Annotated in this window: 53 protein-coding genes (2 of these 53 only partly in view); 26 read left to right on the top strand and 27 right to left on the bottom strand. The window is 64.4% G+C overall.

Annotated features, from left to right (window positions below; genetic code table 11):
* Both H6955_17290 and H6955_17285 read left to right on the top strand, forming a co-directional pair.
* Nucleotides 1–3603: the 3' portion of a DUF3683 domain-containing protein gene (locus H6955_17290; GenBank protein ID MCP5315316.1), read on the top strand. The gene continues 234 nt to the left of window position 1, outside the view; 3603 of the gene's 3837 nt are visible here — the last part of the coding sequence; its start codon lies beyond the left edge, outside the window; its stop codon occupies nt 3601–3603.
* Nucleotides 3604–3694: 91 nt separating this feature from the next.
* Entirely contained in the window at nt 3695–4570 is an 876-nt protein-coding gene (locus H6955_17285; GenBank protein ID MCP5315315.1) for an HDOD domain-containing protein, read from the top strand.
* A 27-nt stretch (nt 4571–4597) separates the two neighbouring features.
* Here H6955_17285 and H6955_17280 read toward each other — a convergent pair whose 3' ends face one another.
* Together H6955_17280 and H6955_17275 are read right to left on the bottom strand one after the other, a co-directional pair.
* On the bottom strand, nt 4598–5041 hold the full coding sequence (locus H6955_17280) for an NfeD family protein (protein ID MCP5315314.1): 444 nt from the start codon (nt 5039–5041) through the stop codon (nt 4598–4600).
* Nucleotides 5038–5961, bottom strand: coding sequence for an SPFH/Band 7/PHB domain protein (locus H6955_17275; GenBank protein ID MCP5315313.1), 924 nt, complete (start codon nt 5959–5961; stop codon nt 5038–5040). Before H6955_17275 ends, H6955_17280 begins: the two co-directional genes overlap by 4 nt.
* Nucleotides 5962–6126: 165 nt before the next feature.
* Here H6955_17275 and lipA point away from each other — a divergent pair, with 165 nt between their 5' ends.
* The 4 genes from lipA (at nt 6127) to H6955_17255 (ending at nt 10330) form a co-directional block, all read left to right on the top strand.
* Nucleotides 6127–7098, top strand: a complete 972-nt coding sequence (gene lipA, locus H6955_17270) for a lipoyl synthase (GenBank protein ID MCP5315312.1) — start codon at nt 6127–6129, stop codon at nt 7096–7098.
* Nucleotides 7098–7886 (top strand): YdcF family protein, encoded by a 789-nt coding sequence (locus tag H6955_17265; protein MCP5315311.1) that lies wholly within the window; start codon nt 7098–7100, stop codon nt 7884–7886. The genes lipA and H6955_17265 overlap by 1 nt, the downstream gene beginning before the upstream one ends.
* 292 nt (nt 7887–8178) lie before the next feature.
* On the top strand, nt 8179–9003 hold the full coding sequence (locus H6955_17260) for a hypothetical protein (GenBank protein MCP5315310.1): 825 nt from the start codon (nt 8179–8181) through the stop codon (nt 9001–9003).
* Nucleotides 9004–9310: 307 nt separating this feature from the next.
* Nucleotides 9311–10330: a substrate-binding domain-containing protein gene (locus H6955_17255; GenBank protein MCP5315309.1), complete on the top strand. Its 1020-nt coding sequence runs from the start codon at nt 9311–9313 to the stop codon at nt 10328–10330.
* Here the strand turns inward: H6955_17255 and H6955_17250 are convergent.
* The 6 genes from H6955_17250 to trxA form a co-directional block, all read right to left on the bottom strand.
* Nucleotides 10316–10804: a hypothetical protein gene (locus H6955_17250; protein MCP5315308.1), complete on the bottom strand. Its 489-nt coding sequence runs from the start codon at nt 10802–10804 to the stop codon at nt 10316–10318. The two genes, H6955_17255 and H6955_17250, sit on opposite strands and share 15 nt — an antisense overlap.
* Before the next feature lie 68 nt (nt 10805–10872).
* On the bottom strand, nt 10873–11904 hold the full coding sequence (locus H6955_17245; protein ID MCP5315307.1) for a succinylglutamate desuccinylase/aspartoacylase family protein: 1032 nt from the start codon (nt 11902–11904) through the stop codon (nt 10873–10875).
* A gap of 5 nt (nt 11905–11909) precedes the next feature.
* Nucleotides 11910–13331 (bottom strand): glutamate--cysteine ligase, encoded by a 1422-nt coding sequence (locus tag H6955_17240; GenBank protein ID MCP5315306.1) that lies wholly within the window; start codon nt 13329–13331, stop codon nt 11910–11912.
* 9 nt (nt 13332–13340) lie between these two features.
* Complete coding sequence (locus H6955_17235) at nt 13341–14000, bottom strand: nucleotidyltransferase family protein (protein ID MCP5315305.1); 660 nt, start codon at nt 13998–14000, stop codon at nt 13341–13343.
* Between the two features lie 183 nt (nt 14001–14183).
* Nucleotides 14184–15446 (bottom strand): transcription termination factor Rho, encoded by a 1263-nt coding sequence (gene rho / locus H6955_17230; GenBank protein ID MCP5315304.1) that lies wholly within the window; start codon nt 15444–15446, stop codon nt 14184–14186.
* Nucleotides 15447–15630: 184 nt separating this feature from the next.
* Complete coding sequence (trxA, locus tag H6955_17225; protein ID MCP5315303.1) at nt 15631–15957, bottom strand: thioredoxin TrxA; 327 nt, start codon at nt 15955–15957, stop codon at nt 15631–15633.
* A 192-nt stretch (nt 15958–16149) separates the two neighbouring features.
* Between trxA and rhlB the strand changes: the two genes are divergently transcribed.
* The 4 genes from rhlB to H6955_17205 are packed head-to-tail and all read left to right on the top strand — an operon-like array spanning nt 16150 to nt 21342.
* Nucleotides 16150–17532 carry an ATP-dependent RNA helicase RhlB gene (rhlB, locus tag H6955_17220; GenBank protein MCP5315302.1) on the top strand — a complete coding sequence of 461 codons (1383 nt, stop codon included), beginning with the start codon at nt 16150–16152 and terminating at the stop codon, nt 17530–17532.
* On the top strand, nt 17529–17909 hold the full coding sequence (locus tag H6955_17215) for a YkgJ family cysteine cluster protein (GenBank protein ID MCP5315301.1): 381 nt from the start codon (nt 17529–17531) through the stop codon (nt 17907–17909). The genes rhlB and H6955_17215 overlap by 4 nt, the downstream gene beginning before the upstream one ends.
* The gene (locus H6955_17210) at nt 17897–18826 is read left to right on the top strand and encodes a phosphate/phosphite/phosphonate ABC transporter substrate-binding protein (protein ID MCP5315300.1); all 930 of its coding nucleotides are present in this window, start codon (nt 17897–17899) and stop codon (nt 18824–18826) included. Before H6955_17215 ends, H6955_17210 begins: the two co-directional genes overlap by 13 nt.
* A 17-nt stretch (nt 18827–18843) precedes the next feature.
* Nucleotides 18844–21342 (top strand): EAL domain-containing protein, encoded by a 2499-nt coding sequence (locus tag H6955_17205; protein ID MCP5315299.1) that lies wholly within the window; start codon nt 18844–18846, stop codon nt 21340–21342.
* A gap of 7 nt (nt 21343–21349) precedes the next feature.
* Here H6955_17205 and yrfG read toward each other — a convergent pair whose 3' ends face one another.
* Nucleotides 21350–22030, bottom strand: coding sequence for a GMP/IMP nucleotidase (yrfG, locus tag H6955_17200; GenBank protein MCP5315298.1), 681 nt, complete (start codon nt 22028–22030; stop codon nt 21350–21352).
* Nucleotides 22031–22114: 84 nt separating this feature from the next.
* Here yrfG and cysQ point away from each other — a divergent pair, with 84 nt between their 5' ends.
* Both cysQ and H6955_17190 read left to right on the top strand, forming a co-directional pair.
* The gene (gene cysQ, locus H6955_17195) at nt 22115–22900 is read left to right on the top strand and encodes a 3'(2'),5'-bisphosphate nucleotidase CysQ (GenBank protein ID MCP5315297.1); all 786 of its coding nucleotides are present in this window, start codon (nt 22115–22117) and stop codon (nt 22898–22900) included.
* A gap of 2 nt (nt 22901–22902) precedes the next feature.
* Complete coding sequence (locus tag H6955_17190; GenBank protein MCP5315296.1) at nt 22903–23991, top strand: thioredoxin fold domain-containing protein; 1089 nt, start codon at nt 22903–22905, stop codon at nt 23989–23991.
* On the opposite strand, the gene H6955_17185 is transcribed toward H6955_17190, so the two are convergent.
* On the bottom strand, nt 23967–24386 hold the full coding sequence (locus H6955_17185) for a hypothetical protein (GenBank protein MCP5315295.1): 420 nt from the start codon (nt 24384–24386) through the stop codon (nt 23967–23969). The genes H6955_17190 and H6955_17185 overlap by 25 nt on opposite strands.
* 163 nt (nt 24387–24549) lie before the next feature.
* Here H6955_17185 and H6955_17180 point away from each other — a divergent pair, with 163 nt between their 5' ends.
* The gene (locus tag H6955_17180) at nt 24550–25671 is read left to right on the top strand and encodes a sensor domain-containing diguanylate cyclase (GenBank protein ID MCP5315294.1); all 1122 of its coding nucleotides are present in this window, start codon (nt 24550–24552) and stop codon (nt 25669–25671) included.
* Nucleotides 25672–25960: 289 nt separating this feature from the next.
* Here the strand turns inward: H6955_17180 and mtgA are convergent, their stop codons facing one another.
* The 14 genes from mtgA to H6955_17110 form a co-directional block, all read right to left on the bottom strand.
* A complete protein-coding gene (gene mtgA / locus H6955_17175; GenBank protein MCP5315293.1) occupies nt 25961–26713 on the bottom strand; it encodes a monofunctional biosynthetic peptidoglycan transglycosylase in 753 nt (250 codons plus the stop codon).
* A 219-nt stretch (nt 26714–26932) separates the two neighbouring features.
* Nucleotides 26933–27835, bottom strand: coding sequence for an isoaspartyl peptidase/L-asparaginase (locus H6955_17170; GenBank protein ID MCP5315292.1), 903 nt, complete (start codon nt 27833–27835; stop codon nt 26933–26935).
* 146 nt (nt 27836–27981) lie between these two features.
* Nucleotides 27982–29298 (bottom strand): phenylacetate--CoA ligase family protein, encoded by a 1317-nt coding sequence (locus H6955_17165; GenBank protein ID MCP5315291.1) that lies wholly within the window; start codon nt 29296–29298, stop codon nt 27982–27984.
* A 1-nt stretch (nt 29299) separates the two neighbouring features.
* Nucleotides 29300–31042 (bottom strand): hypothetical protein, encoded by a 1743-nt coding sequence (locus H6955_17160; GenBank protein MCP5315290.1) that lies wholly within the window; start codon nt 31040–31042, stop codon nt 29300–29302.
* Nucleotides 31043–31052: 10 nt separating this feature from the next.
* Complete coding sequence (locus H6955_17155; protein ID MCP5315289.1) at nt 31053–32732, bottom strand: thiamine pyrophosphate-binding protein; 1680 nt, start codon at nt 32730–32732, stop codon at nt 31053–31055.
* Nucleotides 32733–32913: 181 nt separating this feature from the next.
* Nucleotides 32914–33702: a tellurite resistance TerB family protein gene (locus H6955_17150; GenBank protein ID MCP5315288.1), complete on the bottom strand. Its 789-nt coding sequence runs from the start codon at nt 33700–33702 to the stop codon at nt 32914–32916.
* Nucleotides 33703–33860: 158 nt separating this feature from the next.
* On the bottom strand, nt 33861–34403 hold the full coding sequence (locus H6955_17145) for a TlpA family protein disulfide reductase (protein MCP5315287.1): 543 nt from the start codon (nt 34401–34403) through the stop codon (nt 33861–33863).
* Nucleotides 34400–34873, bottom strand: a complete 474-nt coding sequence (gene ybaK, locus H6955_17140; protein ID MCP5315286.1) for a Cys-tRNA(Pro) deacylase — start codon at nt 34871–34873, stop codon at nt 34400–34402. Before ybaK ends, H6955_17145 begins: the two co-directional genes overlap by 4 nt.
* Entirely contained in the window at nt 34870–36237 is a 1368-nt protein-coding gene (locus tag H6955_17135) for a sigma-54-dependent Fis family transcriptional regulator (protein ID MCP5315285.1), read from the bottom strand. Before H6955_17135 ends, ybaK begins: the two co-directional genes overlap by 4 nt.
* A complete protein-coding gene (locus tag H6955_17130) occupies nt 36234–38429 on the bottom strand; it encodes a HAMP domain-containing protein (GenBank protein ID MCP5315284.1) in 2196 nt (731 codons plus the stop codon). Before H6955_17130 ends, H6955_17135 begins: the two co-directional genes overlap by 4 nt.
* Nucleotides 38426–38983, bottom strand: a complete 558-nt coding sequence (locus H6955_17125) for a DUF4390 domain-containing protein (GenBank protein ID MCP5315283.1) — start codon at nt 38981–38983, stop codon at nt 38426–38428. Before H6955_17125 ends, H6955_17130 begins: the two co-directional genes overlap by 4 nt.
* Before the next feature lie 3 nt (nt 38984–38986).
* Complete coding sequence (rsmB, locus tag H6955_17120) at nt 38987–40318, bottom strand: 16S rRNA (cytosine(967)-C(5))-methyltransferase RsmB (protein ID MCP5315282.1); 1332 nt, start codon at nt 40316–40318, stop codon at nt 38987–38989.
* A complete protein-coding gene (locus H6955_17115; GenBank protein MCP5315281.1) occupies nt 40284–41219 on the bottom strand; it encodes a methionyl-tRNA formyltransferase in 936 nt (311 codons plus the stop codon). The genes rsmB and H6955_17115 overlap by 35 nt, the downstream gene beginning before the upstream one ends.
* A gap of 69 nt (nt 41220–41288) precedes the next feature.
* Entirely contained in the window at nt 41289–41819 is a 531-nt protein-coding gene (locus H6955_17110; protein MCP5315280.1) for a peptide deformylase, read from the bottom strand.
* Between the two features lie 189 nt (nt 41820–42008).
* On the opposite strand from H6955_17110, the gene H6955_17105 reads away from it, so the two are divergent.
* The 7 genes from H6955_17105 to hemF all read left to right on the top strand — a co-directional run bounded on the left by H6955_17105 (nt 42009) and on the right by hemF (nt 49225).
* Nucleotides 42009–43037, top strand: coding sequence for a LysM peptidoglycan-binding domain-containing protein (locus tag H6955_17105; GenBank protein ID MCP5315279.1), 1029 nt, complete (start codon nt 42009–42011; stop codon nt 43035–43037).
* Nucleotides 43038–43070: 33 nt separating this feature from the next.
* Entirely contained in the window at nt 43071–44186 is a 1116-nt protein-coding gene (dprA, locus tag H6955_17100; GenBank protein ID MCP5315278.1) for a DNA-protecting protein DprA, read from the top strand.
* Nucleotides 44187–44271: 85 nt separating this feature from the next.
* Nucleotides 44272–44751 carry a DUF494 domain-containing protein gene (locus H6955_17095; protein MCP5315277.1) on the top strand — a complete coding sequence of 160 codons (480 nt, stop codon included), beginning with the start codon at nt 44272–44274 and terminating at the stop codon, nt 44749–44751.
* A 183-nt stretch (nt 44752–44934) separates the two neighbouring features.
* Nucleotides 44935–47232 (top strand): type I DNA topoisomerase, encoded by a 2298-nt coding sequence (gene topA, locus H6955_17090; protein MCP5315276.1) that lies wholly within the window; start codon nt 44935–44937, stop codon nt 47230–47232.
* Nucleotides 47233–47251: 19 nt separating this feature from the next.
* Nucleotides 47252–47818 carry a threonylcarbamoyl-AMP synthase gene (locus tag H6955_17085; protein MCP5315275.1) on the top strand — a complete coding sequence of 189 codons (567 nt, stop codon included), beginning with the start codon at nt 47252–47254 and terminating at the stop codon, nt 47816–47818.
* Nucleotides 47819–47929: 111 nt separating this feature from the next.
* Nucleotides 47930–48172, top strand: coding sequence for a hypothetical protein (locus H6955_17080; protein MCP5315274.1), 243 nt, complete (start codon nt 47930–47932; stop codon nt 48170–48172).
* Between the two features lie 132 nt (nt 48173–48304).
* A complete protein-coding gene (gene hemF / locus H6955_17075) occupies nt 48305–49225 on the top strand; it encodes an oxygen-dependent coproporphyrinogen oxidase (GenBank protein ID MCP5315273.1) in 921 nt (306 codons plus the stop codon).
* Between the two features lie 196 nt (nt 49226–49421).
* On the opposite strand, the gene H6955_17070 is transcribed toward hemF, so the two are convergent.
* Nucleotides 49422–49781 carry a thioredoxin family protein gene (locus tag H6955_17070; GenBank protein MCP5315272.1) on the bottom strand — a complete coding sequence of 120 codons (360 nt, stop codon included), beginning with the start codon at nt 49779–49781 and terminating at the stop codon, nt 49422–49424.
* 1 nt (nt 49782) lies between these two features.
* Nucleotides 49783–50262, bottom strand: coding sequence for a DUF302 domain-containing protein (locus H6955_17065; GenBank protein ID MCP5315271.1), 480 nt, complete (start codon nt 50260–50262; stop codon nt 49783–49785).
* Nucleotides 50263–50399: 137 nt separating this feature from the next.
* Here H6955_17065 and hemC point away from each other — a divergent pair, with 137 nt between their 5' ends.
* The 4 genes from hemC (at nt 50400) to H6955_17045 (ending at nt 54714) form a co-directional block, all read left to right on the top strand.
* Nucleotides 50400–51332 carry a hydroxymethylbilane synthase gene (hemC, locus tag H6955_17060; GenBank protein ID MCP5315270.1) on the top strand — a complete coding sequence of 311 codons (933 nt, stop codon included), beginning with the start codon at nt 50400–50402 and terminating at the stop codon, nt 51330–51332.
* Entirely contained in the window at nt 51244–52125 is an 882-nt protein-coding gene (locus H6955_17055) for a uroporphyrinogen-III synthase (GenBank protein ID MCP5315269.1), read from the top strand. The genes hemC and H6955_17055 overlap by 89 nt, the downstream gene beginning before the upstream one ends.
* 79 nt (nt 52126–52204) lie before the next feature.
* On the top strand, nt 52205–53419 hold the full coding sequence (locus H6955_17050) for a uroporphyrinogen-III C-methyltransferase (GenBank protein MCP5315268.1): 1215 nt from the start codon (nt 52205–52207) through the stop codon (nt 53417–53419).
* A complete protein-coding gene (locus tag H6955_17045) occupies nt 53416–54714 on the top strand; it encodes a heme biosynthesis protein HemY (GenBank protein MCP5315267.1) in 1299 nt (432 codons plus the stop codon). The genes H6955_17050 and H6955_17045 overlap by 4 nt, the downstream gene beginning before the upstream one ends.
* Before the next feature lie 24 nt (nt 54715–54738).
* Here H6955_17045 and H6955_17040 read toward each other — a convergent pair whose 3' ends face one another.
* Nucleotides 54739–55758: a CDP-6-deoxy-delta-3,4-glucoseen reductase gene (locus H6955_17040; GenBank protein ID MCP5315266.1), complete on the bottom strand. Its 1020-nt coding sequence runs from the start codon at nt 55756–55758 to the stop codon at nt 54739–54741.
* A gap of 42 nt (nt 55759–55800) precedes the next feature.
* Here H6955_17040 and H6955_17035 point away from each other — a divergent pair, with 42 nt between their 5' ends.
* Together H6955_17035 and H6955_17030 are read left to right on the top strand one after the other, a co-directional pair.
* Nucleotides 55801–56706 (top strand): SDR family oxidoreductase, encoded by a 906-nt coding sequence (locus tag H6955_17035; GenBank protein MCP5315265.1) that lies wholly within the window; start codon nt 55801–55803, stop codon nt 56704–56706.
* A gap of 223 nt (nt 56707–56929) precedes the next feature.
* Nucleotides 56930–57671, top strand: the beginning of a protein-coding gene (locus tag H6955_17030) for a response regulator (GenBank protein MCP5315264.1). 1805 nt of this gene lie beyond the right edge of the window; only the first 742 of its 2547 coding nucleotides appear in the window; the start codon lies at nt 56930–56932; its stop codon lies beyond the right edge, outside the window.

The raw sequence follows: 57671 nt of genomic DNA, 5'->3' as shown, positions 1-57671 counted from the left end.
GTCCAGGCGCTGAATCACCGACTGACCCAGTTTGAACAGCGACTCAACGACAACGCCGATGCCGCGCGCCTGCTGGAAGCCGCACGCCAGGCGGTGGACCGGTTCGCCAACTGCTTCGGCGAGCGCCAGGCGCTGCGGCAGCGCGTGCGCCGCGCGCTCAACCGGGTCACACGCAGCGACAACATCGACTTCAGCGGCCTGGCACGCGTCTCACACGCGACCGATGCAACCGACTGGCGTGTCGAGATGCCGTTCGTCGTGATCTCACCGGACCGCGAGGACGAGGTCGCCGCGATCGTGCGGGCCTGTATCGACTGCGGCCTCACGCTGATACCGCGAGGTGGCGGCACCGGGTATACCGGTTCGGCGGTACCGCTGGACGCGCATTGCGCCGTGATCAACACCGAAAAACTCGAGTCGTTGAGCCCGGTGCAGATGCTCGAGCTGCCGGGGGTGGCTGGCAGTGTGCCCACGGTGCACACCGGCGCGGGCGTGGTCACCAAGCGGGTCTCCGAACTGGCGACCGCGCACGGCCTGGCGTTCGCGGTCGATCCGACCTCGCAGGATGCCTCGACCATCGGTGGCAACATCGCGATGAATGCCGGCGGCAAAAAGGCGGTATTGTGGGGCACCACGCTCGACAATCTGGTCAGCTGGCGCATGGTCACACCGCAGGCCGACTGGCTTGAGGTCGAGCGGCTGGATCACAACCTGGGCAAGATCCACGAACAGGCGACGGTTCGTTTCCGGATACAGCGCTACGAACCGGATGGCCGGACGCCGCGAGGCCAGGCCAGGGACCTCGAGATGCCCGGCAGCGCCTTCCGCCGCGCAGGGCTGGGCAAGGACGTCACCGACAAGTTTCTTTCCGGCCTGCCCGGCGTACAGAAAGAGGGTTGCGACGGTCTGATCACGTCGGCCCGCTTCGTGCTGCATCGCATGCCCGGCCACGCGCGTACGGTGTGCCTCGAGTTCTTCGGCAACGACCTCGGCACGGCGGTGCCGGCGATCGTCGAGCTGGTGGACTACGTGAAAGGTCTCCCGGACGTGCAGATTGCCGGCCTCGAGCACCTCGACGAACGGTACGTCAAGGCCGTCAACTACGCGACCAAGGCGGCGCGCCGCGATCGTCCGAAGATGGTATTGATCGCCGACCTGGTCGCCGACGACGAATCGGCCGTCGGCGCGGCGGCTGCGGAGGTGGTCCGCCTGGCAAACGCCCGCCAGGCCGAAGGCTTTATCGCGGTCGGTGCCGAGGCACGCAGACGATTCTGGCAGGACCGTGCGCGTACTGCGGCGATCTCGGCCCACACCAACGCATTCAAGATCAACGAAGACGTGGTGATCCCGTTGCAACGGCTGGCCGACTACAGTCGCGGCATCGAACGCATCAACATCGAACAATCGATCAGCAACAAACTCGAGGTGCTTTCCGCGTTCGACCGGCTGCTGACCGGGCGCACGCCGACGCCGGGAGGCGACGAGGCGTCCAGCGACATCGAACGCAACAAGTTTCTGCTGGCGCGAGAACACCTGGCCCAGGTGCAACGTCGTTGGCGAACGCTGTTCGAGAATCTCGATCGCCCGGCGCGCGATTTTGCCGACCCGATGCACGACGGAGTGCTGCTGGAACCCGAAATCGCGCAGATCAGGGAAGGCGACAGCCTGCTCGACCTGTTACTGCGCCGCGACGTGGTGGTCTCGTATCGCATTGAGGTCAAACAACCGCTGCGCGAGATCTTCCAGGGATCGACCCTCGAGGAGCTGCGCAACACGCTGCACGATCTGCACGCCGAGGTGCGGAACGACCGCCTTTTCGTGGCGCTGCATATGCATGCGGGCGACGGCAATGTGCACACGAATATCCCGGTGCACTCACACAACTACCGCATGCTTCACGAGGCCGACCGGATCGTCGATCGGATCATGCAACTGGCGCAGTCACTGGACGGCGTCATCTCCGGCGAGCACGGCATCGGGCTCACCAAGGTGCAGTATCTGGAACAGGCGAAACTCGACCGGTTCGTGGAGTACAAGCATGAGGTCGATCCCGAGCAGTATTTCAACCGCGGCAAGCTGATGCCGGGATCCGGGCTGGCGGGCGCCTACACGCCCTCGCTACGCCTGGTCCAGCAGGAGGCCATCCTGCTCGAAGAGAGTGAACTCGGGGCCCTCAACGACGACGTCAAACACTGCCTGCGTTGCGGCAAGTGCAAGCCGAAGTGCATGACGCACATACCACGTGCGAACCTGTTGTACTCGCCGCGCAACAAGATCCTCGGAACCGGGCTGGTGATCGAGGCCTTCCTGTACGAGGAGCAGACACGCCGCGGCATCTCGGTCGAACACTTCGACGAGATGAACGATATCGCGGACCATTGCACCGTCTGCCACAAGTGTGAGGCACCCTGTCCGGTAGACATCGACTTCGGCGATGTGACGATCCGCATGCGCAAGATTCTCACCGAGCGCGGCAAGAAGCGCTTCAATCCAGGAACCTGGGCGGCGATGAAGTTCCTCAACGCGACCGACCCGAGGACGATCAAGATCCTGCGCAAGGGGATGCTCGAATGGGGTTTCAAGGGATTGACCCTTGCCCACGACCTGGCGCGCCGAAGCAAACTGATCGGCGCCGGCGAACGCACGCCCGGTGCAACCAGTGGCAAACCCAAGGTCACCGAGGTCGCGCTCGAACTGGTCCGTCGACCGATTCGCGTCGAATTGCCGAAACGCTCGTACCGCACCGAACTCGGCCTGGAGGACCGCACCATGGTGCCGATCATCCGGGATCCGGCCAAGGTCGGCGATGAATCCGAGGCCGTGTTCTATTTCCCCGGATGCGGTTCCGAACGCCTGTTTTCCGATGTCGGCCTGGCGACGCTGGCAATGCTTTTCGAGACCGGCGTACAGACGGTGCTGCCACCCGGTTATCTGTGCTGCGGCTACCCCCAGACCTCCGCCGGCCTGCACGCCAAGGGCCAGAAGATCACCACCGACAACCGCGTGCTGTTCCACCGTGTCGCGAACACCCTGAACTACATGGACATCAAGACGGTGATCGTCTCTTGCGGCACCTGCATGGATCAGCTGATGACCTATGAGTTCGGCAAGATCTTCCCTGGTTGCCGGCTTCTGGATATCCACGAGTACCTGATGGAGCGTGGGGTGAAGCTCGATGGTGTCGAGGGCGTCCAGTTCCTGTACCACGACCCCTGCCACACGCCGATCAAGCAATACGACCCGATCAAGGTTGCCGGCACCCTGGTGGGGCAGCCGGTCATGCTCTCCGATCGCTGTTGCGGCGAGGCGGGCACCCTGGGTACCGCACGTCCGGACATCGCCAATCAGCTGCGCTTTCGCAAGGCCGAGGAACTTCACAAGGGCATCCAGGCGCTGACCGGACATGACACTGCAAACGGCCAGGTCAAGTTACTGACCAGTTGCCCGGCGTGCCAGCAGGGCCTCGCGCGCTATGCCGACGAGACGGGCCTCGACACCGACTACATCGTCGTCGAACTCGCCCGCCACCTGCTCGGGGAGCAGTGGCAGGATACCTTCATCGCCAAGGCCAAATCAGGGGGCATAGAGCGGGTGCTGCTGTGAACCGGGCTGTGTGCGCGGGTGTCTGTTCAAGGCTGTCGTCACGCAGCCGATAACCCCCTTGATCAGATTTTCGCCCGGGACAGCCAGCCTGATGTCAGCCGCACTGCAACTCGACGAACTCCTGTACGACTCGCTGGAGTCACTCTCGCTTCCGGATGTCTACATCCGCCTGCGCGAAATAATGGAGTCGGACAATGCCTCGATGGCCGACGCCGCCGAAGTGCTTTCACTCGACCCGGCACTTGCGGCCCGCGTGCTGCGCATGGCCAACAGCGTGTTTTACGGCTACCGGGCCCAGGTCGAGACAGTCAGCCGCGCCGCCAACATTCTCGGCATGCAGAAACTGCACGATCTGGCGCTCGCCGCGGGCGTAACCAAAGCATTCGAGGGCTCGCGCAACGACCTGGTCGACATCGACACCTTCTGGTACCGCAGCGTGCACTGCGGCTTCCTCGCGCAGTCGATCGCCGAAGGGGCCGGCATGCGCGGGGCGGAAAGCCTGTTCGTCCGTGGACTGTTGCACGACATCGGCCACCTGGTGCTGTTCAGCCGTTACCCCGACGAATGCCGCCAGGCGATCGCGCACGCCGACGAGGGTCTGGACGCGCGCCTGTACGAGGAACAGCAGTTGATCGGCGTCGATGCCATGCAGTTCGCCGCCGAACTCAGTCACGTCTGGCAGTTGCCGAAATCGTTCGTCGAAACCTTCAAGTGCCTGATGCGCCCCGAGGAGCTGACCGGACAGCTGGCCCGCGAGGTCGCGGTGTTGCACATTGCGGTGCAATTCAGCCACGGCATCGACTCCGACCTGCTGATCGAAGAGGTCGTGCAGCGTATCCGCCCGCCGGTATGGCGCATCGCCGAGTTGCCTCCCGAGGTCGGCGCCGCGGCACTGGATGCGTCAACGCTGGAGATGGTCGACGCGATGTACCGGATTCTCACGTCGCACGGAAACGCCGACGACTGACCGGGTCACACGCCCGGCCCACCGCGGTCACTCCACCTCCACGGTCAGCACCACACCCTCGACGCCGGTCACCCGCACCCGGCTGCCGGCCGCCGCATCGGCGCCACGCACGCGCCACAGGGTGTCGTCCACCCGCACCTTGCCGAATCCGTTCTCGATCGGCTTCTCGAGTACCAGTACCCGACCGAGGTACTGCTCGCCGCGCCGGTTGAGATTCGGCTGTTCGCTCTCGTCCGGATGGCGCCGCTGCCAGAATCGCCAACCGACGATGCTCACCAGCGACAGGATCGCGAACAACATCAGCTGAAGCTCCCAGCCCATCACCGGGACCAGCCAGGCGAGTACGCCGAGCAGCAGTGCGGAGATCCCCATCCACAGGAAGAAGGTGCCCGGCAGCAGCGTCTCCGCGATGATCAGCACCAGCGCGAGTATCCACCAGTGCCAGAAATCAGGTTGATAGCCTGCGATCATGCCCCGTCTTTCCCCATCGCGCTCTTCGCCAGCTCGGCGACGCCGCCGATAGCCCCGATCACGCCACTGGCCTCGATCGGCATGAAGATCAGTTTCTGGTTCGGTGCCGTGCCGATCGTCTGCAGGGCCTCGACGTACTTCTGCGCGACGAAATAGTTCACCGCCTGCACGTCACCCTGGGCAATGGCCTCGGACACCATCCGGGTCGCCTTGGCCTCGGCCTCGGCCAGGCGTTCGCGTGCCTCGGCCTCGCGGAACGCCGCCTCCTTCTGCCCCTCGGCCTGCAGGATCGCCGCCTGTTTCTCACCGTCGGCCTTCAGTATCTCGGCCTGGCGCTTGCCCTCGGCCTCGAGGATCGCCGCACGCTTGTCACGTTCCGCTTTCATCTGGCGCGCCATCGAATCCACCAGATCGTTCGGCGGGCTGATGTCCTTGATCTCGATGCGGGTGACCTTGACGCCCCAAGGGGTGGTCGCTTCGTCGACCACGGCGAGCAGACGGGCGTTGATCTCGTCGCGTTTGGACAGGAGCTCGTCCAGGTCCATCGAACCCATTACGGTTCGGATATTGGTCATCGTCAGGTTCAGGATCGCGTATTCCAGGTTGCTGACCTCGTACGCCGCCTTCGCCGCATCGAGCACCTGGTAGAACACCACACCATCGACCGAGACCATTGCATTGTCCTTGGTGATGATCTCCTGGGTCGGGACGTCCAACACCTGTTCCATCATGTTCAGCTTGTGGCCGATCTGATCGACCACCGGGACGATCAGGTTGAGGCCGGGACGCAGGCTCCGGGTGAACCGGCCAAAACGCTCCACGGTCCACTCGTTGCCTTGCGGGACCGATTTGACACCCAGGAACAGGATGACGGCCGCGAGGCCGAACAGAAACAGGGTAAAGACACCGAATTCGCTCATTTGCACCAACCCGCAAGGCCACTGGATTGACCGGAGTATACATTTGCCGCGACGCTGGCAGTCACGCCGACCGAAGACCCCGGTCCTGTCCGGCGCCAGGCCGGCCGCCGCATTGAGCGAAACACGTTACAATCTCGCCGAGCGCCACCCACGCGACCCATCACCATGCATCGCAAGAACGACAATGCGCCCTCGCGCAACCGACCGGAGACCCACCAGCGCGGCCTCGACAAGGTCAGCCGTATTCCGGTCAAGATCGAACCGAGTGTAGAGTTGCCGCGCAAGCCGACCTGGATTCGGGCCAGGGCGCCCTCCGGCCCGGGTGTCACACGAATCAAACGTATTCTGCGCGACCGACAACTGAGCTCGGTGTGCGAAGAGGCGAACTGTCCAAACCTCGGCGAATGCTTCAGCCACGGTACGGCCACGTTCATGATCATGGGTGACATCTGCACCCGCCGATGCCCGTTTTGCGATGTCGCGCATGGCCGTCCGCAGCCGCTGGACGCCGGCGAGCCACGCCAACTCGCCGAGGCCATCGCCGAGATGGGCTTGCGTTACGTGGTGATCACTTCGGTCGACCGTGACGACCTGCGCGACGGCGGAGCCGCGCATTTCGCGGCCTGTATCGATGCGGTCCGCAACCAGAACCCGAACACGCTGGTCGAGGTATTGGTACCGGATTTCCGCGGACGGATGGACGTCGCGCTCGAGGCGTTACAGGCGCACCCACCGGACGTGTTCAATCACAACCTCGAAACGGTACCGCGCCTGTATCGCGAGGCCCGCCCCGGTTCGGATTACCAGGGGTCACTCACGCTGCTGCAACGCTTCAAGGACCGGCACCCGCAGGTCCCGACCAAGTCCGGCATCATGCTGGGGCTCGGCGAAGCGATCACCGAAGTGCACCAGGTCATGCGCGACCTGCGCGATCACGGTTGCGAAATGTTGACCCTCGGCCAATATCTCCAACCCAGCCGTGCGCACATCCCGGTGCAGCGCTTCGTCGAGCCGGACGAATTCGAGGCGCTCCGCAGGATGGGTGAAGATCTGGGTTTCGCGAATGTCGCGAGCGGGCCGATGGTGCGCTCCTCATACCACGCCGACCTGCAGGCGAACCCGGTACTGGACGATTAGTGGACCTCGACGTCACTACCCGCAGTCTGTTGAAACTGGTGCTGTTGCCGCCCGGCAGTATCATTCTGGTGCTGTTGATCGGCTGGTTGTTCGCGCGCCATTTCATCGGCCGCCTGCTGATCCTGCTGGCAACGCTGTGCCTGTATGCGTTGTCGACTTCGACTGGGCTGTACTACCTCGCGACACTCGCCGAGACGGTTCCACCGCCCACCGCCGAGCAGATTCGCGCCAGTAACGCCGACGCGATCCTGGTTTTGCTGGCCGACGCGCGCTCCAACAATCCGGAGCTCGGGGGTGCCGCCGCACTGTCCAACCTCAGCCTCGCACGCATAGACCACGCGCTCGCCTTGCACCGCATGACCGGGCTACCGATCGCCCTGAGCGGGGGCAGTGTCATTGAAGCGACACCGCCGCTGGCAGTGCTCGGCGCTGACTGGCTCAAGGATCGCGCCGGTATCGATGCACTCGTACTGGAAACCAGCAGTCGCGACACCTGGGAGAATCTGCGCAACAGTACCGAACTGTTGCACGCAAAAGGCGTTCGGCGCGTGCTATTGGTTACCCACGCCTATCACATGCCGCGTGCGCTGTTGAGTGCTCAGGCAGCGGGAATCGATGCGATCCCTGCGCCATTCGCCTACGAGCACACGCCGACGCACACGGAAAAGGATTCGGACCTGGAATCCTGGCTTCAGACCTGGCTGCCGCATCCCGGGTACCTTCGCAACAGTTACCTGATGCTTCACGAACTGGCCGGGGTATTCTGGTACCGCATGCGACTGCGATAGGCGATCGCGGCCGAACCCGGCAATGCGGCATTTCGCCGATTCGACGGACGACGCAGTGCCCTGCCGTCGAATCACATTGTGTATACAAAACCGTAATCTCGGCTAGACTCGCCAAAAAGTGTCACGCATCTGTCATCCGGCGGGACACCGCGGATGGCGATGCACGGGGGCGGGATTGTCGTACCGGTTGGCGCACTGGATCGGAATCGGAATTTGCTGCGCACTGTCAGGTCAAGCGCTTCCTGCAGGTTCGACGACGCCCTTCCCCGTCGAGCTCCGGATCGAAAGGCTGTTGCACGAACTCGACCCGGCGAACCTGGTTCGCAGCGGGGAGGGCGAATACGTGGCGGCCCCGAACGGCCTGCAGATCGTCGGTTGCGACCAGTATCCGGACCATGGCAACACAAAACCGGAAGCCGGTAGCCAATGGCTGCTGACCGACTTGCGCGCAGGGCTCGATACCGGCCTGCAGTGCCTGAGCGGCCTGGGGCCGATGGGTCGACTCCATCCCTATCATGAATACCAGGCACATCGCCTGATGCGGCTGTTCGAGGATCGAGAACCGAAGACATTGCGATGCGTCAAAGACGCGATGTTCGCGACTGCGGTCGCGACCAGCCCCAAAGGCGTGGCGACCGACGACCCCCTGTACCGTGTTCTGCGCCAGGTCGGGCACCCCGGCATAGTGATCGACACCTACCGGGTGGCCGGCATCCTGAGCAGGCAATACGATGATCAGACCTACCGCGACTTCTTCCATCTCGCCGAGGCCCAGATCATCGAACACCGATATGGGCAGCCATTGCGTCCCGCGAACCTGCACCGCTACGAAGACCGCGCGTCGTTGTTGTTCCATGAAACCGTGCATTGGCTCGGCCACGAACACAGTGCGATCTACCCGGACGTGACCTCCCTGTACGAAGCCTGCTGCTTCGGCGGCAGCGACTACATCACCGATCCGGCCATCAACCGCGCGCACGCAGAGACCGCATGCGCGATCCTCAAAGACGACGCGCTGTGGAGCAATGCCTACCACCCCTACAGGCAGATGCGAATATGGCACTTGAAAGGATACGATCGTTTCAAGGCCCGGATGCGTGCCGACTTCGATCCCTAGCCGTCTCAGGGTTCCGGGAAATTCAGGCACGCCGCTTGACCCCTATCAAGCGGACGAAGGGCGCCAAACCGGCATTGATGTGACAATTTTGGTTCTTTCCAATATCAATCGGTCCGGGTAACCGGGGCAAATCCCGTAAGACGCTTATGGAACTCCAGATTATCTCGCAGACTGAAAACGCCAGCCGCTTTGCCTGGCTGGCAGCGTTTCGCATCGGCGTCGCCGCCATGCGGTATCCCACATTCTGCGAAAACACGCTTGCGTGACGGGCTTTACGGTGCCACAGCGGCTTGTCACAACGGTTGTTTTGCTCACTCTGCTGGCCTGCCTTGGCTCGGCAACCGCCATCGACCTCAATCCGCGCCGACATATTCTGATCGTCGGTTCTTCCACCGCTTACCCGATCATCGCGGCAGCCGCGGAGTTCGTCGGCCGACGCGACAAACTCACGACACCGGTCGTCGAATCGACCGGGACCGGCGGAGGCTTCAAGTTCTTCTGCGGCGGCATCGGCCCCAGCTACCCGGACCTCGAGATGGCGTCACGGCCGATGAAGGGCGAAGAGCGCGCAGCCTGCAGCAAGAACGGCATCGACGACATCCGCGAGATCAAGATTGGCTACGACGGTATCGTGGTAGCGAATATGAAAGGTGCGCCGAAGTTCGTGCTGACGTCACATGCCTTGTACCTGGCGCTGGCCCGCGAGGTGCCTTCCCCCGGTGATGCACAACAGCCGATCGAGAATCCTTACCAGAATTGGAATGACATAGACCCGTCATTGCCAGACCTGCCGATTCGCGTGCTCGGTCCACCACCAACATCGGGTACCCGGGACATCCTCGTAGAGCGGCTGATGCAGCGGGCCTGCCTCGACCAGGCCTCTCTGCGCGAGCTCCAGGCATCTGATCCAGACGCGTTCAAACAGCGTTGTTACGCGCTGCGCGAAGATGGCGCCTTCATCAACGCCGGTGAAAACGATGCGCGCCTGGTACGCAAACTGCTCGTTGATCCCGGCGCACTGGGCATCTTCGGATTCAACTTCCTCGATCGCAACCACGATCGCCTGCAAGGCGCCTCGATCAACGGGATCGATCCCACATTCGAGTCGATCGAGTCCGGTACCTATCCGTTGAGCCGACCACTCTTTTTATACGTCAAGCAGCAGCACCAGGCCTTCATCGAGGGCCTCGAATTGTTTGTCGATGCAGTCACTTCCACTCGGCTTTCCGGCAAACAGGGCTATCTGATCGAGCACGGCCTTATTCCAATTCCAGAGAAACAACGAAAGACCGGCGATCCAATGGAGAAATCGTCAGGCGGCACGTGAGCGTAGGCGGCGCCAGGTCTCCTGCAGTATCCGGGCGTCTCCACTCGCGCGATGGCGCATCATGCCGAGTTCGCCCGCCACGTCCCGTTTTGTCGCGCCCCATTGCCGCTGTTGCTCCTCGTCCATCAACTCGGCTAGGTCCGCGATGCGGAACGATTGGCGCAGGTTCGCGACGTCATACAGTTTTCCCAGCCACGACATGTCGAACGACCACGCATCGGAGTACGCCGTCTTATTGTGCAACAGCTCGTTCAGTCGCCACGCGACGTCCTGGATGGGTCGGCCGTATGTCAGCAGCGTTTCACGACTGATGCCGTGAACCTCTTCGGCGGCAGCGTCCCAGTGTTTCCAACTGCGCGCCGGATAGATCAGATAGCAATGGCGCGTACCATCGGCCAGCGCCAGCCCGACTTCGATCGGGTAACTACCCTTGCCGAATCCGGAAGCCTCTATGTCTATGATGATCGGATTCATCGGATACCCCGTTGCACGTGCGCCCAGCTGGTCCGAATGTCTCGGCAGGGCACGCGCAACCTTGATCGTCAGCCCGCATCCGTGAGGTGGTCGTTATACCGTTCCATCAGATAACAAAGACAGTCTTGCCGAATGACGGCCGAATCACAGGTCAGCATCGAGGGCATCACCGGCACTTGCGTGACCAGGCGTCCGTCCTCCACGGCGAAATAGCGTTCCGAGACCGGCCGATCCTGCTCATCGCGCACGTCCAATGGCTGAAGCAGCGAGCTGTCGCAATCTGCGAAGGGCGTACCGACAGGCAGTTCGCGAAAATTCATCGCGTCCAGATTGCGTGAAAACCGGATCGTCGCGTCTTCGCTTTCGAACGTGAAATCCCGCTCCGGCGGCACCCGGACCACCGCCACTGTGTGGTACAGGTCGATGTCGTGGCTGGGTACCGCGTGGCGCGGAATCTCCGCAAGCTGGAGACAGGCACGAATGTAATCCGCGGCGTGCTCGACCCCGTGTTCCTGCCCCACCTTACCGCACTCCAGCGTAACCGAGGGTGCCAGTGCCGCCATCGCCATCGAAGCGACTCCTCGCGGGCGCACGAAGTAAACGACGGTCCTTCCGAACAATGCCGCGAGGTGTAGCGACTGGTGCTCAAGCACGTTCACGCAGGCGTAGTGCGGATTCAATCCCGTGTTGTTGTGTACGTCCACTGCAGCGAAGATCTCGCGGTCCGCCATGCGGTCCATCACCTGGCGCATCAGCACGTGTTCCGGTGTTCCATGCGTATCGCAACCCGGCCAGACGCGGTTGTAGTCCGGCTGACCCGGAAGGTGCCGCAGGCACTGCTCGGCGGCGGCGGTATTGCCTACGAACAGGCTGAGCGAACGCGGCAGATCATATCGGTCGCCGACCAGGCAGCCGCGCAATACCTGCCGAATGGCATCCCAACCCGCCGTCTCGTTGCCATGCATCAACACCGATACGAACAACGGGGGCTCACGCCTCCCCTGCAGATGAAACAGTGTGGGACCACCCAGGACCGCGTGCAGATCGCGGGCTCCGGTCTCGAGCAACGACAGTGGCAGATCGTCCCGTTCGCGCAACAACTCGTTCAATTCAGACTCCACTCGTGAACCGGCATATCGCCGGACTGCATCTGTGAATAGGCATCCACCAGCGCCTCGAAATCACGCCCATGTCGTACCACCCAGGCATCCTGCCAATCCGCGCCCGTGGCGCGACGTGCGACACGCTGTCTTACGACATCCAACCAACGCGTACTCTCCTCGCTCGACAGCCCCGCTTCCTGCAACCCACGCTGCGCGCCGTCCAGCAGCGTGTCTGTCAGCAGATCGGAAAGACGGCGCGGCGCCCCATCCAGCCAGCGTATCTGCGCCGCCAGGCCATACCGGGCAGCCGCATAGAAATTTTCCTTAGCCTGCGCAAAGGGCAGCAGCGCTTCCAGTGGCTCGCCGGAACGCATCAACATCTCGAACAACCCGAGAAACGCGGCGGTGTTGGCGATCACGTCGCGCGGCGTCGGACCCGCTGCGATCACCCGGTGCTCGATCCTGATGTGCGCCCGGCCTTCTTCATCGAAGCCGACCAGCGGCCGATTCCAGCGCCACACGGTGCCATTATGCAGACGCAGGTGCGCCAGTTGTTCCACCGGCGCGTCGATCAGATCCGGAAGGATTACCGGATATCGGTCCCGATTCGCCTCGAAGCATTCCATGATGCTGTCGTGGGCATAGCGCACGCCGAAGGTAACGCGTTTGCTGTAGTCGCTGGCACCGACCGACACCGCCTGTTCGAACAATGGAATGCGGGTTTCATGCCACAGCCGGCGACCGAACAGAAAAGGTGAATTGGCTCCCATACCGACGCTGATCGCCGACAGCATCTTGCAGACGTTGAAGGCATGCGCCGCCTCGGCGGCGTCGACCTGTACGTGGATCTGCAGCGAGGTCGTGGCGGCCTCCAGCATGACGTCTTCGTGGCGATGCTCGAGCCGCTCTTCACCGTCGATATCGAGCAGGATCGGCGTCCCGCGACGTAGCCGGAAGATCTGGTCATTGATCGCCCGGTAGCGTTGTAGCGGCGACATGTTGTCGAGCGACAGGTCCCGGCTGCGAACCGTTGGCAGTATCCCGATCAGCACTGGCCGCAGCGCGAGGTCATGCGCAGCGCCCTGGCAACGCCGCCAACGATCGAGCAAAGCAGCGTGCATGCCATCCAGGGCCCCCGGTACCAGATCACTCGGATCGGAGTTGATCTCGAAATTGAACCGAGCCAGTTCGGACACGACGTAGGGATCGTCCAGGGCGGCGAGGAATTCCTGGTTGCGTGGCGCCGGATTGGAGTGGCCGTCGATGAGCCAACCCTCGACCTCGAACCCGAAGCGCCTTCCGGTCGAGCGCAACCCGCCGCCCGCCAGCCATTCGCCGAGCAGCCGGGTCTCTTCCCCGAGGCGGTGCCGAAACTCGGCAAACGCCGCCTCGTCGAACCTGCTGTCGGAGATCTCCTGGCCCATCCGGTTAGGTTACTCGGATTGGCGCAACAACGTCTGCTCGATCTCGGCCAGGCGCTCTGGCGTTCCAACGTCAACCCACTCGCCGCGGTGATGCACACCGCCGACCCGCCCGATGCGCATGGCCTCGCGCAGCAACGGGGCCAACGGAAAGGCACCGGCCGCGTGGCCCGCAAACAGGTCGCGGTGATAGACCCCGACACCACTGAACGTCAGCCGTGGCTCACCCTCGGCGACCACCCTGCCTCCGGCGAGCCGGAAGTCGCCCTCAGGATGGTGGGGCGGGTTGTCCACCAGTACCAGCTGTGCCAGGTCACCGCGCGACAGGCGCACCTCGCGGGGCTCGATATCGCTCCAGACGTCGCCGTTGACCACGAGAAAGGATTCCGCATCGATCAGCGGCAGGGCATGCAGAATGCCTCCGCCGGTCTCGAGGGCGCGGCCCTCGGCCGAGTAACGAATCTGCACCCCCCATGCGTCACCGTCGCCGAGCACCGCCTCGATCTGCTCACCGAGGTGTGCATGATTGATCACCAGGTTGCGGATGCCGGCACGCGCCAGGCGCTCGATCAGCCAGACGATCAGGGGCTTCCCCGCGAGAGGCAGGAGTGGCTTGGGTATCCGGTCGGTGAGCGGGCGCATGCGCTCGCCGCGCCCGGCGGCGAGGATCATCGCGCAGTCCACGGATGGATCGACGTTCGCTGTCATTGCTCAGGCACGACCGGGGAGCAACCCGGAAGCTTACGTCGGCGGGGCAGGTCCTGCGAAAGCCGGGCCTGTGAAGAAATCAGGCGGCCTATGCCGACAGCACTGCTGAACACGCGCGCAGCCGGCAATCAACAGGCGCGGACCCGGTCAGGCCTTCGACTTCATCGCGTCGAAGAATTCCTGATTGGTCTTGGTCGCCTTGAGCTTGTCGTACAGGAACTCCATCGCCGCGAGCTCATCCATTGGATGCAGGATCTTTCGCAGGATCCACATCTTCTGCAGTTCATTCTCCGGCATCAGCAGCTCTTCGCGCCGTGTGCCCGAGCGATTGATGTTGATCGCCGGGAAGATGCGCTTCTCGGCTATGCGGCGGTCCAGATGCACCTCCATGTTACCGGTGCCCTTGAATTCCTCGTAGATCACATCGTCCATCCGCGAGCCCGTCTCGACCAGCGCGGTGGCGATGATGGTCAGCGAACCGCCTTCCTCGACATTGCGTGCCGCGCCGAAGAAACGTTTCGGCTTCTGAAGCGCATTGGCGTCGACACCGCCGGTCAACACTTTGCCCGAAGACGGGATCACGGTGTTGTACGCACGCGCCAGGCGGGTGATGGAGTCGAGCAGGATCACGACGTCCTTCTTGTGTTCGACCAGGCGCTTTGCCTTTTCGATCACCATCTCGGCGACCTGCACGTGGCGTGCGGCCGGCTCGTCGAAGGTCGACGAGATCACCTCGGCGCGCACCGAGCGCTTCATCTCGGTGACCTCCTCGGGGCGCTCGTCGATCAGCAGCACGATCAGGTAGCACTCGGGATGATTGGTCGCAATCGACTGCGCGATATTCTGCATCAGCATCGTCTTGCCGGCCTTCGGTGGCGAGACGATCAGACCGCGCTGGCCCTTGCCGATCGGCGCGACCAGCTCGATCGTACGCGCCGTGATGTCCTCGGTACTGCCGTTGCCTATCTCCAGATGGAATTTCTTGTTGGCAAACAGCGGCGTGAAATTCTCGAAGAGAATCTTGTTCTTCGCGTTCTCGGGCTTGTCGAAGTTGATCTCATCGACCTTGAGCATCGCGAAATAACGCTCATTGTCTTTCGGCGGCCGGATCTTGCCGGAGATGGTGTCCCCGGTGCGCAGGCTGAAACGCCGGATCTGGCTTGGCGAAACGTAGATATCGTCCGGACCCGCCAGGTAGGAGGAATCGTCCGAGCGCAGAAAACCGAAGCCGTCGGAGAGGATCTCCAGCACGCCGTCACCGTAGATGTCCTCGCCCTTTTTTGCGTGCGCCTTGAGGATCGCGAAGATCAGGTCTTGTTTGCGCGAACGGGCGACACCCTCGATATTCATGGACTGCGCGAGCTCGTTCAGCTCGGGCACAGGCATTTTCTTCAATTCGGTAAGATTCATTTCCAGCCTTGGGGAAGACGTTGTTTCAGTCGGATTCGATTGGGGGAAGGGCGCGGGAACGCCCGCTTTATTCTGGGAATTCAATGGGAAGAACGACCCCGAAAGGGGTCAGCGAGAATTTTAGCACGCGATTTTCGTGCGTCCAGCACCATCGAACGCGGCGCCGCGCGCCGCGCGGTCACCTTCAGAGGTTGCTGTCGATGAAGGCCGTCAGCTGGGATTTGGACACCGCACCGACCTTGGTTGCCTCGACCTCGCCGTCCTTGAACAGCATCAAGGTCGGAATCCCGCGGATGCCGTAACGCGGCGGGGTGTTCGGATTGTCGTCTATGTTCAGCTTGGCGATTTTGACCCGCCCTTCGTATTCGGCGGCGATCTCGTCCAGCACCGGCGCAATCATCTTGCACGGTCCGCACCATTCTGCCCAGTAGTCGACCAGCACCGGCTCCGCCGACTGCAGCACTTCGCTCTCGAAAGAGTCGTCCGATACATGAACGATCTTGTCACTCACTGACTGTCTCCAGATAGTTTCGGAATTCAGAAACAGGCGCCCTGGGGGGCAGCCCGTTGGGCGGAGAGGAATCCGCCTCATGCGACAACAGGCCGGAAACCGTCGCGCAGATACCGGCATTTGAGCCGATCAGTCTACTTAATTCAAGCCCTTAGCGATCCACCGACCAGATTTCGGGTATGCTTGCCCGCCATGAGCGACAAACACCTTAGCAAAACCCGATTCGACAGTTTCCCTTTCTCGGCGGCGATCATGGCGGGCATCCGCGATGCCGGCTTCGAGTATTGCACACCGATCCAGGCGCAGACGCTGCCGATTGCCCTCGATGGCCGCGACGTCGCCGGACAGGCGCAGACCGGAACCGGCAAGACCGCGGCGTTCCTGCTGACGATACTGCACACCCTCGACCAGGAACCGGCAGAGCTGTCGAGACGGCCCAACCAGCCACGCGCGCTGGTGCTGGCCCCGACCAGGGAGCTCGCCGTGCAGATCTACAACGATGCCTGCGTACTGGCCGCGCACACGGGCCTGAAGGTCCGTGTCGTCTACGGCGGGACCGGCTACGACACCCAGCGCAAGGCGATCGAGGAAGGTGTCGACATCCTGATCGGCACCCCCGGGCGGATCATCGACTACTTCAAGCAGCACGTTTTCGACCTGCGTGCCGTGCAGACCCTGGTGCTCGACGAGGCCGACCGGATGTTCGACCTCGGTTTCATCAAGGACATCCGTTTCCTGCTGCGCCGATGCCCCACACCGGAAAACCGCCAGGGCATGCTGTTCTCGGCAACCCTGTCCTACCGGGTCACCGAACTCGCCTACGAGCACATGAACAACCCGGAAAAGATCGTGGTCGAAGCCGAACAGATCACGGCTGACCGGGTCCGTGAAACCGCTTACATGGTGGCCAACGACGAGAAGGTCCCGCTGCTGATCGGCCTGATGCGCCAACTCCCCGAAGCGCGCGTGATCGTGTTCATCAACACGAAGCGCGAGGCCGACCGGGTCTGGGGCTTCCTGGAGGGCAACGGCTATCAGGCGGCGATCCTGTCCGGCGATGTGCCACAGAAAAAGCGCCTCAGCCTGCTAAAACGCTTCTCCAGCGGCGAAGTGTCCGTGCTGGTGGCAACCGATGTCGCGGCCCGAGGTCTGCACATCGAGGGTGTCACGCACGTGATCAACTACGACCTGCCGGAGGACGCCGAAGACTACGTGCACCGCATTGGCCGAACTGCGCGTGCAGGCGCCGAGGGCGATGCGATCTCGTTCGTCTGCGAGACCTATGCGTTTTCATTGCCGGACATCGAGCAATACATTGGTCACAAGGTGCCTGTCGCGCCGGTTTCCAAGGAACTGCTCGCCGAGGTCGATCCGCGCAGCCGGGTCAGGATAGACAAGGCGGACCGCGTGCAGCGACGCGAAGGCGACGGCCGCGGCAAACGCCGTGGGCCGCCGGGACGCGGTGGCGCACCCAGGGGGGCGTCCGACAAGCCGGCCGCCGAACAACCCAGTGGCGAGCGGCCGCGGCGCCGGCGCCGGCGCAAACCCAACAGTGGCGGTGCCGCCCCGGCATGAGCGGCCGCGCGCTCCCGGTCGAAAACAAGTGCAGCCGCTGCCACGGCTCTACCTGCTGCACCTACACGACCGAGGCACTCGGTACGCTGCGGTCCAAGGCCGATTTCGAACACGTCCTGTGGCAGGTATCCCATGAAAATGTCGAGGTCTACCACGACGCGGACGGCTGGTACCTGCTGATTCGCGGCCGATGCGAACACCTGCAGACCGGCGGATTGTGTGCGATCTACGCAAACCGGCCCCAGGTGTGTCGTGACTACAGCAACGACTGGTGCGAGTACGACGAACCCGCGGAGACACATTTCCGCCATCACTTTCGCAACTATGCCGAGCTGCTCGCATACTGCCGGCGTCGATTCAAACGTTGGGACGGCTGACGGTGAAGCGGCGGCCGCGTTTCGCACTCCATCGAGTTCCGTCGTCGAGCTTTCTGCACCTGTGCTGGATCGCGGCAGTCTTGCTCGCATTGGCGGGCCCGTTCGGTACCGCGACGGGCGCGACGCGGGCGGACGACACACTGCGCATCGGCATCTTTCCACGCCGCCCGGCGGCCAGCGCGCGCGCGATGTTCGAACCGTTGCGCCAATACCTGGCGGGTCGACTGGGCGTCCCGGTCACCCTCGAGTTGCCGACGGATTACGCGTCGTTCTGGACCGCGATCGAACAGAACCGATACGACCTGGTGCATTACAACCAATACCAGTACATCCGGGCCAGGCACCTGTTTGGCCACCGCATCGTCGCGAAAAACGAGGAACTCGGTGAGTCGCAGCTCAAAGCGGTAATCTTCGTGCGTCGCGACAGCTCCTACCGCACTTTGACCGACCTGCGCGGACGGAAGATCCTGTTCGGTGGGGATGAGTCCGCGTTCATCAGCTACATCCTGCCGACCGAGATCCTGCGGCAGTCGGGTCTCAAGCCAGGCGACTACATCGAGCAATTCGCACAAAATCCGCCGAAGGCGATTATCGCGCTGTACTATCGGCAGGGTGACGCCGCAGCCGCGGGCAACGTCGTGCCCATGCTGCCGTTGGTGCGCAAATCGATCGACGCCGACAAGGTGCGCAGCCTCGCACAGAGCATCGCCGTGCCCCACCTGCCATGGGCGGTCAGCGACCGGGTCGATGCCGAACAGCGCACCGCGATCCACGATGCGCTGCTCAGTCTGAATGACTCGGCTTCCGGTCGCGCGATCCTCAACGGCATGGACATGACCGGGATACGCCCGGCCACGGATCGCGAGTACGACGCGGTACGCGACGTCACGCGGTCGGTCCTCGGCGAGAACTACTGAACCGGGTGGCAGTCGTCATGGCGGAGGCTGACCGGAAAAACACCTCCTACGACGGCAGACTGCCGAGCTACCGTACCCGTTATTTCCAGATCGTGCTGGCGCTCGCCATCGCATTTGCCGTGGTCGCGATCCTCGCTCAGCGCTATGTCGCAACGATCAGCCGCTCACACGCCGCCGAAGCCGAGTTTCGCGAGCAGGGAATCGTGTTGCTGAACGATGCATTCGCACAGCTCTATCGCTCACGACAGGATCTTCACGACTACCTTCTCTCACCCACTGAGCCGAGCGTACGTGCGAAGCTGGATGCCGCTCTTCAGCTGCTGAACAGTGCCCTCGCCCGCCTGCTCGAACACGCCGCAAACAGTCCGACGGGCGACGTCGCGGCAATCAGCCGATCACTGCGCGAAGACGGCCGGACGCTCGGTGACCGGATCCGCGAATTGATCGAGATCCGTCGCGATCCGGCGCTGTGGCTGCCGGCCTCCAGCATCATCGAGGATCAACTGCAGACCGCAAACACCATGTTTACCGGAGATCTGGACGCTCTGCTCGCCGCGCTGGGTAGTCCGTCCGACCCCCTGTCGGTGCAACGCATGATCATCCTGTACCGACTGCAAAAAGCATGGCTGCGCATGGTCGACGAGTTGCGCCTGATCATCGCAAACCGTTTCGGTGCACATTCAGTGGATCCAATCGCCGGGATGCAGGCGAGGTCCCACAATGTCGAGACCTACATGATCGAGGTGGAGGCACTGCTCACCGAACTCAGATCGGGGGTGCTCAATCCGGACGGTGATCCCGTGTTTGCGGCCGAGATCGACGTGCTTGCCGCACACTTTGCGGAGTATCGAAAGGATTACGCGGCGCTGATCGCGGAGCTCAGCGGCCCCGGTTGGCGCCACGACCTCGAATTCCTGCGGAACCGTGTCGACCCGCAGTTGCGGGTGATGCAGCGTCGCCTCGAGATCCTCAGGCTGGAGCTGCAGGCGCAGAGTATCCGGCAGGTGGAGACGCTCACCGGTATCAGCACGCGTCTCGGCAACGTGCTGTTCGCGGCACTTGGATTGATGCTGCTGATCGGGATGTCCGGCTACTTCAGTCTGGACCGCCTCATATTGCGCCCGATCCGCACATTGGCGAAAAGCTTGAAGGCTCACAGCACCACCGGGCATTCCTCGTCACCGCCGCCACCCATGGTCAGCGAGACCCGGGATCTGCTGAATGCCTTTGCCGACATGCAGGCCAAGGTCGAGGAGCGGGAACGCGAACTGGACCACCTGGCACATCACGACGCACTGACCGGACTGCCGAATAGATCGCTGTTCCGCCGCCGGCTGGCCGAGGCGATCACGGTCTCGCAGCGCCACCAGATGCCGGTAGGCGTGCTGTTCATGGACCTCGACCGCTTCAAGCAGGTCAACGACAGCTATGGTCACGCGGCCGGGGACGCCATTCTCGTCGAGATCGCAAAGCGTTTGCGCAAGGTATTTCGCCAGGAAGACGTCATCGCGCGCCTGGGCGGGGATGAGTTTGCGATCCTGCTGGAGAATCTGCATCAACGCGACGAAATGACCAACCTGGCAGAAAAGGCGCTGAGTATCATTCAGCGCCCATACGAATTTGCGGGACGCATGTTCTACAGCGGCGCATCCATCGGCATAGCGGTCGCCCCTGACGACGGCACCGATCCGGACCTGCTGATCCAGCAAGCGGACGCTGCGATGTACGCCGCCAAACAGGATGAAGGATCCAGCTATCGCTTCGTCAGTGCGCAGCTGACCGCGGACGCCGCGGCCCAACACGCATTGGAAAACGAGCTGCGCGAAGCAATCCGGCGGCAACAGCTCGAATTGCACTACCAGCCGGTGCTGGCGACCGGCGACGGGCACCTGCATTGCTACGAGGCCTTGCTGCGCTGGCCGCACCAGGAACAGGGCATGCTGCAGCCGGCGGCGTTCATGGACGCATTGGCCGATGCCGGCCTGTGCAGCACGATCAGCGACTGGGCGCTGGATGAGATCCAGTCGAAGCGGCCGAGTGGCGACGCCGCCGTCTCGATCAACCTGAGCGCACGACTGCTTCACGACGAGGCATTCGCCGACCGCCTGTTCGAGCGCATCGACGTGGGTCGCCTGGTGCCCGAGCGACTGATCCTCGAGATCACAGAGGACACGCTGGAGACCGATCTGCGCGCCGCGGCCCGCGTGTTGCACGAGCTCAAGCGTCGTGGGGTACGCATTGCGCTGGACGACTTCGGGACCGGCCAGGCGTCACTCGGCCATCTGCGCAGGTTCCCGTTCGACTATCTGAAGATCGACCAGTCGTTCGTCGCAGGCATCAGCATCGCCCCCAATGACGAGAAGCTGATCCAGGCGATCATCCGACTGGCGCACGCGCTCGGTATCGAGGTCGTCGCCGAGGGCGTGGAGACAGAGGCACAACGTGCGTTTCTCGATCGCGAGGGCTGCGACTACGTTCAGGGCTACCTGATCGGTCGCCCCAGCGCCAGCGGATGAAGCCTGTTCAGCCGCGCTGCGCGAGGTGCTCGCGCAGCCCCGGCAGCAACGCGGAAAAACCGCGCACCGCCGGAAACTCGTCAACCGGGCGTTCGCCCTGGCGGGTGTCCGGCAACGCGATTGCGAGCAACCGGGCGATGCCGAAACGGCGTGCGGAACGCAGCACCGCAACACTATCGTCCACGAACAACACGCGCCCCGGATCGAATGGCTCCTCCCGCTGCAGATGCGGCCAGAACGCGGCGTCTTCTTTCGGAACGCCCAGATCATGCGCACACACGACATGGTCGAGCAGGTCGCGCAGCTGCGTGCGGCGCATTTTGAGTTCGAGCGATTTCTGGTGCGCATTGGTCACCAGAACACGCCGCTTGCCCGCGCGCGACAGCAGGCCCAGGAAATCGACGACATGCGGGTGAACGGCGATCAGGTGATCCACCTCTTGCTTCAAAAGCGCGATATCCAGGCCGAGCTCTCGCGACCAATGATCCACGCAGTACCACTGCAGCGTACCCTGGATGTCGGCGTACCGGCGCATCAACTCCGCCTTCGCGGCATCGACCGACAGGCCACGCGCCTCGGCATAGCGCACGGGGACGTGTTCCAACCAGAAATAGTTGTCGAAATGCAGATCCAGCAATGTGCCGTCCATATCGAGCAGCACGGTATCGATACGATTCCAGTCGAGCACAGGGGTTCCCCGGTAGGGTTTTTTGTATGATTGGCAGTCGGCACCCGACCACAACTTCCAGGCCGGCTCGTACAGGGTAACCCTATGGACCAACAGGCGCAGCAGCTGCTCGACATCGCCCGCTCGGCCGGGCAGGCCATCTTGAAAGTCTATCACCAGGACTTTGCGGTCGAAGAGAAGGACGACAAGTCGCCGCTGACGGCCGCGGACCTGGCTTCCCACCGGACCATCGTGCGACGGCTGGCCGAGATGGAACCCGACACGCCGGTGCTGTCGGAGGAAGGCGCCGATATCCCGTTTGCGACCCGCAGTTCCTGGACACGCTACTGGCTGATCGACCCGCTCGACGGGACCCGCGAGTTCGTCAAACGCAACGGTGAGTTCACGGTCAACATCGCGCTGATCGAAGACGGCAGGCCCACCGTGGGCGTCGTGCACGTACCCGTCACCGGCATCAGCTACCTCGGCCAGGTCGGACAGGGCGCATGGAAGATCGATGGCGACGGTGTCACGCGGTCGATCCGGGTTACCGAGAATCGGCAGACACCTTTGCGCGTGGCCGGCAGCCGCTCGCATGCCGGCGACAGTCTGCTGCGGTTTCTGCAACGGGTTGGCGAACACGAGATCGTCAGCATGGGCAGTTCGCTCAAATTGTGCCTGGTCGCCGAGGGAACGGCGGACATCTATCCGCGCCTGGGCCCGACCTCGGAGTGGGACACCGCGGCCGCCCAGGCCGTGGTCGAGGCGGCGGGCGGGCTGGTGACCGACACGCAGCTACAACCGCTGCGCTATAACACCAAGGAGTCACTCCTGAACCCGCATTTTCTGGTGTTCGGGGACCGCAGCGAAGATTGGGGGCGCTACCTATGAGAATGCTCGACCTGCAACGTCTGACCGCCCGGGCGCGGGCGGTCATCGCGATATCGACGCTGGTGCTCGCCCACGGCGCATCGGGCAACGTCGACGAGGCCGACCCACTGTCCTTCGACGACACGCCGCTGGAGGAGGTGTTGCAGTACCCCGACTGGTTCAAACGGAGTTTCCTCGATCTTGACGATGACCTGCGCGAGGCGACCGATGCGGGCAAGACCGGGATCATCGTGTACTTCGGGCAAAAGCGTTGCGCCTACTGCCGGATGCTCATGGAGGTGAATTTCAAGACCCCGGACATCGTCAACTACACCCGCGAACATTTCGACCTGATACCGATAGACATCTGGAGCCCGGAGTCGGTCACGACACCTTCCGGCGAGACCCTCACCGAACGCGAGTACGCCCAGCGCATGGGCACGAATTTCACGCCCTCGCTGATCTTTTACGATGCCGACGGCAAGATCGCCTTGCGTCTGCGCGGCTATTATCCGCCCTACCAGTTCCGCGCGGCGCTCGAATACGTGGCGGGCGGGCACTACCAGCGCGAGGCGTTCCCGGTCTACATGGCACGCGGAGATCAGACGCTGCGCTTCGAACCAGGTGACCTGGTCGAGGAACCGTTCTTCACGCCACCACCGTACAACTTCGACCGCTCGCGATTCGCGGCCGAGTTACCGCTGGTGGTGTTCTTCGAGCAGGGCAACTGCCACGCCTGCGACGTCCTGCATACCCAACCGCTGCATCGCAAGACGGTACGTGCCTTGTTCAACCGTCTCGACAGCGTACAACTCGACATGTGGTCCGATACGCCGCTGATCAAACCCGACGGCAAGCCGTCCACGGCGCGCAAGTGGGCCGAGGAACTGGGAATCTTCTACGCCCCGTCGATTGTGTTCTTCGACGAGCGTGGGAACGAGATCATACGGGTGGATTCCGTGGTCCACTTCTTCCGCCTGCGCAACGTACTCAACTACGTGCTCAGCCGCGGCTACATCACGGAACCGAACTTCCTGCGCTGGAGCGCGCACACCCGTCGACTGCTCGACGATTCCGACGCCTCACCTCAGGAACAGAACGCCGCCAAATAGTCTTCGTAGGCGCTACGCCGCCGGCGCAGCTTCTCGCCCCTGCCGGGCTTATAGCCGCGGCGCATCTGAGCGTTCAGTGCCTCCAGCTGACTGCGCTTCCGTCGACACTGGTAGGCCTTGTCGCTCCGTCCGTTACCCCGACCGCTGCGCGTCTCGCGCGCGCGGCGCGGTGCAGGCGCCCGTCGCTCATCGCGGGCCGCAAGCCATTCGCGCTCACTGGCACGCAGTCCCTGAGCGACCCCCTCAGGCCGCTCGGTCGACAGGGCGATCGGGCTGCCGCAGGGTCGGCCGCTGAACAGCACCTCGCCTGACTCACCCTCGCATCGGTAGATCTCGGCGGCCCGCAGGTCGCCGGACGCATGGAACAACAAGGCAACAACCAGCAATGCGCGCATATTCCCTCCCTGGAACAAGCGTGAAGTGGAGCCGCAAATATACCGGATGAGTTCGCCAAACGGGGCCGCACGGACCATACTGAGGAACGGCACGCCTGTTGCCCGGCAACCGCTGCATTGGGTGGAATCTAAAGCCCGTGCACGACGAGCCGATGGAGTGGGAATGAAACGCCAGCCCCCGGCCGATTGCGACTATGACGTGCAGCAGGAAAACTGCATGCTGCGCGGCCTGTTGCAGACCCTCGGTCGCGATGCGGCGCACAACCAGCAGGTCATGGCGCGCTTTCAGGAACGCGAACTGGCACTGCTGACCGCCGGCAACCTGACCCGCCTGCTCGAACGCCTCACCGAGGGGATGCGCCAGTCTTTTCGCCTCGACAGCGTCAAACTGGTTCTATTGGACCCCTTCCTGGTGCTGCGCGATCTGCTTTCCGGCGACGCTGCCTGCGACCACCGGTTGCTGCGCGACATCGAGCTGTGCACCGACGTGCGCGCGACCCTGGCACGCTTCGACGACCTGCACGCGCCCTGGCTGGGCGCATGGCTCGAACAGCGTGACAAACCGCTGTTCGGGCGCCGGCTGGGTGGCAGCGTGGCCCTGTTGCCGCTGCGCCAGGCCGATGGCCTCGCCGGCTTCCTGTGCCTGGGCAGCCGTGACCCGCAGCGCTTCCAACCCGGACAGGCGACGGATTTTCTCGGTCACCTCGCATGTGTCGCGGCGGTTTGCCTGGAAAATGCCGTCAACCGCGAACGCCTGCGCCTGGCCGGCCTGACCGACAGCCTGACCGGGCTGTACAACCGCCGGCACCTGCAACACCGATTGGAACAGGAAGTCACTCGCGCACAGCGCTATGGGCAGACCCTGTCCTGCCTGTTCGTCGATGCCGACCACTTCAAACAGATCAATGACCGCCACGGCCATGCGGTGGGCGACCAGGTGCTCACCGCACTGGCCCAGCGCCTGCGGGCACGGCTGCGCACCAGCGACCTCCCGACACGTTACGGTGGCGAGGAATTCGCCGTATTGCTTCCACAGACCGACGCACCCAACGCGTTGCGGCTCGCCTGGGAGATCTGTCGCGGTATCGGTAGCGAGCCGGTCGCCCTCGACAATGGCGACAGCCTGACGGTCACGGTATCGATTGGCGTCGCGGAACTCGCAACCCAGGATCGCCGCCCCGCGGCGGCGGCCGGCGAGGCCCTGCTCGGCGCGGCCGATCTGGCGGTCTACGAAGCCAAACAGGCAGGCCGCAACCAGGTGCAGTGCGCACCGCGTGCCGCCTGAGTTTCGGTGCGTGCATCCCCCGCATCGTTTAAAAACGCTATATCAGAACATTATTTTTTGCTAATATAATTGTGGCTAATCGGGAGACGTGTGATGTTGAAGAACCTCGGCAGGGCGTCGGTGATGCTAAGACTCGGCAAGCGAGTCTGCGTTTGCCTGCCGAACAGCCGTCTCAGTGCGGGTCTCCGAGCCAAGATCCGGCCACTCGTCGTGGCCGGCCTCGCCTGCTGGTGCGACAAGGCCCCCGCCGACTGACGCCCCCGACCCACGTGCGGGCTCCCGCCGCCGCTCAGTCGTCGACGAATAGCGCATCGAGGTAGGCGGTTCCACCCAGATTGCGCATCTGCTGCAACACCCATTCCCTGCGGGAAAGCAGGTAGTCCGACGGCGCAGCGACACGGTACCTCACCGGATTCGGCAGCGCCGCAGCGAGCAAGGCCGCCTGGCCCGCGCTCAGACGGTCCGGCTCAACGCCGAAATAGCGTCGACTGGCGGCCGCGACACCGAAGGTCCGCTCTCCGGTCTGGGCGAAGTTGAGATACATCTCGAGGATCCTGCGCTTTGGCCACAGGCCCTCGAGCAATGCGGTAAACCACGCCTCGAGACCCTTGCGCACGAAACTCCGGCCTTGCCACAGGAACAGATTGCGCGCGACCTGCTGACTGATGGTACTCGCACCCCGCAACTGGCCCCCGTCCAGGTGACGCTGCAACGCCGCGGCGATTTCGCGGGTATCGAACCCCCAATGGTCCGGAAACCGCTGATCTTCGGCCGCGACCACCGCCAACGCCATCTGTGGGCTGATCCCGGACAGCGCAACCCAGGATTGATGCTGGGGCTGACCCTCGCTCGCCAGGCGCGACAGCATCACGGCCGAGAGGGGCGGGTCGACCCAGCGAAACGCGGCGACCAGCGCGAGCGAACCGAGCACGCCGACCAACACCGCGCCAAACAGCCACCGCCTCAGGCGACGCAGCGGTGTTCGACGGTCGCGCACCGCCGAGGTGCGCCGCCCGGTCGGCGTGGCCCGGCGGCGGCTCATCCGTGCCTGTCCCCGACGAACAGCGACCATCGCGCCAGGGTCCATGCCGCACCAGGACGGACGTCCGCCGTTCGGGCACACACGCGACGCTTTTGCCGCGAGCGCATCGACAGCCCGGCACCAGCGCTGGACGCCCGGGAAAAAGACCGGGCCGTCGGCCGGTCGCCCCGGGCATCGGCGGACTCCAGATTGATCGACGCGCTTCGCATGCCCTTGACCTCAGAAACGGATCACCGCCTCGCCGGCGTGTTCGATCCAACCGTGGATCATGTGTCGCGTGTTATGCGCCGCTGCACATCTCCCGTCGCGACCGATCGCGATCACCCCACCCTGACCCTGCAGACGCGCGCCCAGCGACTCGATGGCCGCTGCCACCGCCACACGCACGTCCTGACCCGCCAGCTCGATGCGGTCGGCGATGTTCTTGGCCAGCACGCTGCGCATGAAGTCCTCTCCCCGGCCGGTCGACGAAACCGCACAACTGCTGTTGTCGGCATAGACGCCCGCGCCGATCAACGGCGAATCACCCACCCGACCGACGTGTTTGTTGACCATGCCGCCGGTCGACGTCGCCGCGGCCAAGTCGCCTCGCAGGTCGCGCGCTATCGCACCGATGGTGCCGTGCGGGGGTTCGCCCGCCACCAGATCGGGGTTCTGCTCAGCCGCCTGCCGGCGCACGCGCTCGAGCTGTGCGACGCGCGCCGGCAGCTGAAAATAGCGATCGTCGATCCGTGGCACACCACGCTCGGCGGCGAAGCGCAAGGCGCCCTCGCCAGCCAGCAGCACGTGCCCGCTGTGCTGCATCACCAGGCGCGCAAGTCGTATCGGGTTGCCGATGTGGCGGACTGCGGCAACCGCCCCCGCAGCGAGATCGCGTCCATCCATGATCGCCGCGTCCAGTTCGGCGTAGCCCGATGCATTGAGCACCGAACCACGGCCGGCGTTGAACAGCGGATCGTCTTCCAACTGTGCGGCGCACTCCTCGACCACGTCCAGGGCCGAGGCGCCGGCGTCGAGCAAGGTACGACCGTGCACCAGCACCTGCGTGATCGCCAGACGATAGGGTGCCGCCGTGTGCGCATCCTCCAGTTCGTCCAGCGAACCGGCGCCTCCATGGATCATCAGCGAGAACCCGCGAACATCGTTGCGCAACGATCAGACCCTCCACGCGACAGTGCCACCGCACCCAGACTCTGTGAACCGGCGTCGGCAACACACGCACATCGGCAACGGGGCCCGGAAAGCGGCTGCGTCCACACCGCGCGACATCATCCGGTGTCGGCCGCGTGTCCACCCAGACCAATCACGAAGCGATGCTTGCCGCTCGCGGTACGGGGGATCCGGTCCAGGTAGTTCACCGCGAAGTTCACCCGGGGGTCAACGTCTCGCTGCAGTGCCGCGCGGATCGCCCCCACCCGGCTATCGGGCAGGCGCCTCTCGCCCTCCAGGTTCAGCGCGATGCAATCCACGGCGGTCTGCACCCATTGGTAGCGCCGTATCTCGCTGCTCCCGTACAAGAGACGATTGAAATACGCCGGATGAAGACGCCGACCGTCCGGCGTGACGATCAGGTCATTGTGCCGGCACACCTCGGTCCGCATCAGTGGAAAGGGCAGCCCGCAGTCGCATTCCGTATCCAGCAAACGCCCGGTATCACCCACGTCGTAACGGATGAAGGGCATCAGCCGGTTGGTCAACGACGTCACCACGAGACGATCCTGGCCGTCGATCACGACCGATTCCAGCCGCACCATGTCGCTGAACACATGCATGTTGCCGGCTCGGCATTCCCAGGCGATATTCGGGACTTCGCGGCAGCCGTATTGGTCGAATACCTGGCAGCCGAACGCCTGCTGCATCAGTTCACGCTGCCAGGCCTGCAGCGGTTCGGCCGTCGAATAGACGCCAATCAGCGATCGCGGTACGGCCAGTCGGTTGTCGACCACGAAGCGGGCGAGCTCGGCGAGCACCGAGGCATAGCCGTACAGCAGCACCGGCCGCCAGTCGCTGACCGTCTGTGCCCAGGTGCGCAGACGGTCAGGGCTCAACTCGAATGCCGCGAGGGTCTTCTCGGCATCCAACAACCGGTTTCCGCGGTGCGCGAACACACCGCCACTTGCGGCGTCGCGTTCCGCACCCCAGAGGTACAGAACCTTCTGACCCGGCCTCCATCCCGACATCATGAAGCCGCGCATCATGCCGGCGAGCATCAGCTCGTGCTTTGCGTCGTCGTAGTAGAAGGTCATCGGCGTCCCCGTCGACCCCCCGGTATGACCGACCTTCACCTGGTCCCGATCCACCTCTCTCGCCAACATCGCTTGCCGATCGCGGACGACATCGGCACGCGTCAGCAGCGGCAGCGTTTCTGGATCGATGGGGTGCGTACCAGCACCCACGCGGCCTGCAAAGCGCCGGGCGTAGTAATCGGTGTGCGTGGCGGCAAACCGGACGATCGCAGAGAAATCCTCCTGCTGACGCCGCGACAGCCGCTCGCGATCGAGGCGCTGCTGGGCGAGCAACTGGCGCAGAAGGCGGAAGCGTTCGGGACGGTCGCGTCGCTGTGCCCAAAGACGCAGCAGCCGCATCTCAGCGGGCCGCCACACGCAAGCGACGCAGCGCCTGCTGCCAGGCCGCCTGCGCATCCGGCAGGCCGATGATGGCCTGGGCCTGACGTGCATGCCAATGGCGCCTGATCTGCGGCGACTCGATGCGCGACCGACCCGCCGCATCGCGACCGAAATTCCGCCGTATACCCCGGAGAAATGCACCGAACAGCGGTACCGCCGCAGCGCTCGCGGGGGCGCTGTGCCACCAGCGCGCGGGATCATCCAGGCACTGCGACAACACCTCCAGGCGCGCTTCGATCTTCGCCTGCTTGTCGGCGTACCGGGTGCGCAACTCTGCATCGACCTCTTGCAGGGTGCTCTCCACGTGTGAACGACTCGGGCGCGCACCGGGAAAGCCCTGCTCGACCAGGCGCTGGATAGAGAACAGCATCACATCGCCGTAGAACTGACGCTCGAACTCGTCGCTGAGATCGGTGTTGGACTCGCCGACGACCACGCCCGGTCGGAACTCCGACGCACCGGTCAGCGAACGGGTGCGCCGATGCAGCATCGGGAGGTTTGCCGAGACGAACCCACCGGACAACGCGGCCTGCATCAGTCGACCCATGGTCGGCCCGGACATTCGCAGGCGCAACGGCGCGAACGGGATGAACCAATCCAGGGCATCGGCCGAAAACACGTAGTTACCGGTGTACACGGTACGTGCCGGAACCACCGACCGGGACACCTCCTGATATTGGTACCAGGTGACACGCGTCGCGTGTTCGCCGTGAAAGAAGCTGTCGAGGCGTTGTGCAAACTCGGCGAAACACTCTGCGTTGCTTGGCTTCTCCGACAAAGTGCAGTGATAGCGGTACGCCGTCTGCTCGCCGCGAAACCCGAACAACTCGGCCATGTCGTGGTAGGCCGCCTCCCCCGAACCACGGACCTCGGGCTGCGGTTGCCGGTAGCCATCATCGGCGGAACACCGCGCCATCTGCTCGACAAACGCCGTGACATCGTCGAGAAAATTGCCGGCCATCACCGCCGGCGACACGGGCGGGTCACCGACCACCTTGCCGGTCAGTACCTTCACCCCCCCGTCGGCGAAAATCCGGTCGAGCTCGAACAGGTAGTTGATCGCTGCGACCCGACGACCACCGTCTGGCGTCGCGAGCTGTACCGCGAACAACTGATCGGCGTCGATCGTATAGAACAACAGGCGTTGAGCAGGACGCTGGGCATGCATCTCGGCCAATCGCAGGTAGGCGATGTTGCGCATCATCGCCTGTCCCTTGTGACCGAATGCATTCGGCGCATGGTGGCCGATGACTCCACCGAGATCGAGATCGGCGAGGCGATCCAGCAACGCCAGTTGTTCGGCGATACCGAAATACTCGACATCGAGACCCGCATCGCTGAATTCCCCGGCAGTGGCGCGCTGCCGTTCACAGTGCTCTGCATTGGCCGAATCATCGGCCAGCAGCACCGAGACCTTGCGGTAACGTCCTGCCTGCATTCCGCCATAGCCGTACAGGCGGCATTGCTCGAGCAGGCTGCTCAGACAGTCGCGCAGATGCCCCGGGCTGTCGGCAACCGGGATAAGGATCACGAAGTGGTGGCGCCGGTCGTCACCCCGTGCGGCGATCAGTCGCTCCAGTTCGCGATACGCCGACTGGTAGGCCAGCAGCGGCTGTTCGCCGACGCCGTCGCGCCACAACGCACGCTCCAGCTGTTCGATGTGCGCCCGTTGCGCCGTGATCCGCTCGACGGTGGTCTGCATGGCGGCAGCGTCAACGCGAAGACAGGTAGTGTGGAAACGCCTGCTTGTCGAGCGGGATCTCGATCAGATTGATCGCAGCGCGCAGATCGGCGGTGGCGAACAGCGCCTCGATCGCCGCTTCGTCGGCGACGCGATAGTGCTGAATGCCGAACGAACGCGCGAGCCAGGCGAAATCCGGATTCACGAAATCACAATCGATGTAACGTTCGCCATAGAGTTGAAACTGATTTTTGCGGATCAGGCCCATGGTCGCGTTGTTGATCACGACGATGTTCAACGGAATGCCGTAGTTGACTGCCGTCATGATCTCCATGCAGCACATCTGGAAACCGCCGTCGCCCAGGATCGCAAACACCGGGCTGTCGGTGGCGTGAAAGCGTGCACCGATCGCCGCGGGTATCGCGTGCCCGAGCGACGAGATACCGGAATTGGGAAAGTAGTGGTTGCTGTCGGACACGTCGAAATAATTCTGCGCAAACACGATGTTGTCGTCGAAGACCATCGCATCGTGCGGAAACCGTCGGGCGAGCGCGCGGTAGAACCCGGCGATCAGGGCGAACCGCGATTCATCGGCGACTCGTCCCGGCACGCTGTCATCCGGATCGGTCGTCAGACCCTCGCGGTGATCGGCCAGCTCGGCCAGGGATTTCGGCCGTGCGCCCTCATCGCGCAACCGGGCCAGCAACTCGGTCAGCACCTGGTGGATATCGCCCTGGATCGCCAGATCCGGTTTGAACACCCGGCCGAGTTGGGCCGCGTCCCGATCGACCTGCGCCACACGTTTGCCGTCCAGTAGCTCGTCGGACCACAGGTAACTGGTGCGTTCGTTGAACCCGGCACCGAGGAAGATCACCAGGTCGGCGTGCTCCACGATGTACTGACGGGCGGTACCGTTCGAGGTCACGCCCAGGCATCCGAGCGCGAGATCGGAATCTTCGGCGACCACCCCCTTGCCCTTCAGGCTGGTCGCTACCGGGATACCCAAGCCCTCACTCAACCGCGAGACCGCCGCGCGCGCACCCGCCTTGATGCATCCGTAGCCGGCGATGATCACCGGGTTGCGGGCCTGTTCGATCAGATCGGTGAGCGCGGCGACCGGTCCGGCGAGCGCGCCGCGATGATCGATCGCCACCGGGAAGTGCACCTGGTCGAGCACATCTTCGTCGACTGTCTCTTTCTGCACGTTGAACGGGATGCTGAGCAGTACGGGTCCGGGTTGGGCCGCGAACAGCGCCTGGGTGGCCTGGTTCAGCACCTGCACCAGGTAATCGGTACGCTCGATCAGCTTGCGGTAGCGCGTAATACCGCGGAACAACTCTGCCTGGTCGATCGCCCCACCTTCGCCTGAACTCTCCTGCAAACCGCCACGCCCGAAGATGTAGGTCGACGTCTCGCCGGTAACCACCAGGACCGGTAGCTGCTCCGCGTACGCGTTCGCGATTCCGGTGACCAGGTTGGTGGCGCCGGGACCTGCGGTGGCGATGCAGGCGGCAACCTGGTGCGACACCCGCGCAAAGCCACCGGCCATGAACGAAGCCCCCTGCTCGTGCTTGACCAGGACCGTCCTGATCGGCGACGCGTAGAGACCGTCATAGATCGGCAGCACATGGGCGCCAGGCATGCCGAATACCACCTCGATACCGAGGCGTTGCATGAAGCGCACGATGAGTTCGCTGACGGGTATCTGCATGGTGTTATCGCTGAATCGGTCACCACCGGGACTGGCAGACCGACAGGAGCGGAGAACCGCCGGTCGCCGGCGACCGGCAGGTCATACGGATGGCGCGCCGGGCGCGCTGCATTCTGTCGATAGAGACTGCACAGCTGCGCCGGCGCCCTGCCGGATATCGTCCGATCCTGAACGGCCCCGCTCAGGCACCCGCGCCCATCGTCATGTGAATCTGCTGCACCACGACCGGATGCAAACCGGTACGCTCGGCGAGCTGCTCGAGATACTGGCGTTCCGCCGCGGTGTCCACCTCGATCGCCAACAGCGATGCGGCATACACCTGTGCCGCCACCTCCTCGTTGGGGATCTCGGCGACGAACTCCCGCAGATCCAGGGGGCGCCGCATCTCGGCCAGGACCCACTGCTGTGCATCATCGTCGAGACCGGATTCACGCAGCTTGCCGACGATCTTCTGCGCCTCCTCGCGGCTGATCTCACCATCCGATTTCGCCGCATTGATCATGCCTTTGAGCACCAGTTCCGCGGTCTTTTCGAGGGCCTGTTCCTGTTCGCGGTTGGCCGGCGGTTTCAGGCCCAGCGGCAGATCGCCACCCGACCAGCGCGCATCGGTCAGTCCCTGGGTGCCCTGTCCACGGCTCAACAGCGCCTTCATCGCCACGCTCGCGAGCATGGCCAAGGCACCGCCACCGAGCGCGCCCTTCACAGAATCACCGCCGCCGCCCAGCAGTCCGCCCAGGATCGCGCCGATGCCGCCGGCCTTCGCGGGACTCGCCGCGGCGCCGCTCAATCCACCCTGCAGGATGTCCCGCAAGCCCCCGAACAGGTCGCCACCGCCCTGACTGCCACCCATGCCCGGAATGTTCAGACCACCTCGTTGCAGGTTCTCGAGCGCGCTGCCGATACGGCGATTGCCCGACGACGCCATCGAGTTCTGCAGAAAGGCACCAATCAAGTCACCGAAGTTCGCCATCCCATCTCTCCTGTTCAATTCGTTGTCGGCAGACTGCCGGACGGCGGCCCGCGCTTCCAAATAGAATGTGGTCCCGGCGGACGGCACTGGCGCAGCAAGATCCTTCCGCACCGCGACGAGGACGCGCCATGATAACCGCTTGCGGCGGGACCGCCGACCTATCGCGTTTGTGCGGCGCGGTGCAGTTCGAGTAACACGCGCACCAGATCGGGATGATCGAACTCGCGCCCGCCGATTGCACGATAGGCAATCCGGCCGTCGGGGGCGACGACGACCGTCGTCGGCAGGCCCTGGACCCGCCAGGGCCCGGAGGTGACGAGATGCTCGTCGAGCAAGATCGGGAAGCCCGGTGGCGGGTCGAGGGTCGCGACGAATGCCGCTACCGCGTCGCGGTCTTCGCCGACGTTTACCGCCAGCACGACCACTTCTTCATCCGCCGTCGCACGGTCGAGCCGTTCCAGGGACGGCATCTCGCGGCGGCACGGCGGGCACCAGGTCGCCCAGAAATTGACGACCACCACCCGGCCACGTAAGGCCTCGAGGCCATTGATGCCAGGTGGGAAACCGGGCAGCGCGAGCGCCGGTGCCGTTTCGCCGGAATCCACCGGTGTCAGCTGATGCGACAGGGGCGGCGGCTCAGCCGCGGGCGCGACGGAACAGACGAGGCACATCGCAAGAACGATTCGCAAAAACCGCGTCATCGGGCGATCGCCGAGGTCTTTGCCTGACACAGCGCGATCAGGTCGGCTGGCGCGATCTCGATATCCAGTCCGCGCCGCCCGCCGCTGACGAAGATCGTCTCAAAGGCGCTGGCGCCCAGATCGACCACGGTGGGCAGACGGCGTTTCTGACCCAGTGGACTGATGCCACCGACCACGTAACCGGTAATCCGCTCTGCATGCACGGGATCGGCCATCTCCACCTTCTTGACACCGCATGCCGCCGCCATCGCCTTGAGATCCAGTTGGGCATCGACAGGGACAACGGCGACCGCGAGCGTACGGTCGTTGCCGTTCAAACGGACCAACAGCGTCTTGAACACGCGCCGCGGTTCGAGACCGAGCGCCTCGGCCGCCTCCAATCCGTAACGCGTGTTTGCCGGATCATGCTGGTACTCGTGGACCTCGATCCTGATCCCGGCCGACTGTGCCGCGCGGATCGCCGGGGTCATCGCCGGTCCTTGATCTCGATGCCGCGGTCGCGCAGCTTGCGGTACAGATGGGTGCGCTCCATGCCCGCCTCCTCGGCCATCTGGCTGACGTTGCCGCCATGCTTTTCCAACTGGTATTCGAGATACGCCTTTTCGAAGGCATCGCGTGCGTCGCGCAGCGGCTGGTCGAACGATACGCCGGGGATGCCGGCAGTCCCGCTGGCCGCCTGCACGGCGCCTATCCCGGCCTCGACTTCGCCCGCGCTGATCTCGTCCCCGCTCCCCAGGATCAGCACGCGCTGCACCAGGTTCTTGAGCTCGCGGATATTGCCGGGCCAGGTGTGATTGCGCAGCACGTTCTGCGCAGCGATCGAGAAACGCCGATAGGGCAGTTTGTCCTGTTCCACCAGGCGATCGACAGCGCTGTCCAGCAACTCGGGGATGTCTTCGCGATGCTCTCGCAGCGGCGGCACGACCAGCGGTACCACGTTCAGTTGATAGAACAGGTCCTCGCGGAACTTGCCCTCCTCGACCGCACGGTGCAGATCACGCTGGGTCGCCGCGATCACCCGGACGTCGATGTTGACCGGCGCCGAACCACCGACACGCATAAAGGATCCCGTGTCCAGCGCCCCGACCAGCTGTGCCTGGACCTCGAGGTCCATGTCGGCGACCTCGTCGAGAAACAGCGTGCCACCGGCCGCCTGTTCGAGCCGGCCGTACTGGATATTGCCGTCCTTCTCGCTGCCGAACAGCTCCAGGGCCGCGTTGCCCTTGCTGATCGCCGATACCGCGACATCGATGAAGGGTCGGTCGCGGCGTGGGCTGTGCGCATGCAGGTAACGTGCGAACGTCTCGCGTCCGCTGCCGGGCTCGCCGGCGATCAGCACCCAGCTGTCGTGTTGCGCGACCCGCTTGACCTGTTCGCGCAACCGCTGCATCACCGCGCTGCGGCCGATCGGCTCGATCACCGGCGATGCACGCCGTTTGAGGCCGACGTTTTCCTGCGCCAGTCGGTCCGCCTCCAGGGCGCGCCCGACAGTCAGCAACAGCTTGGCCAGCGACAGCGGCTTCTCGAGGAAATCGTAGGCGCCGAGCCGGGTCGCCTCGACCGCGGTCTCGACCGTGCCGTGCCCGGACATCATGATCACCGGGCACGGCAGGCCACGCCCGTCCGCCCATTCCTTGAGCAGGCTGATGCCATCCAGGTCCGGCATCCAGATGTCGAGCAGGATCAGGTCCGGCCGGCGGTCACGCATCGCCTGACGCGCCGCGGCCGCGTGTTCGGCGGTCGCGACGCTGTAGTTCTCGTCCTCGAGGATGTCGCGCACCGATTCGCGGATATCCGGCTCATCGTCGACGACCAGGATGTGCGGCGCGCTCATCGGGCCCCTCCCTCGCCGGCTGCATCCACGGGGGGTTCGCCGGACGTGTCACCCGACTGCGCCATCGCCGGCAGACGCAGCATTACCCGACCGCCGCCGGCGGCCTGATTCTCCGCCTGCACCACGCCACCGTGGTCGGTGATGATGCGCTTGACGATCGCCAGACCCAGCCCGGTGCCCTTGGTCTTGTTGGTCACATAGGGCTCAAACACCTGGTCGAGCAAACCGACGTCGAATCCCGGCCCATTGTCGCTCACTGCGATCTCCACAAAATCGTTCCCCTCTTTCTTGCCCGTGGTGCTGCTGACGACGATCCGCCCGTCTTCGCCGGCGGCCTCGAGCGCATTCTTGAGCAGATTGTGCATCACCTGGCGCAGCCGCACAGGATCGGCCTCGATCGCCAGCCCGGGCGCACCGAGATCCATGACCACCTGCTGCGGATTGCCTTCGTAGAGCGCGATGACCTCGCTGAGGAAATCGTCGACCGGCAATGGCGCGAGCTGCAGTTTGCTCGGTTTCGCATAATCGGAAAAATCGTTGACCATGGCCTTCATCGCCTCGACCTGCTGCACGATGGTGTGCGTCGCACGATCCAGGACCTTGCCGTCCTCCGGCGCCATCTTGCCGAGATACTTGTGGCGCAGCCGTTCCGCCGACAGCTGGATCGGGGTCAACGGATTCTTGATCTCATGCGCCAGGCGCCGGGCCACTTCGCCCCAGGCCGCATCGCGTTGCGCCTTGACGAGCTCCGTGATGTCGTCGAACACCAGCACGTGGCCGGTCGCGCCGCCGCCATCGGAATCGAGCGTCGAGTGCCTGCACAGCAGGGTCTGCCGCCCGCCACCACGGTACAGCGTGATCTCGTCCCGTCCCTCGCGCACGCCTGTGTCCAGCCCGGAGACGATGCGCTCGACGAACGGCCGCAGCGCCTCGCTGCGCATGCCCAGCACGCGCAGGTCCTTGCCCTCGAGCTCACCCATCGCGAGGCCGAGGATCTGGTCGGCGGCGCGGTTGGCCGTCTGTATGCGCCCGTCGGAGTCGACCGCCATGACCCCTGTCGACAGGCCGGCGAGGACCGTCTCCAGGTAATTGTGTTGTGCCTGCAGCTTGTGCCGACTCTCCTCGAGCGCATTGCGTGCCCGTGCAATTCGACGCGTCATCGCGTTGAACGACGAAACCAGAAACCCGATCTCGTCCTCGGCGCGCGGCAACGGCAGCTGCTTGTCGTAGTCGCCCTCCGCGACCGCGCGGGTGCCCTCCGCGATATCGCTGATCGGCTGTACCAGTCGGCGTGCGGTATACACCGCGGCCCAGGCGGCGCCGAACAGGCTGAGCATCAACACCAGCGCCAGACTCAGCGCGAACGTGAACTTGATCTGCGATCGCATATAGGCACGCGTGCGGTAGACCTCGTACGCGTCCTGTACGTTCCTGCTCAGTTCGCTCAACGACTCGGGAACGGGGTACAGCGCCTGCAACACGAAACCACGCTGCTGTCGGTCCAGTACCAGGCAGCGCACCAGCAGTCGACCGTCCTGCCCGTTCGCGACACCGACGTAGTTCTCCCCGCCGATCACCTGCTGCACTATCCCGCTGTCGGGCGGTGTCGGGACAAGTATCTCGGGGTTGGCATGACTCATCGCAAGGACCTTGCCCTGCGTCGTGAACAGGGTCAGCTCGAAGGCCCCGGACGAGTCACGCATCGCATTGATCGCCAGTGCGGTCGCGGTCTTCGAGGTGTCCTCGATTTCACCCAGCAGATTTTCCGTCATTTTCAGCCGTTCGCGCTTGTGCAGGTCGAGCGAGAGCTTGCTCAACGTCAGCGCATCCTCCATTGCGCGATCGACTTGCAGGTCGAACCAACTGTCGATGCCGTGAGAAAGAAACCGGGTCGAGAAGAAATACACCACGCTGACCGGGATCAGCGCGATCAACAGGAACGACACCGACAGCCGCGCGCTGAGCCGCGAGCCGGCCACCCGCCGACGGTAGTCGCGCAGCAACTGCCACAGGTTCCAGCCGACGAGTGCGAACAGCAACGTCAGGCCGACCACGGTGAACAGCAGAAGCGGGATGAACCAGCGTCCGAGTTCGTCGGATCGCTGCAGCGAGGCACTGATCAGATGCAGTGACGCCAACAGCAGCAGGACCAGCAAGCCGGCCGCCAACGCATTGACGCGTCTGCTGTTCATGGCCGCAGGCGCCACTCCCAAGGCTCGCTGGCGACCCACCAGTCGCGCTGCAGATAAGCGGTCGGGCGCATCGGCAGCGGCAGCGCCTCGATGTCCAGGCGCACCTCGAGCCGTACCAAATACTCCTCGTCCAGATCGAGCCGTGAACGCTCGACGACCGGCATCGCGACGATATTGCCCAGGGTCCGCAATGCCGCATCGCGGGTCGCGAACGACAGCCGCTCGTCACCTATCAGGTTGCGCAGTTCGTAGAGCCCCGACAGCGGGCGGTACACCAGCACGGTGCGCAGCCGGTGCTCGACCACATCCGGCTCCCATACCCAGGCGTCCGCACGCCGCATCTGCACGTGCGTCTCGAACGTCAGTGGCACACCGTTCTGCAGTGCCTCGGATACCGTATCGTTGAGATCGAAGGTAATGTCCGCATCGAGCAGGATGCGGCCATCCTCGCTGAGGGTCAGGGCGACACGACGGAAATCGACCTCCTCGGCGAACAGCGCTGCAGGCAGGCAACACAGCAGCAACACAGCGATGGTCCGTGCAACTCGTTTCATACTTCAGGCGCCCGACGCCTTGATCAGCGCGGCGTAATAAAATCCGTCCGTGTCGTCGATCCCCGGGAGCAACTGTACACCTTTGCCACTGCGGCTTCCGGGACCGAGCGGCAACTCCACCGCGCGTGCATCGCCGTGGCGTGCGCAGAACCCCTCGATCTGGTCCGCGTTCTCGACCGGCAGCAATGAACAGGTCACGTACAGCATGCGACCACCGGGACGCAGCAGCTCCCACAAGGCGTCGAGAATGCGTGCCTGGCGGGCCACGAGCGCCGGGACGTCGGCAGCGCGCCGCAGCAGACGAATATCCGGGTGGCGGCGCATCACGCCGACTGCACTGCAGGGCGCATCGACCAGGATACGCTCGTAGGTGCGCCGGCCCCACGGCGTGTTGTCGGGTTGGGCTGCATCGCCGACCTGAAGTTCCGCGTGCCGACCGGCGCGCTGCAGGTTCTCGGCGACCCGGTCCAGGCGTTGTTTGTCGATGTCCAGTGCCGTCAACTGCAGATCCGCAGCGTGCTGCAGCAGGTGTAGGGTCTTGCCGCCGGGCGCCGCACAGGCATCGAGTACGCTTTGTCCGGGTTGCAGATCCAGAAACGGCGCCGCCAGTTGCGCGCCGGCGTCCTGCACCGAGACACGCCCGGCGCCGAACCCCGGCAGCCGATCGACCGACGTGGGCTCATCGAGCACCAGCGCGCTGGGCACCTGTGGATGAGGGCGCCCGCTCAGGCCGGTCGCCGCCAGCTCCTGCGCGTATTCATCACGCCCCGACTGCACGAGATCCACACGCAGCGTCATCGGCGGACGCGCCTGCAGCGCATCCAGGATCGCGCCGAGCTGTTCCGGCCAGGCATCAGCGAGTGCCTCGTACAACCAGTCCGGTTGTGCGTGACGCACCGCGGGATCGACATCGACCGCCGCGGCCAGCGCCTGATGGTCGCGCTGCAGGCCGCGCAATACGCCATTGACGAGCTTGCTCGCCCACCCCTTGCCCAGTGCGCGGCTCGCTTCGACGGTACTGGAGATCGCCGCGTGCGCCGGTACCCGGCTGTACAGCAGCTGATAGGCACCCACCAGCAACAGCGCTTGGAGATCGCGGTCCTTGGACTTCAGCGGCCGCTGCAGGCGGCGCGCGACCAGCGCATCCAGGCGCCGGTACCAGCGGCACACGCCGTAACTCAATTCGGCCGCCAGCGCACGGTCGCGGGGCTCCAGCGCCGCCGCGGTCTCGCTCAACACACTGTCGAGAGAACGACCTTGGAGGACCGCCACCACATTGCGTGCCGCGGTCGTGCGCGGATCAGCCAAGCACGACGCCCTGGATGGGGTGTGCATTGATGAAGTCGCTGGCGCTCATCGCGCGTTTGCCGGGTAGTTGCAGCTCGGTGATACGCAGCAGTCCGTCACCCGTGGCCACGTCGATACCGGCCCGCCCGGCATTCATGACGACACCCGGGCTACCGCCCACACCGCTGATCGCGCGTGCGCGCCAGATGCGCAGGTTCGCGTCCTCGAACACCGTCTGCGCCACCGGCCAGGGATTGAATGCGCGCACTTGGCGCTCAATGTCCGGCGCCGGCCGTTGCCAGTCGATCCAGGCCTCCGCCTTGTCCAGCTTTTTCGCGTAGCACGACTGCGCATCGTCCTGCGGTTGCGGCACCAGGCTTCCATCCAGGATGCCGGGCAGCGCCTTCATCAGGGCCGCGGCGCCCAGATCGGACAGGCGATCGTGCAGGCTGCCTGCCGTATCGTCCGGCGAGATATCGGTCTCCTCGACCAGGTACATGGGCCCGGTGTCGAGACCCGCCTCCATGCGCATGATCGTGACCCCGGTGGTGCGGTCACCGGCCAGCACCGCGCGCTGTATCGGCGCGGCACCGCGCCAACGCGGCAGGATCGACGCGTGGATGTTCACGCAGCCCAGGCGCGGCGCATCGAGCACCTGCGTCGGCAGCAACAGGCCATAGGCGACCACGACCATCAGGTCGGCTTGCAGGCCGCGCAATTCGGCGATCGCCTGTGGATCCTTGAAATTGGGTGGCTGGTAGACCGCAATGCCGGCATTGGCCGCGACCTCCTTGACCGGACTCGGGCTCAGCTTACGACCGCGACCTGCCGGCCGGTCGGGCTGCGTATAGACCCCGACGACCCGGTGCTCCGACGCCAGCAATGCCCGCAGCGGCGGGACCGAAAAATCGGGGGTACCTGCAAACAGGATGCGATGGGAATCGGTCATCTTCGGCTCTGATCGAGGAATCGGGTTCGGCAATACAGGGGCGGCGGCGACTGCTGCGCCTTCGGACGCTCAGATGGCGCGGCGCTTGGACGGCTTTTCGCCCCCCTGACGCGCTTCTTTTTCGAGCTTCTTGCGGATCCGCTGGCGCTTGAGGTTCGACAGATAATCGACGAACAATTTGCCGTCGAGGTGGTCGATTTCGTGCTGAATGCAGACCGCCAGCAGCCCGTCGGCCTCCATTTCGAAGGCGTTGCCGTCACGGTCGAGTGCACGCACGCGCACGCGCTCGGCGCGCTGCACCGTCTCATAGACACCGGGCACCGACAGACAACCCTCGTCCATCTCCTCCTCGCCGACGCGCTCGATGATCTCCGGGTTGACCAACGCCAGCGGCTGGTTGCGTTCGTCGGACGTGTCGATCACGATGACCCGACGCGGATCGTTGACCTGGATCGCGGCCAGACCGATCCCCGGTGCCTCGTACATGGTCTCGAACATGTCATCGATCAACCGACGCACCGCATCGTCGACCTGCACGACCGGTTGAGCGATATTGCGCAGCCGGGAGTCAGGGAAATGCAGGATGTCGAGGATCGCCATGGTGTCTCTCGTGTTCTGGTAGTCGCGGTCGAACAATGACCGCCAGACGCCTGTTTGGTCTAAGATTTCAGCAAAAATTCAACGGCGCCGACCGGTCGGCCTAAAGAGTAGACCGATTCAGGCCGTAAATAATACCGCAAACCGCCATAGTTGACCGATTGGAAGTCGTCATTGCACCAAGGGAATCCCATGTTAAAAGCCTGCAAAAGTCTGATTCTGCTGCTGTCTTGCGCCCTGGCGGTACCGCTGGCGCTAGCCGACGACCTGCTGCGCGCGGACCATCCGACGCACTACACAGTGGTCAAGGGGGATACGCTGTGGGACATCGCCGGCCGTTTCCTGCGCAGCCCGTGGCGCTGGCCGGACATCTGGTACGTGAATCCGCAGATCGCGAACCCACATCTGATCTATCCCGGCGACCAGCTGGACCTGGTGTATGTGGACGGCAAACCGCAGTTGCGACTGCGTCGCGGCCCGCTGAAACTGTCACCGAACGTCCGCGCAACCCCGTGGGACGGTGCCATTCCGACGATCCCGGTGGACGCCATAGCGCCGTTCCTGACAAGGCCCTATGTGCTCAGTCAGGATGAAGCGGACAAGGCGCCGTACGTGGTCGATTTTGCCGACGAGCACATTCTCGGCGGCCCCGGTATCAAGGCCTATGTGCGCAGCATCCCGAACGACGAGCCCTCGAAGTACGAGATCGTGCGCCCCGGGGGGGCCTACAAGGACGCCGAGACCGGCGAGATCCTCGGCTATGAAGCGATCTATGTGGGCACTGGAGAACTGCAGCGCACCGGCGACCCGGCGACGCTGTTCATCAACTCGACCGAACTCGAGGTGGTGATCGGCGACCGTGTGATCGCGGCCGGCGAGGAAAAGGCGACCGCAAACTTCACTCCTCACGGGCCACCGGCACCGCTTGAGGGCAGTATCATCTCGGTGCTGAACGGCGTCAGCCAGATTGGCCAGTACAACGTCGTGGTGGTCGATCGCGGGTCGGCGGACGGCCTGGACCCGGGCACGGTGCTGCGCGTCGACCAGCGTGGCGAGACCATCCGCGACGTGGTCACCCCGGATTCGCGCGATACCGTCAAGCTGCCGGACGAGGAAGCCGGCCTGCTGATGGTGTTCCGCACCTTCGAACGGGTAAGCTTCGGGTTGATCCTGCACGCCACCCGTGTCATGCATGTCGAGGACCGCGTTCGCAGTCCCTAGACGCCGGCAGGACGCAACAACCCCGGAGGTTGAATGGACTCAACCCCAACCGATGAAGCCGCCGCCTGGTGCGCACTGCTGCGCGCGCCCGGCGTCGGTTGTCAAACCCTGAACCCACTGCTCGCCTCGACCCGCAGTGCGCGCGAACTGGTCGAGCGGCCTCCGCCAAACCTGCCGGACGCGTTGCGCACCTACCTGCGCGCACCGGACTGGCGTGGTGCCGAAGCCGACATGCGGTGGCTCGAACAGCCGCGCAACCACCTGCTGACAATCGTCGACCCCGCCTATCCGGTGGCGCTGCGCAGCCTCGGCAACCCGCCCAGCGCACTGTTTCTGCACGGCGACCCGGAACTGCTGACGCTCCCACAGACCGCAATCGTCGGCAGCCGAAACCCGAGTGCCGGCGGCCGGCAGACCGCGCACGACTTTGCGGCCTTTCTGGCCGCTGCCGGGCTGGTCGTATCGAGCGGCCTGGCAACCGGGATCGACGCGGCCGCACACAGGGGCGCACTTGACGCCGACGGGCTGACCCTGGCGGCGACCGGTACCGGCCTGGACCGCGTCTACCCGGCCGGCAACCGCGCGCTGGCCCACGACATCGCGCTGAATGGCCTGCTGGTGTCTGAGTTTCCGACCGGCACCCCACCGCTGCCCGGCAATTTCCCGCGCCGCAACCGCATTCTGGCCGGACTCAGCCTCGGCACCCTGGTGGTCGAAGCCGCCCTGCACAGCGGGTCGCTGATCACGGCACGCATCGCGGCCGAGACCGGGCGCGAGGTGTTCGCGATCCCCGGGTCGATCCACAATCCCCTGGCTCGGGGGTGCCACGCGCTGATCCGCGAAGGGGCCCGTCTGGTCGAACGCGGCGAAGACCTGCTCGAGGAACTCGCGCCGCTGCTCGCGCACACCGGATTCGACCTGCACACGGCGCCGGTTGCGACGCCAGCGGCATCTTCCACGGACGATCCGCAGCACCGGGCGCTGCTCGAGGCACTCGGCCATGCCCCGGCAACCACCGACGCACTGGTCGAACGAACCGGGTTCCCGGCCGCGGAAGTCTCGTCAATCCTGTTGTTGCTCGAATTGCAGGGTCATGTATCATCGGCTCCAGGTGGACTGTTCACACGAGTTGGATTAAGCCGAGAGTGAACCCATATCCCGCCGTAATCGGCCAACCACCGGGACGCTCCCCGCTGTCCTTTCAGGCCTCCCATTCCCCTTCAGGAAGACTGCCGTGAACGAAAACGTCATCGACGTCCTGATCTATATCTACGAAAACTACATGGACACCGAGGAATCCGTGCCCACGGATCAGATCATGCTCGAAGAGGAACTGGTACAGGCCGGATTTCCGCAGCCGGAGATCAAGAAAGCGTTCAACTGGCTGGACGAACTCGCCTGGCGGCAGGGATCACTGACCTACGCCGACGCACAACCGAACCGCTCGATGCGGATCTTCAGCGAACGCGAACAGCAGCGCATCGATCTCGAGATCCAGGGCATGCTGCTGTATCTCGAGCAGATCGGCATTCTCGATCCGATGAGCCGCGAACTGGTGATCGAACGGGCGATGGCGATCGAGACCGAAGAGTTGACCGCAGACGATGTGAAATGGATCGTGCTGCTGGTCCTTCTCAACCAGCCTGGCCAGGAAAACGCCTTCGCGTTGATGGAAGAACTGGTCTACAACGGCGAGCCGCTGTATCTGCACTGAATCCCGGTCAGCGGTCGAACCATCTGGCTGTCCTGGACGTCGGTCCAACAAATCCCATGCTTGACACCCAGCGGTCCGCGCGGCTATCCGTATAAATAGGCCGACGGGCTGCACCGCAGCGCCGTTGATCGATCCACCCGCGCCTGGCCGGCGCGGGTTTTGTTTAGCGAGCAGTTCCGCAGCATGAACCTGGTTATCGTCGAATCGCCGGCAAAGGCTAAAACGATCAAGAAGTATCTCGGCAAGGAGTTCGAGGTGCTGGCCTCGTACGGCCATGTGCGCGACCTGGTGCCGAAAGAAGGCGCCGTCGACCCGACGGCCGGTTTCGCGATGAAATATCAGGTGATCGACCGCAACGACAAGCACGTCAAGGCGATCACCACCAAACTGAAGGACGCGGATGCCCTGTACCTTGCGACCGACCCGGACCGCGAGGGCGAGGCCATCTCATGGCATCTCTACGAGCTGCTCAAGAACCGGCGGGTCCTGAAGGACAAGCCGGTCCACCGAGTCGTGTTCAACGAGATCACCAAGAAGGCCGTCCAGGATGCCGTCGCGCATCCACGCGAACTGTCGATGGACCTCGTGAATGCCCAGCAGGCACGTCGCGCGCTCGACTATCTGGTCGGCTTCAATCTGTCGCCGCTGTTGTGGAAGAAAGTACGACGGGGACTTTCGGCAGGCCGCGTACAGAGCCCGGCCCTGCGCCTGATCTGTGAGCGCGAGGACGAGATCGAGGCGTTCGTCGCACGCGAGTACTGGACCATCGAGGCCGACACCTCCAAGGACGGTCAGAAGTTCAGTGCCAAGCTGACCCATTTCGGTGGAGAGAAGCTCAGCCAGTTCACGATCAGCGAAGCCGGTCGTGCGGCCGAGGTGGAAAAGGCGCTCGACAAGGCCGCAGGCGGCCAGCTCGAGGTCCTCAAGGTCGAGAAGAAGCAGCGCAAACGCAACCCTGCAGCGCCGTTCACGACCTCGACCCTGCAGCAGGAGGCCGCACGCAAGCTCGGCTTCACGGCGCAGCGCACCATGCGCATCGCTCAACAGCTGTATGAAGGCGTCGACATCGGCAGCGGCGCGGTCGGTCTGATCACCTATATGCGTACCGACTCGGTCAACCTGGCGGACGAGGCGGTCGCCGAACTGCGTGACTTCATCGCCGACAAGTTCGGCAAGGACCAGCTCCCGAAGGCACCGCGCCACTACAAGACCAAGGCAAAGAACGCCCAGGAGGCCCACGAAGCGATCCGCCCGACCTCGGTGCTGCACGCACCGGACGAGATCGCGCAGCACCTCGACAAGGACCAGCTCAAGCTTTACAGCCTGATCTGGAAGCGCACAGTGGCGTGCCAGATGATCCACGCAACGATCGATACCGTGTCCGCTGATCTGGGCGCCGGCGAGGGCAACGTGTTTCGCGCAAACGGATCGACCATCGCCAGCCCCGGCTTCATCCAGGTCTACCTCGAAGGGACCGACGACGCCAAACCGGGCGATGACGACGAGAAGATGCTGCCGCCACTCGTCGAAGGCGAGCAGATCGCATTGAACAAGATCCGCACCGAGCAGCACTTCACCGAACCGCCGCCACGCTACAGCGAGGCCAGTCTGGTCAAGGCACTGGAGGAATTCGGTATCGGCCGGCCGTCGACCTATGCGTCGATCATCTCGACGCTGCAGGATCGCGAGTATGTCGAGATGGACAAGAAGCGCTTCATCCCGACCGACGTAGGGCGCGTGGTCAACAAGTTCCTGACCAACTACTTCACCCAGTACGTCGACTACGACTTCACGGCGCGTCTCGAAGACGAGCTGGATGCGGTGTCGCGCGGTGAGGAAGAATGGGTGCCGTTGCTGGAGAAGTTCTGGCAACCGTTCAAGGACCGTATCGACCACACCCAGGAAAACGTCCAGCGTTCCGACGTCACGCAGGAGAAGATCGACGAGAAATGTCCGAAATGCGGCGGCCAGCTGGCGATCCGTCTCGGCCGCAACGGTCGCTTCATCGGCTGTACCCACTACCCCGAGTGCGACTACACGCGCAACCTCGACAGTGACGGAAACGTCGCCGCCGAACCGGAAAAGGTCGGCCGTGACTGCCCGGAGTGTGGCTCGGAGCTGGTGTTCAAACAGGGCAAGTATGGCCGCTTCATCGGCTGTTCCGGCTACCCGAAGTGCCGCTACATCGAACCGATCGAGAAACCGAAAGACACCGGAGTGGCCTGCCCGAAATGTCACAAGGGAACGCTGATGCAACGCAAGTCGCGGCGCGGCAAGGTGTTCTACAGCTGCTCGACCTATCCGAAATGCGACTACGCGGTGTGGAACGAACCCGTCGCCGAACCCTGTCCGCAGTGCGGTTGGCCGGTGCTGACGATCAAGACCACCAAGCGCAGCGGTACGCAGAAGGTCTGCCCACAACCCGAATGCAGTTTCGCCGAGCCCTACGAGGCACCGACCGAGGCCGTCGGCGAGGGCTGAACAGGCCGGCGCCCCTGCAATGAATCCCGACGCCTCGCGTTTTCGCCTGCGCCATGCGGCGCGCCTATTGCGCAACGGCGCGGTCATCGCCTATCCCACCGAGGCGGTATTCGGCCTCGGCTGCGACCCACTGAATCGCGACGCGGTCCTGCGTCTGCTGGCGATCAAGCGACGGCCGTTGCAGAAGGGCCTGATCCTGATCGCCAGTCGCTTCGCACAGTTGCGACCCTTCGTCCTGCCGCCGGATGCTGCACTGCAGCGACAACTCGATGCGACCTGGCCGGGCCCGGTCACCTGGCTGTTACCGGCCAACCCGGCGACTCCCACCTGGCTGCGCGGCGAGCACCGCACGCTCGCGGTGCGCGTCACCGATCACCCGCTGGCGGCCGCGTTGTGTGACGCATTCGACGGGCCCATCGTGTCCACCAGTGCGAACGCAAGTGGCCACCCTCCGGCACGCTCGGCGCTGCAGGTACGCCAACGCTGCCCCGGCGTCGATTTCGTGCTGCACGGCGCCACCGGCGGCCTCACCCGCCCGACAACGATCCTCGACGCAGCCAGCGGCGCCACGGTGCGACCCGGCTGAACCGGCGTAGGCGAAGGCCTACGCAATCCCGCGATCCGCTCGCGGTGTAGGCCGGCCGGGCAGTTCTACACTTTGAGGGCCAGTAGGCGTGTTGACCGGGAGGTGATCGATATGGGGCGCTGTCTCTTCTGTCTGATCGGACCCGTGCTGGCGGCAATCTTCGCGATTGCGATGTACGCGCTGTACGGGAACGTGAACTGGGGCTCCGAAACGTTTAAGGCGAACAGCTGGATCGAGCCGGTTTTCTGGGCCCTGATGGCATCCGGCGTGGCGGTGCTCGCGCTGCGCGATCTGTGCAAATCGGTAGGCGGCTTCTGTAGCCGGGTCCGCGGCCGCAAGGCACTGCACCACTGATTCATGCCCGACCCCGGGGAGCCCGCCCGAGCGGGCCTCCCCGGACGGCGATCCGCCACCGGCTCACGGTTGAGACGTCACGCTCGGGTCTGGTCAAATGGGCACCCCTTTTCAGCCGGCTCCGGTGTACCCATGTCCGATCTCCCCGATATCGAAGCCGTACGCGGCTATCTGCTCGACCTGCAGGATCGCATCTGCGAGGCGCTGGCCGACGAGGATGGCGCACCCTTCCGTGAAGACGCCTGGCAGCGGCCCGGGGGTGGCGGTGGTCGTTCGCGGGTGCTCGAGGGCGGTCAGCTGTTCGAAAAGGCCGGCGTCAACTTCTCGCATGTGTTCGGTGACGGCCTGCCGCCGTCGGCGACCGCACAACGGCCGGAACTGGCGGGACGGCGCTTTCAGGCGATGGGAGTGTCGCTGGTGATTCACCCCCGCAACCCGCATATCCCCACGTCACATGCCAATGTGCGGTTCTTCATCGCCGAAAAGCCGGATGCCGACCCGGTGTGGTGGTTCGGTGGCGGATTCGACCTGACCCCGTACTACGGACGGCACGAGGATGCGCGCCACTGGCACGCGACCGCGAAGGCCGCCTGCGACCCGTTCGGCGAAGATGTGTACGGGCGTTTCAAACAGTGGTGCGACGACTACTTTTTTCTCAAACATCGCGACGAGCCGCGCGGCATCGGCGGGTTGTTTTTCGACGATCTCAACGAATGGGGCTTCGAGCGATCGTTCGCGTTCCTCCGCAGCGTCGGCGACCACTATGTGCCGGCCTACCTGCCGATCGTGCAGCGCCGCCGCGCCGATCCCCACGGCGAGCGGGAACGCGAGTTTCAGCTGTACCGACGCGGCCGTTATGTCGAGTTCAACCTGGTCTACGACCGTGGCACCATCTTCGGCCTGCAGACCGGTGGCCGCACCGAGTCCATCCTGATGTCATTGCCCCCGCTCGTCAGCTGGCGCTACGACTGGAAACCGGAACCCGGTAGCGCGGAAGCGGAGTTGTACGATGTCTTTCTGAAACCGCGCGACTGGCTGGCCGGCGACAGCTGAAACGCGTACACAAGCGGGGACTGTTCGGGCACGCCCGGAGGAGATAAAAAAGGGCCTGCCCGGGGAGGGGGCAGACCCTGAAGAGCGCGTATTCCAGCGCCAGAGGAGGATCGACCACGGAACGCCTGAATTCGACTTCAGGCTTTCGCTGATTTGGTTATCGCCCGCCGACGCCAAAACCTGAGCATCTCGTGAACTAGCTTCCGCTGGCCGCTCCGAGGTGCTCGGCGATCCAGTCTTCGATCCAGTGCGCCGGCCGCGCACCGGCAAAACGTCCCAGTTCCTCGCCACCGACGAACAGCATCACGGTGGGGAATCCCCGCAGGCGGTAACGGCCGGCCAGCTTCATGTTCTCGCCGTCATCGACCTCGACCTTGGCCAGACGGACCTTGCCGGCGAGTCCATTGATCACGCGTGTGAGGTGCGGGGCGATCGCATGGCAGGGTGCGCACCAGTCGGCCCAGAAATCGACCAGGATCGGGGCCGCCCGGGAGTCGCCGATCACCCGCTCTTCGAAGTCGTCGAGACCGGCGCTGAAGATCAGGTTGCCAGGCACTTCAACGGCCCTCCGCTTTGGCCGCCGCCGAACGCAGCGCAGCGCCCAGCGCGTCTTCGATCTCCTGGACGACCGCGATCCCCGGGCTGCCGGCGGCGATCGTGGTCGGCCGGGCGATCAACACCCGCGTGACCCCTTCCTTTTCCACCAGGTTGACACGCAGCGGACACAGGGCCAGCAAGTCGGGGTCGGCATTGCTCACCTGGTTCGCATACCAGGCGTTACAGACCACGATGCTGCGGATGCCGTCCAGGCGGTTGCGGTTGAGGTCCTCGCCCCATCGCTCGGCGAAACTCGCCAGGTTGGCCCCCAGGTCCGCCTCGAACACCACCCAGAAACGCGCCTCTTCGAGCGCGGCATACACCGCTTTGTAGGTCACCTCCATCGGTGCCCGGACATCCAGCCGCAGGATACCGGGCGGCGTCGCAGCAGCCACGCCGGCCAACAGGACCAGCCAGCAGGCGAAAAACAACCTTTTCATCGCTCGATCTCCCTAGATTCTGTCGCGTGATTCTAACCCGCGGACCACGACGCGTTGAGCGGAGCGGCTCACCTTTGTCAGGAGCCGCCGCAGCCGATAGCATTGGCGCCTCGAACGACCACAGACGCCACCCCGAGATGACGCAAGCACCTGTCCGCATCGCCACCCGCAAATCACCGCTCGCCATGTGGCAGGCGGAACATGTTGCCGCCGAACTGCGCCGTGCACATCCGGGGCTCGAGGTCGAGATCATTGGCATGAGCACCCAGGGCGACAAGATCCTCGATACACCATTGGCGAAAATCGGCGGCAAGGGCCTGTTCGTCAAGGAGTTGGAGCAACGCATGCTCGACGGTGGTGCCGATATTGCGGTGCACTCCATGAAAGACGTCCCGGTAGACTTGCCCGAGGGCCTGCACCTGGCGGTGATCCTGGAGCGCGAGGATCCACGCGATGCCTTTGTCTCGAATGCCTACGCGACGCTGGGCGAGCTGCCGCAGGGTGCGCGTGTCGGCACCTCGAGCCTGCGCCGCCAGTGTCAACTGGCCGACCGCCGTCCGGACCTGCGGATTGCGGCGTTGCGCGGCAACGTGAATACCCGGTTGCGCAAGCTGGACGACGGCGAATATGACGCGATCATCCTTGCGGCCGCCGGTCTGATCAGGCTCGGGTTTGCCGAGCGGATCCGCGGCTTCGTCGCCCCCGAAGAAAGCCTGCCGGCCATCGGCCAGGGCGCGATCGGCATCGAATGCCGCGCCGCGGATGCACGTGTGAACGCGCTGTTGCAACCGCTGCACCACGGATCCACTGCATCATGCGTCCGCGCCGAACGTGCGCTCAATCAGCGTCTCGAGGGCGGCTGCCAGGTTCCGATCGGCGGGCACGCGACACTGCACGCCGGCGAGCTGCATCTGCGCGGCCTGGTCGGCACAGTCGATGGCAGCGAGATCGTGCGTGGCGAGATCCGCGGCCCCGTGGACGATGCCGAGCGACTCGGCCGCGCCCTTGCCGAGGAACTGCTCGAACACGGTGCGGCAGAGATCCTCCGCCAACTCTACGCCCAGCCCTAGAGCACGCTTGAACAGCCAAAACCCACCCTGCGACCTCGCCGGTCTGAGTGTGCTGGTCACTCGCCCGGCACACCAGTCCGAGCCCCTGTGCGACCTGATCGCCGCCGCGCACGGCCGTCCGATACGTTTCCCGACATTGGAGATCCGCGGGCCCACCGACAAACTGGCCGCCCGGCGTGAACTGGAGGGCGCGCGCCGCGCAGACCTGCTGTTGTTCGTCAGCGCCAACGCCGTGCGGTATGCATTTCCGCTGTTGCCCGACCAACTGCCGCTGGATGTCGCGATCGGTGCCGTGGGCCGCGCAACCGCCCAGGCGCTTGCCGAGGCCGGGCTCGACGCCACCCTGGTACCGGAACGCATGGACAGCGAGGGTCTTCTCGCCTTGCCGGCGCTGCAGGCGGTACAGGGCAAGCGGGTCTACATCCTGCGAGGCAATGGCGGTCGCGAACTGCTCACCGAGGTATTGCGCGAACGCGGCGCGGAGGTCCGCGCGGTCGAGGTATACCGCCGCCAGGTTCCCGCGAACCCGCCGGGGATCGCGAACCTGGTCAGCAACTGGGACCGCATGGCGCAGATCGTCACCGCGACCAGCAACGCGATCCTCGACAATCTGTTCAGCTTGCTGGGCGAGCGAGGCGCCGCTCTCCTGCGTCGTACACCCTTGGTCGTGGCCAGCCAGCGCATGGCGGAACACGCCATCGCGCTACGCTGCGAAGCGGTGTACGTCGCCGCATCGGCCGGTGACCCAGATATCGTCGCCACGCTTTGCGCGGTCGCCGAAGATGTCGTCTGAGCGAGGCGTTTGCTAGTCTTGCTACTATCTTCGCCACAACCCACTCAAGGCCGCAGGCCGCTGTCCGGTAGCACTCAGCATGAATGACGAAGATCCAAAACCGGGCGTCGTGATCGACGTGACCCCGGAACAGGAGCCCGCTGCCCCACCGGCGCATGACGACGGCGGCGGCGCGCCGCCCGCCAGGTCGAGCACGCGCCTGACGCTGATCCTGGCCGGCGTGGCGCTACTGCTGGTGGTCGGCGGGATCGCGTTCGGCTATCGCTACTGGCAGGCCCTCTCCCAAGACCTCGCTGCGATGGGCGCCCGGGTGCGTACCGCGATGAGCGGACAGCAGCAACTGCAGCAATCACTGGACGGCACTCGGCAGGCGCTGCAGGCCCAGGAATCGACCCTGAACGCCCAGCAGGACGTGCTCTCGAAGCAACGCCTCGCGGTCGACGAGGCGCGCAACGCGTTTCAGACCCAGGAACAGAAGCTCGCCGACGAGAACCTGAAACTGGAGGAACGCGAGGCCGAGTTGCGCGCCGCGGTCGCCGACGTGCACCGCCGCGTCGGACGCTCCGGTACCCAGTGGATGATCGCCGAGACGGATTACCTGCTGCGGATCGCCAACCACCGCCTGATACTGGCACGCGATACGCAGACCGCGCGGGTCGCGCTCGAGCTGGCCGACCAGCGCCTGCGCGATACGCAGGACCCGGGTTGGACCGGGGTACGTGAACAGATCGCGCGCGACATCGCCAAGCTGAGCGGATTCGCGGCGCCGGACATCGCCGGCATGTCCGCGCAGCTGGCCGCGCTGATCGAGCAGGTACCGCAGCTGAAGATCGACCGCGCCACCGTGGGACCGGAACGCACCCTCCCGGAACACGCCGCGCGTGCACCCGGCGAACGTAGCTGGGACACCCTGCTGGATGATCTCTGGGCCGGGTTCAAGGACTCGGTGCGCATCCGCGAGCGCGATCAGCCGGTCCAGGCCATGCTCGCCCCCGAACACCAGTATTTCCTGTACGAGAACCTGCGCCTGAATCTGCAGGGTGCGCGCCTCGCGCTGGCGCGCGGCGACCAGGCGTTGTTTCGCGACAATCTGCAATCCGCGGCCGCATCGCTGGACAGCCATTTTGCGGCCGACGACGCAACCGCGACGGCGGTCCGCAGTGCGGTCGCGAAGATGCTGGCGATCGACATCCACCCGCAACTACCGGACATCAGCCAGTCGCTGCGGACGCTCGAGGTACGCCAGAAGCTGATGCGGGACATCGTCCCCGGAGACGCCGAGGTCACCCAGTGAGGCCACTGCTGAAGATCTGGTTGGTGATGCTGGCGGGTGCCGGCATCGGCGTGGTACTGAGCCGCGACAGCGGCTACGTGCTGCTCGCGTTCGGCAACTACACGGTGGAGATGAGCCTGGCCCTGCTGTTGCTACTGATGGGCGCCCTGTTCGCGTTGCTGTATTTCGGTATCCGCCTGGTCGTGCGTACGCTGCACCTTCCCCAGGACGTGCGCGAATGGAAACAGAAGCGTGGCTCACGGCTCGCCCAACAGGCGATGACCCGTGGCCTGCTGGAGATGTCGGAGGGGAGCTGGCGGAGTGCCGAGAAACGCCTGGTACGTTTCGCCGACCGATCCGAGACGCCGTTGCTGAACTACCTCGCGGCCGCCCGTGCCGCGCAGTTGCAGGGCGCGCATGACCGTCGCGACAGCTACATCCGACTGGCACACGAATGCATGCCATCGGCCGATGTCGCCGTCAGCCTGACGCAGGCGGAACTGCAACTGGCCGACCAGCAGCTCGAACAGGCCCTGGCTACGCTGAAGCACCTGCGCAGCGTGGCGCCGAAACACAACTACGTCTTGCGCCTGCTGCGCCGCCTGTACGAACAGCTCGGCGACTGGGAACACCTGCGTGAACTCCTGCCGGAGCTGCGGCGTCGCAAGGTCGAGGACGAAGCCGATCTGTCACGCCTCGAGGTGCGGACCCATCGCGCGCTGCTCGAGCAGGCGTTCCTGTCCAGCGACGAGCGCCGTCTCGGGATGGCCTGGGCAGACGTCCCGCGCGGCCTGCGCGAACACCCCCAACTACTGGGAGATTTCGCCGGCTACCTGCAGGAAAGCGGCCAGGACGCCAAGGCGGAGCAGTTGTTGCGGGAGGTACTGCGCAAGCAGTGGGAGCCGACGCTGGTCGAGATCTACGGGTTGCTCGAGACCGGCGAGGCCGGCAAACAGCTGTCGCACATGGAACGCCTGCTGGCCGATCACCCGGACGACCCGACGCTGCTGCTGACGCTTGGTCGGCTCAGCCTGCGGGCCCAGCTCTGGGGCAAGGCGCGCGGCTATCTCGAGGCGTGCATAGGCCGCAACGGACCCGCCCAGGCGTATCGCGAACTCGGCCAGCTACTCGAGCGCATGCACGAACCGGACAAGGCCATCGACGTCTACCGGCGTGGCCTGTCGGGAACCGGGGGCCCCGAACCGGTGCCACTGCCCCAGGACATCGGCAAGGCCAAGGCGAACCGGCCGATGCTCGACGAGCAGCCTGCGCAACCGGCACCCCATGGGGCGATACCCAAAGGCGCGGAGTCCTAGCCCCCCGGCGGACCGCGGCGTCGCCTATTGCGCGGCCTGATCGCGCGATTCCTCGGCGTATTCGAACGAATCGAAATACATCTGCGCGTCGGGCATACCGGCGGCGCGAAACGCCTCGCGCGCCGCGACGATCATCGGTGGTGGGCCGGCCATGTAGAGGTCGAAATCGGCGACATTCGGGTGATCGGCGAGGACCGCCTCGTGCACCCACCCGGTGCGGCCCTGCCAATCGGGATCCGGCTCGGAAAGCACCGGGACGAACCGGAAGTTCGCGTGCTCCCGCACCCAGCGCTCGGGCAGCTCACGCAGATACAGGTCACGTTCGCTGCGCACGCCCCAATAGAGATGCATCGGGCGTTGCTCGCGCGCCTTGAACAGGTGTTCGATCTGGCCCTTGAGCGGCGCGAAACCCGTGCCGCCGCCCATGAACAGCATCGGGCGCGTCGAGCGCTCGTCGAGTACGAAGCTGCCGAGCGGTGCCTGGACACGCAGGATGGTGCGTTCCTTCATCTGGTTGAACACCCAGTCGGTGAATCGCCCCCCATCGACATGCCGGATATGCAGTTCGATCAACTCGTCGTCGTGCGGCGCGTTGGCGATCGAAAATGCGCGTCGCCGTCCATCCGCCAGCAGGAAATCGAGATACTGGCCGGCGCAAAACTGAAGGCGCTGATTGTCGGGCAGCTTGAGGAACAATCGCACGACATCGTGGCTGAGGTGCTCGACCGCATTGACCCGCACCGGCAGCAGCTTGACCTCGATGTCCGCCGGGGTCTCCGCCTCGCGTACCGCGATGGTCAGATCACTGACCGCGAATGCCTGACACGGCAGGCATTTACCGTCGCCGACCTCGTCCAGGGCCGGCGGCCGGGCATCATAGTGAACGTCCCCGGCGATGAGGTCGGCGGCGCAGGAACCGCAGCGACCGTTGCGACATCCGTACGGCAGACCGACATTCTGGCGAATCGCGGCGTCGAGCACGGTCTCGCGGTCTTCCACCTCGAACTGGTGGCCGCTGTTTTGGATGGTCACGGTATACGGCATGGCGATTGGCTTACAGGGATGACAGAATCGCAATTGTCCTTGATGCGAAAGGCAAAAAAAACCTGGGGGTGGGGCGTGTTAATTGTCGGATGCGGTGCGGTCGGCCGCCGCCTTGCGGCCAGAACCCGGCAACGCGACGCGGCCGTGCACTGTTGGGTGCGAACCCCGGCGCATGCCGCGGAACTCAACGCGCAGGGATACCCCGCACAGGCCGTGGATCTCGACCACACCCTGCCGCCACTCGCCGGCGAATGGGACCGGGCGCAGGTCTGCTACCTGGCGCCGCCGCCGTCCAGCGGCCAGACCGACCCCCGCATGGAGCGTTTCCTCGCCGCACTCCCCGACACGGGTCGGCGGAGAATCCTGTATATCAGCACCACCGGCGTGTATGGCGATTGCGGCGGCGACTGGGTCGACGAACGCCGCCCGGCGAGACCACAGGTGGATCGGGCGCGGCGCCGCCACGATGCAGAACAACAGTTGACGGCCTGGCGTGCAGCCGGCCGCGGCGAGGTCGTCATCCTGCGTGTGGCGGGGATCTACGGCCCCGGCAAGCTGCCCTTGGAGCGCCTGCAGCGTGGGCTACCGATGGTGGACGCGGCCGAAGCGCCCTGGACGAACCGGATCCACATCGATGACCTGGTGGCCACGTGTGAAGCGGCCATGGAGCGTGGTCGCGACGGCGAGGTATACAACGTGAGTGACGGTACGCCCGGCAATATGCGCGACTACTTCGACCGGGTGGCAGCGCTGTACCGGCTGCCGCGCGCGCCGTCGATCCGACTGGCTGACGCCGATCAGCGCCTGTCGCAGGGACTGATGTCTTATCTGCGCGAATCGCGCCGCCTCGACAACCGCAAGATGCTCGAGGAGCTGGAGGTGATATTGCGTTACCCCGACCTGGAGACCGGGTTGGCGTCCTGTGTGGCCGGCGAATCCGGCCGGTGAATCCCATACGCCGGAACGCCGGGCGATGCCGGGTCCCGATCAAGGATCGGCGCCAGTGGCCGTTAATTTCCGTGTGATTGTCCTCCGGAGCCCATGCAACGATGCCGTGCGCCTCGCCTGAACCGGTCACGCGCTACCACGCTCGTTCGGTACATCGGGCGCCTGCCGGGAACGCACCGGGCGGCGCTGTCACGGGCCCCTGACCGGGCCGCGAGGTGAATGCATGCAGGGAGGCAGCCCACTTTTCAGAAGGATCGCCGCGGTCGCCGGCGTGCTGCTGGTCGTCTACCTGCTGTTGTTGCTCGGCACCACCTACTACGCTCAATACAGCCTGCGGGCGGCATCGCAGCGCGAGGTGCAGTTCAATCTGGACAAGCGCGTGGCGACGTTCGGCTATTTCGTCAACCAGCGCGTCAGCGATGTCGACATCCTCACCAAAGACCGTACGATCGCCGCCTTCTTCGCCAACCGGGCACTCGGCATGTCGATGGAATATGGCCTGCGCGCCAATCTGCGATCCATCGAACGGCATTTCCAGGCGTTGCTCGACGACCACCAGATCGATGGCCAACCCATCTACCTGCGAGTGGCACTGCTGGAGCACGACGGCAGCGTACTGCTCGACGCGGCGGCTCCCAACATACCCCCGGGTAACTGGTCCGAGAGCAATCTGCCCGAAGTCGACGAGACCCGCTGCCTGCTGCTGCGTGGCAGCGACCACAGCCACGTGGTGGTTCTCGCCCCTTACCTGTTCAAGGGCGCGAAGATCGGCCAGCTGATCGCCGAGGTGAACCCTTCGGTACTGTTCGCGATGCGCGGTCCTTCATCGGCACGCGGCCTCAACGACTACCTCCTGCTGATGCGTGACGACGGTTTCGCGGTCGATTTCCAGCACACCGGCGAGACGGCCGACGCCCCGATCTGGCCGGAACCGCTGGGCATGGAGGCCGATCCCGTATTCGATC

This window comes from Chromatiaceae bacterium (assembly GCA_024235395.1).
Classification (GTDB): domain Bacteria; phylum Pseudomonadota; class Gammaproteobacteria; order Chromatiales; family Chromatiaceae; genus Thiosocius.
The sequence above is the reverse complement of the archived record's forward strand: the minus strand, read 5'-3'. Positions and strand labels throughout refer to the sequence as shown.

Excerpts from the sequence above, each read along its gene's own strand:
- H6955_17285 (MCP5315315.1), top strand. The coding sequence starts at position 3,695 with ATGTCAGCCGCACTGCAACTCGACGAACTCCTGTACGACTCGCTGGAG.
- H6955_17280 (MCP5315314.1), bottom strand. The coding sequence starts at position 5,041 with ATGATCGCAGGCTATCAACCTGATTTCTGGCACTGGTGGATACTCGCG.
- H6955_17275 (MCP5315313.1), bottom strand. The coding sequence starts at position 5,961 with ATGAGCGAATTCGGTGTCTTTACCCTGTTTCTGTTCGGCCTCGCGGCC.
- lipA (MCP5315312.1), top strand. The coding sequence starts at position 6,127 with ATGCATCGCAAGAACGACAATGCGCCCTCGCGCAACCGACCGGAGACC.
- H6955_17250 (MCP5315308.1), bottom strand. The coding sequence starts at position 10,804 with ATGAATCCGATCATCATAGACATAGAGGCTTCCGGATTCGGCAAGGGT.
- H6955_17240 (MCP5315306.1), bottom strand. The coding sequence starts at position 13,331 with ATGGGCCAGGAGATCTCCGACAGCAGGTTCGACGAGGCGGCGTTTGCC.
- H6955_17235 (MCP5315305.1), bottom strand. The coding sequence starts at position 14,000 with ATGATCCTCGCCGCCGGGCGCGGCGAGCGCATGCGCCCGCTCACCGAC.
- rho (MCP5315304.1), bottom strand. The coding sequence starts at position 15,446 with ATGAATCTTACCGAATTGAAGAAAATGCCTGTGCCCGAGCTGAACGAG.
- rhlB (MCP5315302.1), top strand. The coding sequence starts at position 16,150 with ATGAGCGACAAACACCTTAGCAAAACCCGATTCGACAGTTTCCCTTTC.
- H6955_17215 (MCP5315301.1), top strand. The coding sequence starts at position 17,529 with ATGAGCGGCCGCGCGCTCCCGGTCGAAAACAAGTGCAGCCGCTGCCAC.
- H6955_17205 (MCP5315299.1), top strand. The coding sequence starts at position 18,844 with ATGGCGGAGGCTGACCGGAAAAACACCTCCTACGACGGCAGACTGCCG.
- cysQ (MCP5315297.1), top strand. The coding sequence starts at position 22,115 with ATGGACCAACAGGCGCAGCAGCTGCTCGACATCGCCCGCTCGGCCGGG.
- H6955_17190 (MCP5315296.1), top strand. The coding sequence starts at position 22,903 with ATGCTCGACCTGCAACGTCTGACCGCCCGGGCGCGGGCGGTCATCGCG.
- H6955_17185 (MCP5315295.1), bottom strand. The coding sequence starts at position 24,386 with ATGCGCGCATTGCTGGTTGTTGCCTTGTTGTTCCATGCGTCCGGCGAC.
- H6955_17180 (MCP5315294.1), top strand. The coding sequence starts at position 24,550 with ATGAAACGCCAGCCCCCGGCCGATTGCGACTATGACGTGCAGCAGGAA.
- mtgA (MCP5315293.1), bottom strand. The coding sequence starts at position 26,713 with ATGAGCCGCCGCCGGGCCACGCCGACCGGGCGGCGCACCTCGGCGGTG.
- H6955_17170 (MCP5315292.1), bottom strand. The coding sequence starts at position 27,835 with ATGATCCATGGAGGCGCCGGTTCGCTGGACGAACTGGAGGATGCGCAC.
- H6955_17165 (MCP5315291.1), bottom strand. The coding sequence starts at position 29,298 with ATGCGGCTGCTGCGTCTTTGGGCACAGCGACGCGACCGTCCCGAACGC.
- H6955_17160 (MCP5315290.1), bottom strand. The coding sequence starts at position 31,042 with ATGCAGACCACCGTCGAGCGGATCACGGCGCAACGGGCGCACATCGAA.
- H6955_17155 (MCP5315289.1), bottom strand. The coding sequence starts at position 32,732 with ATGCAGATACCCGTCAGCGAACTCATCGTGCGCTTCATGCAACGCCTC.
- H6955_17150 (MCP5315288.1), bottom strand. The coding sequence starts at position 33,702 with ATGGCGAACTTCGGTGACTTGATTGGTGCCTTTCTGCAGAACTCGATG.
- H6955_17145 (MCP5315287.1), bottom strand. The coding sequence starts at position 34,403 with ATGACGCGGTTTTTGCGAATCGTTCTTGCGATGTGCCTCGTCTGTTCC.
- ybaK (MCP5315286.1), bottom strand. The coding sequence starts at position 34,873 with ATGACCCCGGCGATCCGCGCGGCACAGTCGGCCGGGATCAGGATCGAG.
- H6955_17135 (MCP5315285.1), bottom strand. The coding sequence starts at position 36,237 with ATGAGCGCGCCGCACATCCTGGTCGTCGACGATGAGCCGGATATCCGC.
- H6955_17130 (MCP5315284.1), bottom strand. The coding sequence starts at position 38,429 with ATGAACAGCAGACGCGTCAATGCGTTGGCGGCCGGCTTGCTGGTCCTG.
- H6955_17125 (MCP5315283.1), bottom strand. The coding sequence starts at position 38,983 with ATGAAACGAGTTGCACGGACCATCGCTGTGTTGCTGCTGTGTTGCCTG.
- rsmB (MCP5315282.1), bottom strand. The coding sequence starts at position 40,318 with ATGCACACCCCATCCAGGGCGTCGTGCTTGGCTGATCCGCGCACGACC.
- H6955_17115 (MCP5315281.1), bottom strand. The coding sequence starts at position 41,219 with ATGACCGATTCCCATCGCATCCTGTTTGCAGGTACCCCCGATTTTTCG.
- H6955_17110 (MCP5315280.1), bottom strand. The coding sequence starts at position 41,819 with ATGGCGATCCTCGACATCCTGCATTTCCCTGACTCCCGGCTGCGCAAT.
- H6955_17105 (MCP5315279.1), top strand. The coding sequence starts at position 42,009 with ATGTTAAAAGCCTGCAAAAGTCTGATTCTGCTGCTGTCTTGCGCCCTG.
- dprA (MCP5315278.1), top strand. The coding sequence starts at position 43,071 with ATGGACTCAACCCCAACCGATGAAGCCGCCGCCTGGTGCGCACTGCTG.
- topA (MCP5315276.1), top strand. The coding sequence starts at position 44,935 with ATGAACCTGGTTATCGTCGAATCGCCGGCAAAGGCTAAAACGATCAAG.
- H6955_17085 (MCP5315275.1), top strand. The coding sequence starts at position 47,252 with ATGAATCCCGACGCCTCGCGTTTTCGCCTGCGCCATGCGGCGCGCCTA.
- H6955_17080 (MCP5315274.1), top strand. The coding sequence starts at position 47,930 with ATGGGGCGCTGTCTCTTCTGTCTGATCGGACCCGTGCTGGCGGCAATC.
- hemF (MCP5315273.1), top strand. The coding sequence starts at position 48,305 with ATGTCCGATCTCCCCGATATCGAAGCCGTACGCGGCTATCTGCTCGAC.
- H6955_17065 (MCP5315271.1), bottom strand. The coding sequence starts at position 50,262 with ATGAAAAGGTTGTTTTTCGCCTGCTGGCTGGTCCTGTTGGCCGGCGTG.
- hemC (MCP5315270.1), top strand. The coding sequence starts at position 50,400 with ATGACGCAAGCACCTGTCCGCATCGCCACCCGCAAATCACCGCTCGCC.
- H6955_17055 (MCP5315269.1), top strand. The coding sequence starts at position 51,244 with ATGCCGAGCGACTCGGCCGCGCCCTTGCCGAGGAACTGCTCGAACACG.
- H6955_17050 (MCP5315268.1), top strand. The coding sequence starts at position 52,205 with ATGAATGACGAAGATCCAAAACCGGGCGTCGTGATCGACGTGACCCCG.
- H6955_17040 (MCP5315266.1), bottom strand. The coding sequence starts at position 55,758 with ATGCCGTATACCGTGACCATCCAAAACAGCGGCCACCAGTTCGAGGTG.
- H6955_17035 (MCP5315265.1), top strand. The coding sequence starts at position 55,801 with ATGCGAAAGGCAAAAAAAACCTGGGGGTGGGGCGTGTTAATTGTCGGA.